The sequence below is a fragment of the Klebsiella sp. GW_Kp181 genome, from assembly GCF_040062315.1.
Classification (GTDB): domain Bacteria; phylum Pseudomonadota; class Gammaproteobacteria; order Enterobacterales; family Enterobacteriaceae; genus Klebsiella; species Klebsiella oxytoca.
Map to the genome: position 1 here is coordinate 57243 of NZ_JBEAFR010000001.1, position 54692 is coordinate 111934.

A 54692-nucleotide genomic window follows, 5' to 3' on the forward strand; every position below is an offset into this window, starting at 1 on the left:
AACTCTCTGGCGCTGTAAAGCTCTTCGGGGTCGAAGTATGCCGCGCCTTCAAGGCACTGCCAGATCACATCTTCTGAAACGCCGCTCATCAGGCATTCGTTGATATCCTTGTGAGGAAGTTTAACCATCCTGCAGCGGTGCTCGCCTAGCCTGCTAGCGATTTCTCTTGCTGCCTCCTGGCCTACTTCGTCGTTATCCATCGAAATCCAGATTTCTTCAAACCGGTCAAGGTTATGAAACTCGAACTCAATCCACTGCTGTTTGGCGCCCTTCCCTCCACCGAACGGAACAGACAGCGCGTTTACTCCGTACTGCGAGTAACTCATGCAGTCGATTTCGCCCTCACAGAGAACCACTGAGCGAATTTTGCTGTCCAGCGCCTGCCATCCAAACAGGCAGGGTTCGCAGTCACCTTCAGCCATAATCACTTTCTTGCCGTTCGGCCTCTCAGTGCTGATCCGCTTGACCTGCAGCAATTCACCATCCCGCTTGTACGGAAATACCAGCGCATCAAGCTCTCTCTCGCCGTTCCATACCTTGCCGCTCACAACTTCGAATGCCTTTGCGGTTTCGGGGTTGATACCGCGTGATTTCAGGTATTCGACATGTGATTCTGACTTGGTAACGTACCGGGCAACCTTTTTCCGATCCGGGCGGGAAAACTTCTTCTCACGCTTAGAGTCGAAGTGGTGATCATCATCCCTGATACCAAGAAATGCTTTGGCTTCCTGCATCGCCTGATGGAGATTTATGCCGCGACAGGCCATCCATAAATCCAGCATGTCACCGCCATCCCCCTCGGCAAAATCAGCCCATTTTTTCTTCCCGTTGAGGTTAACCTTCAGGCTGTTGCCCTTGTCACCGTGTATGTTCCCGGCAACCCATTCGTGCCCGTCTTTCTTGCCGTTAGGCAACAGGTGCGGAGCAATCCTGTCAACCTGCATCCACAGCAGGTCACTCAGTTCGCTTGGAGTCATGCTGACCTCAGATTCAGACGGTTAAACCAGAATTCGACAAACGAGGCTTTAAGCCAACCGTGGTTGTAACCAGCGATTAGCAAGGCTTTGATTCTGGATTTCATGGGGATCACCTGTCGAAGTAAACGTAACCAGATTTCGATACGGTGATTGGCGATGATGGAGCCGGTTGGTTGGCTGGTTGTGCTGGCTTGTCGTCCTCCCAGCGCTTACCGTTCAGGTATGTAGCCGGGTGAAGATTCTCAAATCCGAATTGCTTGCCTAAACGCGACCTCACATCCTCGGCAAGAATTCCGGCAAACTCATCAGGTGATCCGCCGCTAACTTTCCGCCACAACTCGAACTGAGTTCTGAAAGACTTCATAGCGGCTTGCTTACCGGTTTTTTTCATGCCTGCACACCAGAAAACTTTCTCGAAAGCCTGGTCTGTTTTTTCGTGACGGTCAGACGTGTTTTTTTGCTTCGCCTGAACCTGTTCGGGCAAAGTGTTTTTATTGTCTTTCTTGTCTTTTGTAGTATTGTCTTTTGTGGTTAGCAACTTCTGCTTAATGCTTTTAGCTGGTTCGGCTAATGTTTTCTTAGCAGGTTTCGCTAATGTTTTGCAGAATCCGTTATTCTTTGTTTGCCACTCTGAAATGTTGGTATTCATCCCGATTTTCCTGCCTTCCTGGATGAGCACTTTCTTCCTCACCAGATTGCTTTTAGCTGCTGAGCAATGGGTGTAATGCTTATCAATCATTGCCTCAAGCTGCTCATTGCTAATCCAGTCTGTTTTCTTGCTGTAACCGTAAGTCTTGCGCCAGACGGCCATCAGGATGCAAAGCTCTGTCTCCGGTAGCCCTGAGCGCATAGTCGCATCAAGAAGTTCATTGGCGAGGCGCAAGTAACCATCTTCGAGCTGCGCCACTTTGTTCTCCACCGGGGCTCGGGCGGCCCCGAAGTTTGCATAAGCTACGTTACTCATCGCTATTCTCCGATTTTTTGTGCCTGTTCAGTATTTCCCGCATTGGTGCTGCTATGGCCGGATTAACCTGCTGATAAAACTGGTCACGAAGCACATCTTTTCGGTGATTAACGCGTTTATTTTGCTGCTGTTTTCGCATATAATTACCTTGTCTGATTGATTAGATTTTTGTACTCAGGCCTCGAAGCTCTCACCTTCCGGGGCCTTTTCTTTTTCTGTTATCTCCAGCTGTAACTTTGCGAATTCCATTGCAACGGTCATTAGCCAGCGATAATGCTCAAGCGGTAACTTTCTCTCCCCTCGCATTACAAAATCCTCTACACCACTGGCGGCAAGTTGATCCATGATTTCCGGGTACTTCTCCGTTCTGCGCATCACTGTTGAATCGTGTACGCCAAGAAGCTTTGCTACTGATGATTGCTTGGTTTTAACCAGCGCCTGATGTGCTGAGGCCAGTAAGTGACGCCCGACGAAGGCGATGCCGGAATTGCGTGTTTTTGCTTTGTCCATTTGTTTAAATTCCTTTGTGTTGAATACAGTTAGAGATACGCATTCGGTGATGCGTTGTTGTTATCTCCACACGGGCGGAGAAATGAGCCAGTAATGTTAAAGAACGGTGTGACTATGCTGCTGTCTTCTTAGGTGGGAACAAGACGTCTAACGAGGTCTTACTTCCCAGCTTATTCATCGTCTCAACCAGGCGGCGGCAAGACTCCAGATCGGGAGCGCGAATGCCTGATTCATAGTTAGCCAAGCGGGACTGATTCCATCCGCATGCCCCAGCTAACTCGGATTGAGTGATGCCAAGCTTTTTACGTTCGTTGGCAATGTTGTTCATATTTTTCCTTATAAGAATGGTCACTCAGCATAATTAAACACAATTCGTGATTGTTAGTCAACACGAATCGTGTAAAGCTTTTTAACACAAGGCGTGATACAAAGTGCGCATGAACAGAATCGAAGATATTGCAGCCAGAATTAAGCGGATCCGAGAGGAACGAGGCCTGTCTCAGAAGGCGCTCGCGGAGCTGTGCGGGTGGGCATCACAATCCCGGATCGGAAACTATGAATCCGGAACACGCAGTGTTAGCGTGGATGATGCAGCTGTCATAGCCAAAGCATTAGGTGTGACTCCTGCTGAGCTTCTATTTGGCGATGACTACAAAGGACCATACCAACCGGGGGAGAGGTTCCCATTGATCAGCTGGGTTAGCGCGGGAGAGTGGTGTGAGGCTGTTGAGCCATACAATCTTAGTCAGGTGGATGAGTGGTATGAATCAGATTGCCACATCCATGGGGATGGATTCTGGCTCCGCGTCCAGGGTGATTCAATGACTTCCCCAACCGGCCTAAGTGTACCGGAAGGCATGCTGGTTTTGTTTGATACGGGAAAAGAAGCCAAAAATGGCAGCTTGGTGATTGCTAAGATCACCGACGCAAACGAAGCAACTTTTAAGAAGCTGGTTATAGATGGCGGCAACAAATATTTGAAAGGACTTAATCCTGCCTACCCTCTAATTCCGATCGATGGCAACTGCAAAATCATCGGAGTTGCCGTACAGATGATGTTCAAATTCCCCTCTTAAGTCATCTCTTTAAGAACATAAACCCGCCAAGTGCGGGTTTTTTATTGCCTGCATAAAAATAAATTTCCTTTTAAATCAATGTGAACACACTCCGTGATGCCAGCTAATCACAAATCGTGTTGACAGCACAAACACACTCTGTGATTATTAAGCCATCGAAACGAAACATCGACAGCGGCACAGGAAGTTCGGCCGCGCCAGACATGAAGTCAGGCTGCTTATTTAACATAGATGGAGTTATTTCTCCCGCCCTTGTGGGAGACCAAAGAGTAGTTGGCTTTGGGATTGGATGAATGCGAAGGCTGATTCGCGCTGAAGTCGACAGGTGTTGCAGGCGTCGTGCGGGCGTAACTGTTTCAAGCCGGAGATCAGCACCGGCCATCCAATCACCAAAGCTAACCACCGGAGGACATATGACCAATTTAATCGCATCAAACAGCGTTACACGGCGTTATCTGAAACGTGGTGAGCTGATGGCTAAGCGTCGGGCAGAAGCTGCTCAGAACGAAGCACGGAAAGCAGAATGCATGTCACGAGTAGAGCGGGCTACCTCACTGGGTAGCCTTCGCGATAAACCAACTCAGGAAGAGATTGCAGAGCGCAGAAACCGCATCTGGTACAAACAGCCTGGCGAGCGCGGCGTTACCTGCAGCGGCCGGCAGAAATCACGGGGTAAGAGCATCCCGGCTTATTTTGACTAAGAGGGTGATGGAATGAAGATTAAGACCATGGGCGCGAGTCCATTAACCGGGCAGATTTTTCAAGGAACACTTAACACCGATACGGGAATGTGGGTAGGAAAAAAGGAAGATGTCACAGAACACGCAGTTAAGGCTGTTGCCGAGCACCTGATGATAAAAAAACAAAAATACGCTTATGGCATTAAAGGCGGTAAATACCTGGTTGTTTCACATGAGATTGTTGATTCTCTTCCTGATGAATTTCAGGACAGCAATAAAAATTAGCCAGGAGTTAACAATGAGCAGAAACGGTTTGCGCTCTATGAGCATTGTAGTTGCAGCATGCGCGTTAATCTGGAGCGCTGTTGCTTACCTTCTCGTTACTAACACATGGTTATGGTCATGATAAATCACAATCTGCTGAGAGCAGCGCAGAGTAAGGCGGCTATAGCTCTGTTTCTGATGGATGGAGGCATGTGGCTTGAAGCTGTGGAGCAAATGAAAGCTGCGGCTGGTATGCCGTGGCACAGGAGGAATTCATTGTGTGGAGAAAGGTAATTGATGGAAGGCCTGAGATAAAAGGAAAGTACTTAGTTTATTCATCATATGGAATATGCACTGCTTGGTTTGACCCTGAGTGGAGCAACAAGTTTCAAGACTGCGATTCAAATAACGATGAGGGGATGGAGGATTTTGACGGAAATGTTTTTTCAGTAAGCCACTGGCGCCTTCTTCCAGAGCCACCAACCGAATAAACCAACCAACTTAACCATGTCGGCTATTACAGCGACGGGCTTCGTGCATTCTGAACAGGAGGCGATATGAAAATAACACAAACAGTTCCGAGGCTTCCCCGGACGCTGCCCTCTCTTTTTGCGAGTCACCGTTCCCTGCTTACAGAGGCGCGGGAGTCCCGCAAGTTAGGCTGGCGCAGAGAGGCAGCTTATTACTTACAGAGCGCAGCTATTGAGCGAACTTTAATTTCTATTCAGAGGGCCAGACAGTGAGCGCAATGGAGAAATGGGATGACGACGCTTTCATTCAGGTTATGAGTGAAGCAATCGGCGACGCAGATAACGAAAGTGAGCCTGTGAATCTGGCAGCGGAACGACAGAATCCGGTTATCTCATGGAGTGAATTTGCAGGGGATTATCTATGAGCGAGAAAAAGGTATATGCCGCTATCAGCGCGGTAGCCAAGGAAATGGCGACAACCGGCATCAGCAAGGACAGGCGCAATCAGCAGCAAGGATTCAACTTCCGAGGGATTGACCAGGTCTACAACGCACTGGCCCCTGCCCTGGTTAATCATGGGCTCCTGATTTTGCCGCGGATAACTGAACGTACCGTTACCGAGCGGATAAACCAGAAAGGGACCGTTTTATTTTATGTCGTCGTTAAGGCTGAGTTTGATTTCGTCAGCACAGAAGACGGCAGCATCCACACGGTCACAACCTATGGTGAGGCCATGGATAGCGGGGATAAGGCGACTAACAAGGCTATGTCGATCGCTTATAAGTACGCTGCATTTCAGGCGTTCTGTATTCCGACAGAAGAAACTGCAATCGATGCTGATGCAGAGGTTCACAGCGTCAGACCGGCAGATGCCGACAAGATACTGGCTGAGTTTACTCAATACGCCGGTGCAGAAATTGACGGTAAAAAGTTGCAGGATCACTACGCGGAAACATGGACGCGACTCAATGGCTTTGCAGAGCACCAGGCTAAATGCAAAGAAGTGACGGGCATTCGCATCAAAGAACTTAAGCAAGCAGCATAACCCCACCTATTCAGGCGGCCTCCAGGCCGATTCATCATGACTCCAGAATCTGTCCTCAATATTCTGCGCAAGGATGCGCGGAACCATATCACTTCGTTTCATCGCTGGCAGACGGCACAGGGAGCGCTGAGCCATACCGCAGGGATAACACTCAACTATCACGAACCATATTACGAGGGATGGGCTCCGGCGCTGGAAATGCAGGAGACATCCATATCAATGCCTGTACTCATGCAAATAGTCGAACGCCTGAATGTTGAGACCTGGGGCGATGGAACGATGGGCGGGCAGATTTACCGTATTAAGGAGCAGGAATGAAAACGCCAGATATCTCACCGGAAGCGCTTCGCAGCGTCTCCGGGAAAATGGTTGCGTGCCGCGCAGCTGAGAAGCTGGGGATAACCGTTGCTCGCTTCTACTACCTTGCACAAAGGCACCAGGTTAGCACCGCTTATGTCAGGCCGCTGTGGAGTGATGGCGAAACGCAGAGGCTGATTGCAATGCGCAAAGACGGCATAACCGTTAAGCGCATAGCCGCAGAACTGAACAGGACCGAGTGGGCCATAAAAAAGAAATTGGGCTATTTGCGAAAGGATGGGCTGATATGACTGATTACGGGGAAGAACAATGAGCAAAAACCTACACATCGAACTCGGTGATAAATACGTCGTCACCGGGTCAACGCATGACCTCATCCTGAGCGAGAAACGAATCGTTAAGGATGGTAAGAACGCTGGTCAGGAAACACTGGCGCGACTCGGCTATTACAGCAAGTTTGAGCACCTGGTGAAAGAACTATGCCACCGGGAAATCCTGCAGTCAGAAGCGCAGTCACTGGAAGAGTTGCGCGACTACATCTTTGCACTCGGCGAGAGGCTGAGTAAGGCGTTGGAATCATGAGCTTCTTCGAAATTGACTCGCGATTTTTAATCGATACAGCGTTTCACCGCCTGGAAGTCATCCGTGATGATGGTTTGTATCGTCACCTCCGCATGCAGAAGCCGGGGACATCTTGCTACTACTACGACGTGATCACCTGGCCTGGCTACTTAACCGTAACCGGCGACATGGGGACATGGACATTCAGTCGCATCGCGGACATGTTCGACTTTTTTGGTGCATGGGAAGGTGGAATCAATACCCACTATTGGGCTGAAAAGTTGGAGGCTGGAGCGGGATGCTCGGCGCGCGAAATGCTGGCGAAAGAGTATGACCATGAGGCGCTCTGCAAAAGCTTGAAAGAGTCACTGAGTGATTACCTGGAGGACGACGAAAGCACGGAGCCTGAAGATGATGACGACTGGGGCGACGATGACGATACGCCAGATAGTGACAAAGCGGTGGTACGCGAAATAGTCCGCGACATATGCAGGGCTGACTTCAATAACGAATGGGAGGCTTATCAGGCTATTTATGATGCTGATTGGCCAGACGGTTGGAGCGCTTGGGATGTCTGCGAAGGCCTGACCTTTAAAACCTATACCAGTCACTTCCGCTGGATTCTGTTCGCTATCACCTGGGCAATCAGCAAATACCACAATACGAAGATTGTTGATAAAGCGATGGCTACGTTTCTGGCAATGAAAGGAATTCCAGCATGAACGCAGATATTTCAGACCAGGCCAGCGAGCTTGAAGAGCTTCTCCGCAATAACGCTATACAGGCCCACCGCATTAACCACAACGCAGTATCAGCAAAACACTGCATTGATTGCGGTGATGACATTCCAGAGCTGCGCCGGGTGAAAGTGCCTGGCTGCCAGCGATGTGCTAGTTGTCAGGGTGATTTCGAGAAGAAGCAAGGGAGGATGTGATGGATTACAGCAAACTGAGCGACTATGAAGTTAATAAATATGTAGCAATGAGTATTGGTGGATTCGAAGAGAATAATTTCTTCGAGGCACATTCAGTGATATTTAAAAGTTGCGGTCGATTTCAGTACACGTGTTTCGACCCATGTAATAATCCTGCAGACGCATGGCCTATTATTGTTGAGAAAAAAATAAGCCTTTTGTGGATAGAAGAATCTTCTATGTGGTGCGCCAGCCAAGGCGGCAGCGCTGGAAATGAATACTGGGGATGGGACGAGTGCCCGGATGTTTATCATGAAAATATAAACCCTCTCCGTGCCGCAATGATAGTTTTCCTCATGATGCAGGAGTCGAAGTAAACCAACCATCGAATGAACATAACCCGCCGAGTTCGGGTTTTTTATTGGGGGAAAGAAATGTCAGACCAAGGCAAATATTATGACTATTACATGGTTGAAGGTAACGATGTGAGAAAACTCATTGATGGATATAACGCTATCAATGAAGAAAGAACATCCATTCTGGCCAATGCGGCGAAAACTGTTGGGGCAGTTGCATGGACACTGTCAAACAACTGGGGTGGAGGCGGCGGACTAATTCAGGGATTTGCATGGGATAAAGACTTCCAGTTCCCCTGCCTCATTACCATCAAGGGTGAAGACTACTTTGATGGTAAGCGCGTTGTTATCGCCAGGGGGAAAGGAAACACAAAAGAAGGTAGAGCATACAATAAGGAGATTGACGCTGTTCGAGATGAGGCTAATCGAAAACTAAAGTTATTGCCCCAGTGGAAAGACTACATAATCAACCACTACGAAATTATGCGAACCGGTATTGGCGGACCTTCTGGTCGCGGGTTCGGGTTTGCAATGCTTTCAACTTATGGTGGTAAACACCCCTGCAGGGATGACGCGCTTCTTTTCGGAATTCCAAATAACAATGACGAAAAACACGGGAAAATCACAATCCCAGGCAACTTCAAGAAACTAACCTACGGCCAATTTTACGACATCGTAAACGCCGGAACAGCATAGGCCGCCCGCTAAGGCGGTTTTTTATTGTCGGAGTAACCATGGAATCACACAGCCTCACGCTCGATGAGGCCTGCGCATTTCTGCAAATATCCAGACCTACCGCCACTAACTGGATACGCTCAGGCCGCCTGCAGGCCACACGAAAAGACCCCACCAAATCAAAATCCCCATACCTCACTACTCGCCAGGCATGCATTGCGGCCCTTAACTCACCGCTGCATACTGTCGACGTGAGCGCGGGTGATGCACACAAAGAGGATCGCAAATGTCCATCTTCCGCAGAGGTGAAATATGGTACGCCTCGTACTCGCTCCCGGGCGGGAAGCGAATTAAGGAATCTCTTGGGACAGCGGACAAGCGGCAAGCACAGGAGTTGCACGACAAAAGAAAGGCTGAGCTCTGGCGAGTAGACAGGCTTGGTGATTTTCCTGATGTGACTTTTGAAGAAGCTTGCTTGCGCTGGCTGGAAGAGAAAGCAGACAAGAAATCGCTCGATACCGATAAGGGCCGGATGGGATTCTGGCTTGAGCATTTCGAAGGAGTAAGGATAAAGGATATCACTGAGGCGAAGATTTACGCCGCGGTGAGCAGGATGCAAAACAGGAAGGCAAAGGAGATATGGCAGCAGAAAGTTGAATCTGCAAAGAGAAAGGGTAAGGAAGCGCCAGTATTTGAGCCCAGGACGGTCACAACATCGACAAAGGCAAAGCACCTTGCGTTGATGAAAGCTATCCTACGCGCCGCAGAGCGTGACTGGAAATGGCTGGAGAAAGCGCCGGTAATCAAGATACCGTCAGTGAGAAACAAGCGCGTTCGGTGGCTTGAGCATGAAGAGGCAAAAAGGCTGATCGATGAATGTCCGGAGCCGCTAAAGTCGGTTGTTAAGTTTGCGCTGGCAACCGGTCTGAGGCGTTCGAACATCATCAATCTTGAATGGCAGCAAATCGACATGCAGCGCCGGGTTGCGTGGGTTAACCCAGAAGACAGCAAATCAAACCGCGCTATTGGCGTAGCGCTGAATGAGACTGCATGCAAGACGATTCGTGCTCAGATAGGCAATCATAATAAATGGGTGTTCGTTCACACGAAAGCGTGGCATCGACCGGATCGCTCATTAACGCCAGCGGTAAGGAAAATGCGCGTTGATGACAACCGGGCGTGGAACTCTGCATGCAAACGGGCCGGCATTGAAGACTTCCGCTTTCATGACCTGAGACATACGTGGGCAAGCTGGCTGATTCAGTCGGGCGTTCCGCTATCTGTACTTCAGGAAATGGGTGGATGGGAAAGTATCGAAATGGTACGCCGATATGCTCACCTGGCACCTAATCATTTAACGGAACATGCGCGGCAAATTGACTCGATTTTTGAGGAAGATGTCCCAAATATGTCCCACAAGGAAAAATCAGCAGTCGGAGAAAGTTGATAAGTAGTTGATTCTTAATGGTACGCCCTACAGGGTTCGAACCTGTGACCTACGGCTTAGAAGGCCGTTGCTCTATCCAGCTGAGCTAAGGGCGCATTGAGAAGCGGGAGCTTCGTGATGTGCAATCGCCGGAATTATACGGTCCACGCCTGATGAGTCAATGTATTTTGCCGCGAAACTGCGGTTGTCTGCGCAACCTGCCTGGTTTAGCTGCGAAAGGAGTATAAAGTTTATTCAACCTTATGTTTATGCACGGTAACTTTGCTTTCGACTCCATGCGCTTTTTGGCTTCGCTCGCGGCAGGATTATGCAGGGATTGCAGCGGTCGCCTTACCAAAGCAAGATAAAATCTTAAACGAAGACTGACAGCGAGGCTGGCTTCTGACAAAATATCGCCATCCCCCTTTCGTAAAGATACAGATGGAATCCTCTCTCTGATGGCAGCAAAAATTATTGACGGTAAAACGATTGCGCAGCAGGTACGCTCTGAGGTTGCGGAAAAAGTGAAGGCTCGCGTGGCGGCCGGATTTCGAGCGCCAGGCCTGGCCGTCGTGCTGGTCGGCAGCAACCCGGCATCGCAGATTTATGTCGGCAGCAAGCGCAAAGCGTGTGAAGAGGTAGGCTTCGTCTCCCGCTCGTACGATCTCCCGGAAACCACCAGCGAAGCAGAGCTGCTGGAACTTATCGACACCCTGAATGCGGATAGCGCTATCGACGGCATCCTGGTTCAGCTGCCGCTGCCCGCCGGCATTGATAATGTCAAAGTGCTGGAGCGCATTTCGCCGGACAAAGACGTTGACGGTTTCCACCCGTATAACGTTGGCCGCCTGTGCCAGCGCGCCCCGCGCCTGCGTCCATGCACGCCGCGCGGGATCGTCACGCTGCTCGAGCGTTACAACATTGATACCTACGGCCTGAACGCGGTGGTCATTGGCGCCTCCAACATCGTCGGACGCCCGATGAGCATGGAGCTGCTGCTGGCAGGCTGTACTACCACCGTAACCCACCGTTTTACCAAAAACCTGCGTCATCACGTTGAAAACGCCGATCTGCTGATTGTGGCTGTAGGTAAACCGGGCTTTATTCCGGGCGAGTGGATTAAAGAAGGCGCGATCGTGATCGATGTCGGGATTAACCGCCTGGAAAGCGGCAAAGTGGTTGGCGATGTCGTTTATGAAGATGCCGCCGCGCGCGCGTCGTACATTACGCCGGTTCCCGGCGGCGTCGGCCCGATGACCGTAGCCACGCTCATTCAGAACACGCTGCAGGCGTGTGAAGAGTATCACGATATTCAGGAGGCCTGAGATGGCGAATTTTTCTTTAGGCAAACACCCGCACGTTGAACTGTGCGATCTGCTGAAGCTGGAAGGCTGGAGCGAAAGCGGCGCGCAGGCTAAAATCGCTATCGCCGACGGTCTGGTCAAAGTCGACGGTGCGGTGGAAACCCGTAAACGCTGTAAAATCGTCGCCGGTCAGACGGTCAGCTTTGAAGGTCAGAGCGTTACCGTTACCGAGTAACACGTTCAGGCGCCGCAACCGGCGCCTGTCCCCCCCACCCCGACAGATGGTCTCTCGTTTTCCTGCACTTCAGTCAGCGCCGCCATCTTCCGATACCACGTCCTTTGTAGCACAGCCGGTCCCCTGGCTGCCTCCGGCAACCTGCACTTCCGCCTGCGACGAACGCTTCAGCCGCTGGTTAGGAGCGTGCGAAGGCGAAATCAGAACCGCGCTTCGTTTCTTAGCCTGAGTCAGGGCAAAAAAATGCCGGGGATGGCCCCGGCTAAAAAGAGAGAATGAGACTACTTACGGCGCCAGGTGGTACCCTGCGGGCCATCTTCCAGCACGATGCCCATCTCATTGAGACGGTCACGCGCGGCATCCGCCGCCGCCCAATCTTTCGCTTTACGCGCGTCCAGACGTTGCTGAATCAAAGACTCGATTTCCGCCACTTCCCCGTCGTCCGCCTGCGCGCCGCTCTGCAGGAAGGCATCCGGCTCCTGTTCGAGCAGACCGAGCACCGCAGAGAGCTTACGCATATGCGCCGCCATCGCGTTGGCCGCGGCGGCATCTTCGGTTTTCAGGCGGTTAACCTCACGCGCCATATCAAACAGCACGGAATAAGCCTCCGGAGTATTAAAATCGTCGTCCATCGCTTCAATGAAGCGCGCTTCAAACGCTTCGCCGCCGGCCGGCTCTGCGGTTTTATCGGTTCCGCGCAGCGCGGTATACAGACGCTCCAGCGCGGAACGCGCCTGTTTTAAGTTCTCTTCGCTGTAGTTCAGCTGGCTGCGATAGTGGCCGGACATCAGGAAGTAGCGAATGGTTTCCGCGTCATAGAACTTCAGGACGTCGCGCACGGTAAAGAAGTTGCCCAGCGATTTTGACATCTTCTCGCGGTCAACCATCACCATCCCGGAGTGCATCCAGTAGTTCACGTACTCGCCGTCGTGGGCGCAGGTGGACTGGGCGATTTCGTTTTCATGGTGCGGGAACATCAGATCCGAACCACCGCCGTGAATATCAAAATGGTTGCCCAGCTGTTTGCAGTTCATCGCTGAACACTCAATGTGCCAGCCTGGACGGCCCGCGCCCCACGGCGACGGCCAGCTTGGCTCGCCCTCTTTCGACATCTTCCACAGCACAAAGTCCATTGGATTATGCTTGACGTCAACGACATCAACGCGCGCGCCGGCCTGCAGCTGGTCGAGATCCTGACGCGACAGCTGGCCATAGTTCGGATCGGTCGGCACATCGAACATAACGTCGCCGTTGTCGGCAACATACGCGTGGCCTTTAGCGATCAGCTGCTCGGTAATCTCAATAATTTCCGCAATGTGATGAGTCGCTCGCGGCTCCATATCCGGGCGCAGGATATTCAGCGCGTCGAAGTCTTTGTGCATCTCGGCAATCATGCGGTCCACCAGCGCAACAAAGCTCTCGCCGTTTTCATTGGCACGCTTGATGATTTTGTCGTCAATGTCGGTGATGTTGCGCACGTATTTTAGCTTGTAGCCTAAAAAACGCAGATAGCGCGCAACCACGTCGAAGGAGACGAAGGTACGGCCATGGCCGATGTGACAGAGGTCGTAAACGGTAATACCACACACGTACATGCCAACTTCCCCGGCATGGATAGGTTTAAATTCTTCTTTTTGGCGCGTCAGTGTATTAAAAATTTTTAACATCGAAGATTCCGTGTAGACGTGTGTGGATATAAGTCGCGTATTCTAACCTTAATTCAACCCCGAAGCAGCACACATTGCAAGGTGATCCAACCTCGCGGTTATGCTATAACAGCCCCCTATATCTCACCCGACACCGGGTGCAGGCACCACAATCATCGGAACAGGATGCAAAAATGGTTACTTTCCACACCAATCATGGCGATATCGTAATCAAGACGTTTGACGACAAAGCGCCGGAAACAGTTAAAAACTTCCTGAACTACTGTCGTGAAGGTTTCTACGACAACACCATTTTCCACCGTGTCATCAACGGTTTTATGATTCAGGGCGGCGGTTTTGAGCCGGGCATGAATCAGAAAACCACCAAATCTCCTATTCAGAACGAAGCTAACAACGGTCTGAAAAACACCCGCGGCACCCTGGCGATGGCCCGTACTCAGGCGCCTCACTCCGCCACCGCGCAGTTCTTCATCAACGTCGCCGATAACGACTTCCTGAACTTCTCCGGCGAAAGCCTGCAGGGTTGGGGCTACTGCGTATTCGCAGAAGTCGTTGAGGGTATGGACGTGGTCGACAAAATCAAAGCGGTCGCCACCGGCCGCAGCGGCATGCATCAGGATGTGCCGAAAGAAGATGTTGTGATCAAAAGCGTCACCGTCAGCGAATAATTCGTGGCGACACTTTTTATTGCGGATTTACATCTGCAAACGGAAGAACCGGCGATTACCGCCGGTTTTCTGCGCTTTTTACAGGGGGAAGCCCGCAAGGCGGACGCCCTGTATATCCTCGGCGACTTGTTTGAAGCCTGGATCGGCGATGACGATCCCAACCCGCTGCATCGGCAAATTGCTTCAGCGCTGAAAGCGCTGGCCGATTCCGGCGTCCCCTGCTACTTCCTTCACGGCAACCGCGATTTTCTCGTCGGTCAGCGCTTTGCCCGCGAAAGCGCCATGACCCTGCTGCCGGAAGAGAAGCTTCTCGACCTCTACGGGCGCAAGGTGCTGATTATGCACGGCGACACCCTCTGCACCGACGATGCAGGCTATCTGGCGTTTCGCGCGAAAGTGCACAATCCCTGGATCCAACGCCTGTTTCTGGCCCTACCGCTGTTTATCCGCCGCCGTATCGCTGCCAGAATGCGCGCCGACAGCAAAGCGGCCAACAGCAGCAAGTCGATGGAAATTATGGATGTGAATCCACAGGCGGTCGTTGACGTTATGGAAAAACATCACGTTCAATGGCTGATTCACGGGCATACGCACCGTCCTGCCGTCCATCCGCTAGAAGCCAACGGTCAATCCGCATATCGCGTGGTTCTGGGCGCATGGCATCACGAAGGCTCCATGGTCAAAGTGACGGCCGAAAAGGTCGAACTGATTCAGTTCCCCTTCTGAGTTCCAGCAAGCACTATTCCGAAAAAGCACTTCAGGCAGCAGAATGGCTGTCCTGACGTTTAACCCCCAGGTTAATTTTCCAGCAAACCACACTCAAGGAACGAGCATGCAAAAATGGAGTCAGCCCCTAATCTGGGGCATGGTTATCGCCGTCATCGGCCCGATTACCGCCAGCTATTTTGGCCTGGTGTTTATCTACTTCGGTTCGCTGACCGTGCTGGGAATCGCAGCGCTACTTTGGATCCTCTATTTTTACGCGATTTATCTGCTTTGTACGCGGCCGCACGATGAGCGCTTTGTGCAAATCTACATGCTGGTCATGAGCATTCTTATGCTGCCCTGGGGAGTGGTGCTGGTTTTTACCTTTTTTGCCAGCGCGACCACCGCCCATAACCGGCGCGTTGCCCCCAGTCACGACGAGACAAAAGAGGGCTAGCCATGCGCACGCAACCGTTTTCCTTGCCGGGAGTTCATGCTATTCTCTGTGGCCTCTAAAGCAGTGTGCAACACACCCACAGGAGTTTTAAGACGCATGTCTTCCCGCAATAATTCGGCGCGTATCGCCATCGTGATGGGGTCCAAAAGCGACTGGGCTACCATGCAGTTTACCGCAGAAATCCTTGATGCCCTGAACGTTCCGTACCATGTCGAAGTGGTCTCCGCCCACCGCACCCCCGATAAACTGTTCAGCTTCGCCGAAGGCGCGCAAGGCAATGGTTTTCAGGTGATTATTGCCGGTGCGGGCGGCGCGGCGCATCTGCCGGGCATGATTGCGGCGAAAACGCTGGTGCCGGTGTTGGGCGTGCCGGTGCAGAGCGCAGCGCTGAGCGGCGTAGACAGCCTCTACTCCATCGTTCAGATGCCGCGCGGTATCCCGGTTGGTACGCTGGCTATCGGTAAAGCCGGCGCCGCCAACGCCGCCCTGCTGGCGGCGCAGATCCTCGCCCAGCACGATGCGGAACTGCACCAGCGCCTCAGCGCCTGGCGCCAGGCGCAAACCGATGAAGTGCTGGATAACCCGGATCCGCGGGGTGCGGCATGAAACAAGTTTGCGTTCTCGGTAACGGCCAGCTAGGCCGAATGCTGCGCCAGGCTGGCGAACCGCTGGGTATTGCGGTCTGGCCGGTCGGTCTCGAAGCCGACCCGGAAGCGGTGCCGGTACAGCAAAGCGTGATTACCGCAGAGATTGAACGCTGGCCGGAAACGGCGCTGACCCGCGAGCTGGCGCGTCATTCCGCCTTCGTCAACCGCGACGTTTTTCCGGTTATCGCCGACCGTCTGACGCAAAAGCAGCTGTTCGATAAGCTGGCGCTCGCTACCGCGCCGTGGCAGCTTCTGGCGGAGAAAAGCGAGTGGCCGGCGGTATTCGCCCGTCTCGGCGAGCTGGCTATCGTTAAGCGCCGCGTCGGCGGCTATGATGGCCGCGGTCAGTGGCGTTTGCGGGAAAATGAAACCGCGCAGCTGCCGGATGATAACTATGGCGAGTGTATCGTTGAGCAGGGGATTAACTTCTCCGCCGAAGTGTCGCTGGTCGGCGCACGCGCCCGGGACGGCAGCACGGTCTTCTATCCGCTGACCCGCAACCTGCATCAGGACGGTATTTTACGCGCCAGCGTCGCCTTTCCGCAGGCCAACGCCCGCCAGCAGGCGCAGGCCGAACAGATGCTGTCGGCGATCATGAATGAGCTGGGCTACGTTGGTGTGATGGCAATGGAGTGTTTTGTCACCGCTGATGGTCTGCTGATTAACGAACTGGCGCCGCGCGTGCACAATAGCGGCCACTGGACGCAGAACGGCGCGTCCATCAGCCAGTTTGAGCTTCATCTGCGGGCGATTACCGATCTACCGCTGCCGCCGCCGGTGGTCAACAGCCCGTCGGTGATGATCAACCTGATCGGTACCGATCTCAACTATGACTGGCTGAAGCTACCGCTGGTGCATCTGCACTGGTACGACAAAGAGGTGCGTCCGGGACGTAAAGTCGGCCACCTGAACCTGACCGACAGCGATACCGATCGCCTGAGCGCGACGCTGGAAGCGCTGAAGCCGCTGCTGCCGCCGGAATACGCCAGCGGTGTATTCTGGGCACAGGCGCAGCTGGCGTAATCCAGCTCTCCACAGTCCCGGAGGCGGTGCTGCGCACCTGTCCGGGCTACCTCTCTGGCATAATCCTTCGCCTGAATCCCGGCTTGCGGCGCGCTGCGCCTTAGCCGGGCTACCAGACCAACCATCATTTGCCCCTTAGCCATTCAACCAAATCCGCAAACTGCACGAACATGTAGCCCGGGCAAGGCGCGTCGAGCGCCGCCCCCGGAGAAAGATCGCAGGATATTTCAGCGTCTGCTTCGCCGCGTGATTTTATCTGTGCATCAGGGCTTAATGCAGGTTCCCGCCAGCCCGGCAAGGGTGTCATCGATACGCGACAGCGCCCCAATCCACGCCCGCTTGCCCCGACGGCGCACGTAGCCGCTTACCGCCGCGATTTTCGGCCCCATCGCGCCGTCGTCGCGGACAAAAGGCGCCAGCTCTTCCGGCGTCGCTTCGCGGATCGGTCGCTGCATGGGGGTGCCCCAATGTTCATATACCGCATCCGCGTCGGTCAGGATCGCCAGGCCATCGGCATCAATCTGCTCCGCCAGCAGCGCGGCAGCGAGGTCTTTATCAATCACCGCCTCTGCGCCCTGCCCGCTCTCAAGCACCGGAATTCCGCCGCCGCCGCAGCATATCACCACGTGCCCCTCACCCAGCAGACGCTCAATCGACTCGCTCTCCTCAATCCTCACCGGCGTCGGCGAAGGAACCACCCGACGCACATATTTACCGTCGCGCTTCATCCTCCAGCCGTACTCATCTTCCAGCCGTTTTTGCAGCTCCGGATCGTAAACCGGACCAATAAACTTCTCCGGCGCCGAAAAGGCCGGATCGTTTGACGAGACTGTAATGCGGGTCATCACCGTCGATACCGGCGGCATGAGTGATTCCTGCGCCAGGCGCTGGGCCAGCATATAGCCAATCATGCCCTGGCTCTCCGCGACCAGCACGTCCAGCGGATAGGGCTCAACGTCGCCGTAGGCCAGATTTTGCAGCGCCAGCAGACCCACCTGCGGCCCGTTGCCGTGCACAATGGCCAGCCGATACGTCTGCGCCAGACGCGCCAGCGCGGGAACCGCGCTATCGATATTGCGGTACTGATTTTCTACGGTCAGCGCTTCCCCGCGCTGTAATAAAGCGTTGCCGCCAAGGGCAACAACCAGCGTTTTCATAAAAAGTCCTTAGATAAGATGTTGCGCCAGCCAGAATCCCAGAAGCGTGTCGGCGCCGGAGGTATGCCCCATCGCCAGCAGCGCTTCGACGGCGGGCTCGAGACGTCGTCCACGTTGCAGGGCGCAGGCAAAATGCATCAGCGGCGAAGCGAAGCGCCCCTCGCTGGCGTAGCGTAAATAGTTGACGCTCACCTGAGTGGTGGCCGCGCGCAGATCGCCGGAGGCGCGAAAAAATGCCCTTCCGCCGCAGGGTGACATGCGCCCCGAGCGCCACGCCGCCAGCATCATGCCGATCAGCATGTCGTCCAGGCTGGGCGTCAGGCCCGGCCCCTTGCCCAGCCACAGCCGCCAGTCGACGGCGTTGCCGGCCAGCGCGGAGGCAAAACAGTGGCGAAGCTGGCGCAGCTCGGGATGCTGCCGCAGCTCGATAGCCTGCGACAGCGGCCCGAACAGCCCGGTCTCCTCCGGTCGACTCATCAGCGCTGGCGGGAGATAAGCGTTTACGGATTGACAGCGGAGCCGCAGGGAGCAGCGCCTGCGCGGCGGCATCAGCAAAAGATCGCCGACCTGAATACCGTCATTCCGCGCTATCGGCGACGCCCCCGTCCGCAGCGCCGCGTGCAGCCGGATAAAATCGCGATGACGAACAACCCATCCGCCGGGGCTCACGCCCTGCCCCCGATGATGTAGCGTCAGCAGCGCGCCGCCTGCAACATAGAGGTTAATGGTGCGCCGCCAGAGGCCGCCGATTCGCCACGGTTGGCGATGATCCGGCGCATCGACGCTGCCTATCAGCGGACGAATCCTCTCCATCGCGCTACCTCAGCTCACGCCCAGTTCGTCCGCCAGCGCTTCCAGCGCCTGCTCGAAACAGGCCAGCGGCGCTCTGACGGTTCCGGCGCCAATCTGGCCGATCCCCGCTTCTTTATGGGCGATCCCGGTGTTAATGAGCGGCGTAATGCCGGTTTCAACCACCCGGCGAATATCCAGTCCAAGACAGGCGCCCTGGAAATCCCAGCCAGGAATCTGCAGCTGCATATTGCGCTCAAGGAAGATTTCCGCCATCTCCTCCGAAACGGATTTTGCCGCCTCCATTCCGCCAGCGCCGACAAAGCGGGTCACCCCCGGCGCCGCAATCATCGCCGCGCCGCCGATGCCGAAGGTTTCGGTAATGGCGCTGTCGCCCATATCCGGGTTGGCCTGTTCCTGAGAGAAACCGGTAAAGAACAGCCCCTGCGGCGTATTCACCGGTGCGGTAAACCAGCGGTCGCCCAGTCCGCTAACGCGAATACCGAACATATCGCCGTTGCGGGTCATCGCGGTGACAATACTGCCGGCGCGGATCTGCGCCCCGGCATCCATCGCTGATTTGCAGTAGGCCATCGCCAGGTTGAGGAAGAACTGATCGGTGATGGCGAGAAAATCCATCACTTCGGCGATCTGTTGTTTGTCGTGGTCGAGTCGCGCCAGATGCGGTGCCAGCGTGCGCATCAGCAGCGCGGAGGTGGCGATATTACGCTGGTGGAACTCATCGCCCATGGTGATGCCCTGCGCCATCATCGCGGTGAGATCAATGCCGCGCGTCATCTGTTTCAGCGCCGCACTGAGAACGGGCATCAGCACATCGCGCATCCAGCGCAGGCGCTGCTGCACGTCTTCGCCGTAGGCGCCGAAACGCATCACCTTGCCAATGCCTTCGTTCAGGTTGCAATATGCGCGGTTACCTTCGGCGATGTTCTCCACGACCAGCATCGGCATATTCGGCGAAGTAATACCGCCCATCGGCCCTACGGCATTAACGTGGTGGCAGGGAATAAAGGTAATCTCGCCGTTTTCCAGCATCGCGTGGGCCGTTTTCTCATCCTGCGCCCAGCCTTCGAACAGGCAGGCGCCAATGCAGGCCCCTTTCATCGGACCGGTCATCTCCTGCCAGCGCATCGGCGGCCCGGCGTGGAGCAGCGTTTTGTTTTGATTCAGCGCCCCGATTAAAGAACCCGCCGGCTTCACATCCAGCCAGTGCGGACGTGCATTACGAATTCGTTCTATTACTGCGTCATTGGCCTGCGCCACTGATGTAAACATAGAGACCTCTTATTGCAAACGTTCTAATAAACGAGCCAGTTTCTTATTCCCACCGGCAATCGGCGCCCACTGATAGTGAACAACCGGCGTTCCGGCGGTCTGTAAATCGAGCGCAAAGCTGCGCAGGCCAGCATTAATCACCGACACGCCGTCCAGCAGGCCGGCGCGCGGGGCAGGAGCGGCTTTCCGCGGCGGGCTAATCAGCGCGGCGGCAAGCAAGGTGGCTTCAGGCAGGCTATCGACCACGGCGATCCCCGCATCTTCAAGGACTGAAATCTGACGGGAGCGGCACTGCGGATCGCTTTCGGTTCCGGTCACCGTCGCGATAACGTGCAGCGGACTATCGTCGGCCCTGGTCGCCCACGCCCGCTGGCATGCTTCGACCAGCGAGCCGGCCGGATCGGCGGTGGCGCCGTAGCCAATCACCACGTCCAGCAGCACTACGCCAACCTGAGTTTCCGCGCCAAGTTCGGCAATCAGCTGGTTGCGCAGGGAGGGGTCGATCATCGGATGCGGACGGCCGACGGTGTAAAAATCGTCGCCAAGGTCGACGACCCGGTGCCCCTGCGCGTTGAGCATCATGCCCTGCGGGTGATGCGCATCAGGGGTAATGTTCAGCCGTTCTGCCAGCAATCCTGCGGATTCAGCAGCCAGCGTACCGCCGGTGTATAAGCCGCGAATCTGCTTGCCCGCCACCGCGGGAAGGCTTGCCTGACGCCGCCCCACTCGCGCCAGCAGGCAGGCCAGACGCCCGGCCTCGTCAAGCGTGCGGGCGAACCAGACGTTTTCATCGCGGGCGATCGGCGGCGTATAGCCGAGAAATAGCGCCACCACCGGTTTCGCGCTGCGCTTCATGGCGGCGATGATCTTCAGACGCACCGCTTCGGCGGGAGGTTTAGAAACAAAGGCCAGCACCTGGCTCTGTGCATCCTGGGTCAGCATTTCCAGCGCCGTTTGCGCGCTGATGCCGCCCACTTCGGCGCTCAGATCGCGGCCGCCGAGACCGATCGCATGGCTGATCCCTTCGCCGCCGAGGACAATCTGCGAGACCAGCTCCTGAATACCGGTGCCGGACGCGCCAATAACGCCGATGTTGCCTTCCGGCGTAACGTTGGCGAAAGCCAGCGGCGTGCCGGCAATCATGGCGGTGCCGCAGTCCGGCCCCATGACCAGCAGCCCTTTGTCGCGGGCGCGGGTTTTGAGCGCGATTTCATCTTCCAGCGTGACGTTGTCGGAGAAGATCATGACGTTTTTCTCGCTGCTGAGCGCCTGATGGGCAAGCTCCGCGGCGTACTCCCCGGCAACGGAAATTAAGGTCATATTGGCCTGCGGTAGCTTCTGCGTTGCGCTTTGCCAGCGGCGAACCACGCTCAGGCTCTGACTTTGCCCGCTCCCCTGCGCCAGGGCGGTAAGGGCCTCATCAAGACGGTCAGCGATCATTTGCGTAACCGACGCATCCGCGCAATCGGTGCGGATCGCCACGCAAATGTCATTTGGCGTCGCGCTGGCAAAATCGTCGTGCCAGAACCCGGTCGTTTCCAACAGCGATTTATTTGCCGGTGTGCCCATCATGACTGAAACATCATCGACATTTTCCGACTCGCTCAGCTTGCGTGAAATAATCATTAAGCTGACCGAATCCTGGAAACAGCCCTTTTTAATAAAGGCATGGATCATAATAACTCCCCAATAATTGCACCCATTGCAATTGAATGAGCATGGTTAATCTGCCATCAGGCTAACGGGATAAAATTATCGACGGCGTGACCGGAATCACATGAGAATTATTACAAGATGCTTTCAAATAAAGCCGAAGGCATTAGCCCGAGTTTTTTAATGAATAGATTAACCGGGTCCCTTCTGACAAACCCACGGTGATTATTAAATAAAATCTAACTAACTATTTTTACCAATACAGATCACAATTTAAGTTTATTTTCCCCGTATTTTATTTGGCAGTCAGGCTCTACACCGTCGTTAAAAGGAAGACAGATGAAAGTCAGTCGGGAAACACTTCATCAGCTTATTGCCAATAAGCTGAATACAGCAGGGCTTACTCGCAATCACGCGGATATCATTGCCGATGTACTGGTTTATGCCGATGCCAGGGGTATTCATTCGCACGGCGCGGTTCGCGTTGAATATTATGCGGAACGTATTTCAAAAGGCGGAACCAATCGTCATCCCACCTTCACTTTTGAAAAGAACGGCCCCTGCAGCGGTATTTTGCATGCCGATAATGCCGCCGGTCAGGTGGCCGCCAAAATGGGCATGGAGCACGCGATAGAATTGGCCAGGGAAAACGGCGTGGCCGTGGTCGGCATCCGGCGTATGGGCCACAGCGGAGCGATCTCTTACTTCACCCGGCAGGCCGCCCGCGCCGGGCTAATCGGGATTTCGCTATGCCAGTCGGACCCGATGGTCGTGCCTTTTGGCGGGGCGGAAATCTATTACGGAACCAACCCGCTGGCCTTTGCCGCGCCCGGCGAGGGCGATGATATCATCACCTTCGACATGGCCACCACGGTGCAGGCATGGGGGAAAATTCTCGACGCCCGCTCGCGCCATGAAACCATTCCCGATAGCTGGGCGGTGGATAAAAACGGCGCGCCGACCCGCGATCCTTTTGCCGTTCACGCCCTGCTTCCGGCAGCCGGCCCGAAAGGCTACGGCCTGATGATGATGATCGACATCCTCTCCGGCATTTTGCTCAATCTCCCCTTCGGCCGCCAGGTCAGCTCTATGTACGACAACCTGAGTCAGGGACGCGAGCTGGGCCAACTGCATATCGTCATCAACCCGGCATTTTTCTCCTCCAGCGCGCTATTCCGCCAGCATATCAGCGACACCATGCGTGAATTAAACGCCATTACGCCAGCGCCCGGATTTAACCAGGTGTATTACCCCGGGCAGAACCTGGATATCAATGAGAAAAACAGCGCCGTCAACGGTATCGAGATCGTTGATGAGATTTATGACTATCTGGTTTCGGACGCTTTATATAACCGCTCTTATGAAACCAATTCCCCGTTTGCTCAATAAATTAAAATACAGGAGTTGCGTATGGCTCATTATTTTCGACAGGCAATAGAAGAGACATTGCCCTGGCTTTCCTCTTTCGGCGCCGACCCGACCGGGGGCATAACCCGCCTGCTCTATTCGCCAGAATGGCTGCAGGCGCAGCAGGCATTCAAGCAAAGAATGAGCGAAAGCGGACTGGAAACGCGCTTTGATGAAGTGGGCAACCTCTATGGTCGCCTGCCCGGCACGCGCTTTCCCGATGAGGTTATCCTCAGCGGTTCGCATATTGATAGCGTCGTTAACGGCGGCAATCTTGACGGCCAGTTCGGCGCGCTGGCGGCCTGGCTGGCGGTTCGCTGGCTAAAAGAGACCTACGGGGCGCCGCTGCGCACCGTGGAGGTGCTGGCGTTAGCGGAAGAAGAAGGTAGCCGCTTCCCTTACGTCTTCTGGGGCAGCAAAAATATCGTCGGCATCGCTAATCCAGCGGACGTACGCGAAATTAAAGACGCTAAAGGCGTGGCGTTTATCGATGCCATGAAGCAGTGCGGTTTCAGCCTACCCGGCGCTCCGCTGGCGCCGCGCCGGGATATTAAAGCCTTCGTAGAGCTGCATATTGAGCAGGGTCGCGTGCTGGAAACCAACAAGCAGTCTATCGGCGTGGTCAACGCCATAGTCGGACAGCGTCGCTACACCATCACCCTCACCGGCGAGTCTAACCATGCCGGCACGACGCCAATGGGCTACCGTCGCGACACCGTCCACGCCTTTAGCCGTATCTGCTGCGAATCTATCGCCAAAGCGAAAGCCCACGGTGACCCGCTGGTGCTCACCTTCGGTAAAGTCGACCCGCAGCCGAATACCGTCAACGTGGTGCCGGGCAAAACCGTCTTCACTATGGACTGCCGCCATACCGATGCTCTGGAGTTAACGGCATTTACTGAGGTCATTGAGGCCGATATGCGGCGGATCTGTCAGGAGATGGATATCGGCATTGAGATCGACCTGTGGATGGATGAGGCTCCGGTTCCCATGGATAAGAAGCTGGTGGCCCAGCTCACCGCGCTTTGTGAAAAAGAGAAGGTGAATTTCCGCGTGATGCACAGCGGCGCGGGACACGACGCGCAGATATTCGCTCCCTGCTTCCCGACCTGCATGATCTTTATGCCGAGCATCAAAGGCATCAGCCATAACCCGGCGGAAAGCACGCATATCGAGGATCTGGCGGAAGGCGTAAAAACGCTCGCCTTAATGTTGCATCAACTGGCCTGGACTGAATAAGGAAACGATCATGGGTTATTTAAATAATGTGCTTGGCTATCGCGATGATTTACTGGCCAGCCGTTCCATCGTGCGCCACGGCAATTACGCGCTGCTGACGCCGGACGGTCTGGTCAAGAACGTTATTCCGGGTTTTGAACATTGCGATGTGACTATTTTGTCAACGCCGAAATTAGGCGCCACCTTTGTTGATTATCTGGTCACGCTGCATGAAAACGGCGGTCATCAAAGCGGTTTTGGCGGCGAAGGCATCGAGACCTTCCTGTATGTGATTAAGGGAGAAATCATCGCCGGGGCTCAGGGTAAATCCTTCGCGCTGACCGAAGGCGGTTATCTTTACTGCCCGCCGGGTGAGCGGATGACTTTCAGTAATAACCATTCAGCCGATAGCCAGCTCTTCCTCTATAAGCGCCGCTATATTCCGACAGAGGGCCATGCGCCTTATCTGGTCACCGGCAACGTCAGCCAGCTGGAGCGTATTCATTATGAAGGAATGGAAGACGTTATTCTGATCGATTTCCTGCCAAAAGAGCTGGGCTTCGATATGAATATGCATATTCTCTCTTTCGCACCGGGGGCCAGCCACGGCTACATTGAAACCCACGTCCAGGAGCATGGCGCCTATATTCTCTCCGGCCAGGGAGTGTATAACCTCGACAACAGCTGGGTTCCGGTCAAGCAAGGCGATTATATCTTTATGGGCGCTTACTCCCTGCAGGCGGGATACGGCGTCGGACGGGAAACGTTCAGCTACATCTATTCAAAAGACTGCAACCGCGACGTTGAGATCTGATGGCTGACAAGCTGCAAACCTTACTATTGCCCGCTGGCGCGGGCCTACGGATTCAGTACAACTTTTTGCTATCGTCAATTTCGTAGGCCGGGTAAGGCGCCAGCCGCTAAAACGCGGGCGCAGTGTTCAAAACAGGTTGGTTATCAAACGCCCAGAATTCACTTTTTTGTTTAGCTATGTTGGATTTTGCCACGGTGTGAACCGTGGCATTTTTTATTCAGGCAGGCAGCGTCTGGCCAAGCTTGATGGCGCAGGCGATATTGCGCGCGCAGGCGTAAAGATTCTGCTCGCCGCGATCCAGCACCTCGGCCAGCGGCGCCAGCGCGGGAAGAATGCTAAAGACCGCATCAATACCATGCTGATGCACCGCTTCGACGCCGTCACCCAGCACGCCGGCGATGCCGATAACCGGAATGCCGTGCTTTTTGGCGATCCGCGCCACGCCAACCGGCGCTTTGCCGCCGACGGTTTGCGAATCCATACGCCCTTCGCCGGTGATCACCAGGTCCGCATCGCGCAGCGCCTCCTCCAGATGAACCGCCTCCAGCACAATATCGATGCCCGATTTCAGCGTGGCGTTAAGGAATACGCGAGCCGCCGCGCCCATCCCGCCGGCCGCGCCGCCGCCGACCATCGCCGTCACATCCTGACCGGTTGCCGCCAGCAGCACCTGAGCGTAATTTTCTAAACCGCGCTCCAGAACGGCGACCATGCCTGCGCAGGCCCCTTTTTGCGGGCCAAAGACCGCCGCCGCGCCGCGTTCGCCGAGTAGCGGATTATCCACATCGCAGGCTACGTCAATCCGGCACTCGCGAAGTCGCGGGTCGAGATCGCGTAAATCAACGTTGACCAGCCGCTCTAACGCTCCGCCGCCGAGGCCGACGCTCTCGCCGCGTTCATCAACAAAGCGTGCTCCCAGCGCCTGAGCCATCCCCATTCCGCCGTCCACCGTGGCGCTGCCGCCAATACCGAGAATTATGTGACGGACGCCGGCGTCCAGCGCATGGCGAATCAGCTCACCGGTGCCGTAGCTGGTGGCCTGCAGGGGGTTGCGTTCGTCGGGGGGAACCAGCATGAGTCCGCTGGCCGCCGCCATCTCAATAAACGCGGTGTGTCCGTCGCCGCTCAGGCCATAGAAAGCGCCGACAAAATCGCCCATCGGCCCCATGACCGGCAGCATCACCATTTTACCCTCGGTGGCCTCAACCATTGCCTCCACCGTCCCCTCGCCGCCGTCGGCGATCGGCAGACAGATGCACTCCGCCTGCGGGAAAATAGAGGTAAAGCCCGCCTTAATCGCCTGGGCGCAGCGGCTGGCGCTTACGCTTTCTTTGAAAGAGTCCGGTGCAATAATTATTTTCATGGTTCATCCTTTTTAATGTCATTACTTAATACGATCCCAGGGAATGAGATTTTCCATCACCACCGCCAGCAGCACGCCGATTAATAAGCCGTTGCCTAATAGCGGTCGAATTGTCAGGGGCAGCGTCTGGAGATAGACCGGCGGCAGGCCCATTAAAAAGATGCCGATAAATAACGGCAGCGCCAGCCGGTAGATATTTCGTGCGGTGAAGGTGATTTGTTTACTGAAAGATAAGCTGGAATATAACAACGGAAGATAGGAGACCAGCATGACCGCGCTGCTAATCGGCAAAGGCAGCGTGGTAAAAAAGTGGGTCAGCGGCGTAAATAGTCCCACCAGCAGACAGCACAGGCAGCCGATAATAAATGGCTGGCGCGAAGTCTCTCCAGTTTGGGTTAATAAACCTATCGATGAAACAAAAGGCGAAAACGGCACCACGCTGAGCGGAACCGTTATTAAGGTCATCAGGCCGGAGATAATAAAGCTTCGTCGGTAGCGGGTATTGCTGGCGCCCTGCTGGGGATAAAAAACGTCGCTACCGCGAATTGCGCCGTAGGTATTCGTAATATTCACCAGCCCCGCCAGCAGCGCCGTCAAAATAATGCCGGGGCGTAACTCCCCGCCGTAGCCAAGTGGAAACCACTGCCAGTGAATCGGCCCGGATGCCATCGTGGCGGGCGGAGTGCGAAACAGCAGGTACCAGCCAGCCCAGCCTACGAGGGTGCCAAACAGCAGGGCATAGCGAGCAATGCCGTCCGCAAGAAAAATGATCATCCCCAGCACCAACAGCATCACCGCCAGCGCCAGGCTAAACGGCGCCAGCTGAACGCCCACGTTAGCCTGGGTCGAACTGAAAGGCAGCCCGAGCATGCCTTTAAAAAAGATCGTGGTGAGCTGCGCGCCGAGCAGCAGCATAAAAAAGACCATGACCGTCGGGCTGAAGAGCTTCGCCAGACGGTGACCGATGCCGCTCACGCCGATGATGATGGTGAATATCGCCGACAGAGAGATGCCAACCGCCAGGCTTGACGCAATGCTGGCAAATGGAGTGCCGCGCGCGGCTTCACCGACGGTGACGGTCAGGATAGTGCTCCACCATAGTCCCGTAGGCCCTTCCATAATCGCCCGACGATGGCCCAGCAGCGCCTGCGCCAGGCAGGCCAGCCCGGTGGTGATAAAACCGTACTGAGTCAGCGTAATCAGCGCGCTGGCGGGCAGCTGAAAAGCAGACTGTAACGTCGGCGGTACCACGACGGTGTTGCAGAAAATAAAGAAGAACCATTGAAATCCCGCCAGGGTGTTTCGTTTATTGAGCGGAAATACCACCATGATTGAATCCTGAAAAAGCGCCTGCCGTTAAACAGGCGCTGAGCATGGAATGGGGCAAGTGATTCCCCGGGTCGCTGCTTGCGCCTTATCCGGGCGACAAATCGGCTCGTAGACCGGAGAAGGCGTTTACGCCGCAAGCCGGGAATTCACCGGATCCCCGTTACTGCTGATGCTTAAGGATAAATTTCCCCTTCGGCGCGTGCGAGAAGCCCTGCTCGATGTCATAGATCACATCGCCGCGCAGGAGGGTTCTGGCGATCCGCGCGCCAATCGTACGGCCGACGTAAGGGCTGACTTTATGGCGATATTCAAGGTCTTCCGCCTGCAGAACGTAGCTGCTGTTCGGCTGAATAAACACCAGGTCAGCGTCTTTGCCCGGCGCGATGCGACCCTTATGCTTCAGGCCGAAAATATCCGCGGCGTTGGTCGCCATCAGGCGAGCAAACTGCGGCAAAGGCATACCGCGCTTCTGCACCGCTTCATCGAACATGACGTCCATACAGTTTTGCAGACCGGCAATCCCGCCCCAGGCCTGCATGATATTGCCCGCCTTCATTTCCGGCGGGCACGGAGAGTGGTCGGACACCAGGCAGTCGATCTCACCGTTGAATAGCTTTTCCCACAGCCCTTTCTGATTTTCCGCGTCGCGGATCGGCGGAGAGCATTTCGCCAGGGTGCCAATCTTTTCAAACTGTTCGGTATCCAGTACAAAGTAGTGCGGGCAGGATTCGCAGGTGACATCCTGACCTTCCTGACGGGCGCGCGTCACTTCGGCGACCCCTTCCGGGCTGCTGACGTGGCACACGTGCAGGCGGCAACCGGCGACCTTCGCCAGATACAGAACGCGGCGGATCGCCTCAACTTCGGTGAATACCGGACGGGAGGCGACGTAATCATGGGCGGTCACGCGCCCTTCTCTTTTCGCCTCTTCGCCCAGCTCATCGCAGATCAGCGCGTTTTCGCAGTGCACCAGTACCGTCTGCTTCATCTCGGCCAGCTTTTGTACGCCTTTGAAGAACTGCCAGTCGTTAACGTCGCGGAAGTCATTGTCAATCCCGCGATCGCCGCAGGTTGCGACGAAGCATTTGAACCCCACCACGCCCACTTCATCCAGCTCGTGCAGCCGGTCAAGGTTATAGGAGACCAGGCCGCCAAGCTGCGCGGCATCGATGGTCAACTTGCCTTTCGCGGCGTCGAATTTCAGCTCAATGGTCTCTCGATCGACGGTGGCCGGCAGCTGGTTCAGCGGCATTTCGATCATCGTAGTGATGCCCCCTTTTGCCGCCGCGCGGGTACCCGTTTCGTATCCTTCCCAGTGGGTACGACCCGGCTCAGAGATGTGCGTATGCGCATCGACCATCCCCGGCGAAACGATCAACCCCGTGGCATCCATGATCTGCTTCGCGTCCCCCAGGTTTTCACCGATAGCGGCAATTTTGCCGTCAGCAACCGCGATATCGACCACCCGGGATTCGTTTTCCAGAATGACGGTGCCGTTTTTAATGATTAAATCAAAAGACATATAAAACTCCTTGTATGTGTACAGACGATTAAGCCGCCATACTTCTGTTTGCAGCCACGTACACCGCAATACCAATGGCTTTGGCTCTTGAAGCTTCATCCATGAAATAAACTTTCCTGGTTGTAATAAAATCAATTCACAGCATTGGGGCGCGCCAGGTTATTCGGCTGGGCCCGTTTTTTCAGCAAGGCGTAGGCGGCAAAAGCGACAATAACACCAACAAACCACGACACGCGGGAGAACGGTTCGAGCAGCGGGATAAATTTTCCGCCGAGCGATAAAATAACCGCCACAATCGTTACCAGGAATGCGGTAACGTTAAATCCATTATCGAAATATTTATAATCTCCAGGCGCGGTGTAAAGTTCATCAAGATTAATTTGCCCACGCATGACGATAAAATAGTGCGCCATCATTACGCCAATAACCGGACCCAGCATGCCGCCGATAATATCGAGAAAAAGATAAATACTGTCCTGATTTTCCATTAATTTCCAGGGGCAGATCAGCAGGCTAATAATACTGGCAATCAGCACGCCGTTTTTATAGGTCAGTTTCGTGGGAGCAATCGCCGCAATTTGATAGCCCGCAGGAATAATATTACCGGTGGCGTTGGTGGAGATCGTGGTCATTAATATCACCAGCACCGCAAAGAACGAGGCAAACAGGCTGTCCCATTTCTGCACAATATCCAGTACGTTCCAGGTATCCATACCGTAATGGATACTGGCGCCGGCGATAATGCACACTCCGGCCACCGCGAACAGAATATAGGCCACCACTAAGCCAAGGGTTTGCCCAACGGCCTGCTCGCGAAACGAACGCGCGTTCTGGGTAAAGTCCGAGGCACTCACCGCCGGCGCGGCCCAGACGGCAACGACCGCATTGATAACGACCAGGAACAGGAAGCCGGTATGCTCCGCTTTCGCCACCCCGGTCGGCAGATAGTCAAGGATCGGACCGATCCCGACCAGCGAGATAGCCCAGATAGCCATGCCGCCGAAGACAATATAGATGCAGGGATTGAGGATTGCGGTAAATTTATTGAGAACTTTTCCGCCGCCGAAACCAATCGCCACATTAATCAGCCAGAAAACCAGAAAGGCGATCATCCCCGGCAACGACAGTCCCAGCAGCTTAAAATCACCGCCGAGCGTCAGAAACTCGGGCCACAGTTTGCCTAATAAGATCAGGAATGCCAGCGAGCCGGCATAGCATTGCAAACCAAACCACATAATTGCCGCAATGCCGCCTCTGAGCAGGCCGGGTAATAATGCCCCACGCACACCATAAGAAGCTCTTAATATCATTGCGAAGGGGACGCCGTATTTACTTCCGGCAGCACCATTAAATACCATAACCAGGGCAATAATAAAAGCACTCAATATTATCGCCATCATTATACTAAACGTTGATAGCCCGAGAATAAAAAAACCACCAACCATTACATAATTAGGCACGTTGTGTACGGAGCCCATCCATAAGGTAAAATAGTTAAATGTTTTCCAGTTACGCTGCGAGGCTACTTTGGGCAGTAGATCGTCGCTGTAACCCCTGGCTTTGTACAGGTCTTGAGTTTGTTCCATAATTCCCTCTTAATACGCATCGGATTACGTTTGTAGGTTTAGCTATGTGGAACAACAAATTTTAATTATTTATTTTTTATTATACTGGGATTGTCTTTGACTGTATTTTGTTCTTACGCAAGGTAATTAGCGCAAACAGTATCGTTCCGGTAATAACCAACCCGGCAGACATCACAAAACTAATTTCTTTTGAACCGGTCAGGTCGGAAATAAAACCGGTGAGCGTCGGTGCGACCACCGCCGAACTCATGCCAAAGAAATTAAACAAGCTAAAGGCGCGGCCTAATGTTTTCGCTGACGCCTGCTCGGAAACGAACGAGATAAGAATCGGGTCTACGGCCATTTTGCCCAGCAGTCCGTACAGCACCAGGCTAATCATCAGCATGGTGGTATTCGGCGAGAGAACGGTAAACATCAGCATGGCCGCAGCGACAATCTCCAGCCCGAGAATCACTTTGACTTTACTGTCGCGGAACTTATCCGAGAGATGGCTGAAGAACAGCGCGCCCGGCACCCCGACCACCGCCACCAGCGCGGAAGCAAAACCAATGGCGCCGCCGTCAAAGCCGCGTTCGGTCTGAAGATAAGAAGGCAGCCAGGTGACGATCAGGTAGTAGCCGTAGCAGGTGCAGAAATAGAGAAAGTAGACGCTGCACAGCAGCGGCGAAAACAGCGGCGCCGATTTCTCTTCAGCGACCGGAGCGGCAGTCGCTGCGCCAGGCTTATTCTCCGCTACGGCGGGCTCTTTTAGCTTGCGGCGAATCACCAGGGTAAACACGCAGAGCATCACCACCAGGATCGCGGCGACGATAAACAAGACATTTTGCCACGCCATATGCATGCTTTTGACCAGAATGCTTGAGCCAATCAGGCCAATCCCCATGCCGATGGCGGAGCCGCTGTTGATGATGGCGTTCGCCAGCGCCCGGCGTTCCTGCGGCACATTGGCCGAGGAGAGCGAATAGGCGGAGCTAAAAAACGACGCGCAGCCAGCGCCGGCCAGCAGCGAGCCGATATAAATCAGCGTCAGGTTTCCCGCATTAGCAATACTCAACGTACCAATAATAAACAGCGAGAAACCGCACATCAGCATAATTTTTTGTCCCAGCTTATCGACCAGAATGCCGCAGGGGATCTGCATTCCGCAATAGGCCAGAAAATAGAAGCTGGCAATCGCGCCGATTTCAGCATTACTGACGTTACCTAAGGACGCCTGAATTTCCGGATAAATAGGTGTTAATACGGTACGATAAATCCATATTGCCACCCAGCCCAGACTCATGACCACGACTATTTTCTTCCAATAGTCGATACCCGTTTTATTGATAGTATCCATAAATTCACCCGTGAGGTTTAAAAAACGCTGCCGGAACCGGCAGCATTTTCTTATTACGATATTTTATGATTTGCCATTAATTCCAGCGCCTGAACTAAAGACGAGTGGTCTAATTCACTACCACCGTTGGCGGCACAAGTGTTAAATAACTCCTGACAGGTTGCCGTATTCGGTAAATTAAGCGCCAGTGCTTTCGCGCTCTGCAATGCCAGATTAAGATCCTTCTGGTGCAGGGAAATTTTAAAGCCGGGATTAAACGTCCGGTTCAACATTCTTTCGCCATGCACTTCCAGAATACGCGAGGAGGCAAAGCCACCCATCAGCGCCTGACGCACGCGAGCGGGATCGGCTCCGGCTTTAGACGCGAAAACCAGCGCCTCGGACACTGCTTCAATATTCAGCGCGACGATAATCTGATTGGCGACTTTACAGGTCTGACCGTCGCCATTACCGCCTACGAGGGTGATGTTTTTACCCAGAATATCAAACAGCGGTTTCACGCGGGCAAAGACGTTTTCATCGCCGCCGACCATAATTGAGAGCGTGCCTTCACGCGCGCCGATTTCGCCGCCGGATACCGGAGCATCCAGATAATCCGCGCCCAGGTCGCGCACCTGCTGCGCAAACCGCTTGGTTTCAATCGGCGAGATAGAGCTCATATCCACGATGGTTTTCCCCTTCAGCGCCGCTTTGGCGCAGCCGCGCTCGCCAAACAGAACGTCGGCAACCTGTGGGGTATCCGGAACCATGATGAAAATAATCTCCGACTGCGCCGCAACCTGCTCGGCGGTAGCCAGCTGCTGCGCGCCTTGCTTGAGCAGGTCGTCAGCAACCGGGCCGATGGTAGTAACGTGCAGAGCGTGGCCTGCCCTGGCAAGTCGGAGCGCCATCGGGGTGCCCATAATACCCAGACCAATAAATCCCAGTTTCATAAGTTTCCTCTCAGAATTTCTGTTTCAATTTACCCGGGCAATAGTTATCCCTTCCTGTTGTCAGGAAATAAAACCCCTGCGTCTGGAATAATAAATACTGCCCAAAGATAAATTAAAAATTAGCGGTAGTGATTAAACCATGTCAAACCCGCTTCGGTGGTGGTCAGCGGTTTATATTCGCAGCCCACCCAGCCGTCATAGCTTGATCTATCAATAAATTTAAAAAGATAATCGTAATTAATTTCACCGGTCCCCGGCTCACCGCGATTCGGATTATCAGCAATCTGTAAATGACCAATACGGTTAGCATAAGTTTGCATCGTATGGGTTAACTCCCCCTCCATCCGCTGCATATGGTAAATATCGTACTGAATTTTCAGATTATCGCTGCCGACCTCATCAATAAGCGCCAGCGCCTGATGAGTGGTATTCAGATAAAAGCCCGGCATATCGAAGTAATTAATCGGTTCGATCAGCAGCAGAATACCTTCCTGCGCCAGTGCGGCAGCGGCAAAACGTAAATTCGCCACCAGCGTGGAACGAATATGATCCTCGCGGTAGCCAGGCGGGGTTTTACCCACCAGGCAGTTGATTTTGCGATTGCCCAGCGCTTTGGCATAGCGGATTGCAGCATCCACGCCTTCGCGGAACTCCGCTTCGCGACCGGGAATACAGGCTATGCCGCGCTCTCCCGCCGCCCAGTCGCCGGCGGGTAAGTTATGTAAGGTATGCTCCAGCCGGTTGTCGCTCAGCTTTTGCTTTAATACCTCGGGCGCATAATCATACGGGAACATAAACTCAACGGCGCGAAAACCGCAGGCCGCCGCTTTCTCAAAACGATCCAGAAAATCATATTCCAGAAATAACATCGAAAGGTTGGCTGAAAAGCGCAACATAGGTTCACCTCATTTATTCATATTTCATAAAGCAGGTTTCGGTTGGCGCATCGATGGCGCTATCGGCAACATCTTCAAACTCCATCACGTTATCCAGCTCGCTACCCATGGAGATATTGGTGACCCGCTCAAGGATCACTTCCACAACAACCGGTACGCGATACTCTTTCATCCAGACTTTCGCCTGCGCCAGGGCGGGCGCGATATCCTCCGGCTTGAAGACGCGAATCGCTTTGCAGCCGAGACCCTCGGCAACCTTGACGTGATCGACGCCGTAGCCGTTCACTTCGCTGGAGTTGATGTTTTCGAACGCCAGCTGGACGCAGTAATCCATATCGAACGCGCGCTGCGACTGACGAATCAGGCCCAGATAGGCGTTGTTTACCAGCACGTGGATGTAAGGAATATTGAACTGCGCACCCACCGCCAGCTCTTCAATCAGGAACTGGAAGTCAAAGTCGCCGGAGATGGCCACCACGTTACGCTCCGGATCGGCGGTGCAAACGCCCAGCGCGGCAGGAAGCGTCCAGCCCAGCGGCCCGGCCTGGCCGCAGTTGATCCAGTGGCGATCTTTAAATACGTGCAGCATCTGTGCGGCGGCGATTTGCGACAGCCCGATGGTGGTGACGTAGCACACGTCGCGACCAAAGGCTTTATTCATCTCTTCATAAACGCGCTGCGGTTTGACCGGCACGTTATCGAAGTGGGTTTTACGCAGCAGCGTACGCTTGCGCTCCTGACACTCGGCAACCCAGCGCTCGCGACGCGGCAGGCGGCCCTCTTTTTGCATCTGCTGCGCGATATCTACCAGTTGAGCCAGCGCCGCTTTCGCATCGGACACAATGCCTAAATCCGGGCACAGCACGCGGCCAATCTGCGTCGGTTCGATATCGATGTGGATGATTTTGCGACCTGCGGTGTACTTCTCAACGGAACCGGTATGACGGTTAGCAAAGCGGTTACCGATGCCGAATACCAGGTCGGAGGCCAGCAGCGTGGCGTTACCGTAGCGATGCGCGGTTTGTAGGCCGACCATCCCGGCCATCAATTCGTGGTCATCCGGGATGCAGCCCCACCCCATCAGCGTTGGGATGACCGGAACTTGCGTAATCTCAGCAAATTGCTGCAGCAGCGCTGCGGCATCGGCATTAATCACCCCGCCGCCGGCGACAATCACCGGACGCTCCGCCATCAGCAGCATCGCCAGCGCGCGTTCGATCTGCGGACGAGTCGCCACAGGTTTATAAGCCGGGAGCGGCGCGTACAGCTCGGGGTCAAATTCGATTTCCGCCACCTGAACATCATAAGGCAGGTCGATCAATACCGGTCCCGGTCTGCCGGAACGCATCAGATGGAAAGCCTGCTGCAGCACGCCCGGTACCAGCGCCGCTTCGCGCACGGTAACCGCCATCTTGGTCACGGGCTTAGCAATGGATTCAATATCGACCGCCTGGAAATCTTCTTTATGCAGACGCGCGCGCGGCGCCTGGCCGGTGACGCACAAAATAGGTATCGAGTCCGCGGAGGCAGAATAGAGCGCGGTGATCATATCCGTTCCCGCCGGGCCCGATGTCCCCAGGCATACGCCGATATTACCGGCTGCGGCACGCGTATAGCCTTCGGCCATATGGGACGCGCCTTCCACGTGGCGAGCCAGAATATGGCGGATCCCGCCGTGCTTACGCATGGCGGAATAAAAGGGGTTAATCGCCGCGCCAGGCACGCCGAATGCGGTGGTAATCCCTTCTTTTTCGAGTACATACATTGCCGCGTCGACGGCTCTCATTTTTGCCATTTTTTACTACCTCACTATATTGGAAAATTTTTCCAAACTTGAACAAAGCCTAAAAATTCCCGCTCCTCAGAGCGGGTCGGTTCGGCGATCACTCTGCCTGGGGCTTCAGTCCCAGCGCGGTGCTGATATTCCTTGCCGTCTCCCTCACCAGCTCTCCCTGGCTGACAAAACGGTCCGGGGTTAAGCGGGACGCTGGCCCGGAAATCGAAATTGCCGCCACTACGGATCCGACATCATCGTAAACCGCTGAAGCAATACAGTTTAATCCTGTCACGTGCTCCTCCTGGTCAATGCTGTAGCCGCGGTCGCGCGCCTCATCCAGGTTTCGCTGCAGGACCGGTAAATCGACGATCGTCGACGGCGTAAAGCGCTGCAGCCCGGTCTTCACAATCACATCCACCAACTCATCCGGGGACAGCGGGTACAGCAGCGCCTTTCCGGCCCCAGAAGCATGCAGCGGCAGCCGGCTGCCGAGCGGCGCGCACATCCTTACCATTGATTTGCACTCCTGCTGGCCAATCAACACCGCTTCGTTGCCGTTACGAATCGCCACGTTTACCGTTTCCCCTGACATCAGCATCAGCCGCCGCATGAAAGGTCCGCCGACGGATAAAACATCCCGGTTATGGATGTACGCCGAGCCGACATTGAATGCGCCAAGCCCGATGTGCCACCAGCCTAGCTGCGCGTCCTGATAGACAAAATCCGCGCCCTCCAGCACTTTAAGCAGGCGAAAAGTGGTCGATAACGGTAAGTCCAGATTCAGGGAAATATCGCTGACCGACGAGCTGCCGCCGCTCTTTTCAAGGTATTGCAGTATCGCGATCCCTCTCTCCAGCGCCTGTGCGCCTTTTTGCGCGGAAGGCTCCTGCTGGCCCGGCCTTCCCCGCCTTCTCACTTCTGTCATACCTCGATTATCTCCGGCTCAAAACCTGAGCATAAATAGTGTGTAAGCGCCCACATGTTATGCAAGATAATCGACAGCGTCACGTGCAACCTCACGCAAAGCTCAGCTCCACGGTCGGGATCTCCACGACATCGCAGTTATCTTTTCCACCGCGATCGACGGTTAAAAAATCGGTTTCGCTCTGCCAGGCAAACAGCGGGTGATGCCAGACATTGCGATGATAATTTACCCCCTGGCGGCCATTGGAGATAAACGCGCGCAGCGTGGTCATGTCCGGCTCATCGCCTCCTGCCGCAACCACCACCACAAAGGCTTCGCCGTTCATCGGCACAAACGCCTGAGTGCCCAGCGGATGACGTTCCAGCTCGGTGACGACAATCGGCAATACCGCCGGCTGGGCCCGATTAATGCTGATTAGCGTGCGATCCTGCTGCAGGGTCTCCACCATGGCCAGATCGTGAAAACGCTGCACTTTGCCATCATTAATATGAAAAAAATCCTGCCCTTCCGTTTCGATAACGTCCCCATAGGGGCGGAATGCTTCGCGCGTCAGCGGCAATACCTCTAGCTTCATTGCAATATTCCTTAGTCATTAAAAACCGTCGCCCTCCTCATACCTTGAGGGTGATCGATGTACCGGTCAATTCATGGCCATCTCAAAGTGGTATCAACTATAAGTTGGAATAATTTTCCAAAACCTGATTTAAGCCACATAATTGAGAAGGTTATTATGAAAAAATACTTAAAAATCATGGGCGAATTATTAAATTACGAGGAATAAGGCGATGCTAGACCCCGAAACACTACGTACCTTTGTCAGCGTCGCGGAGACCGGCAGCTTCTCCAGAGCAGCGGAAAAACTCTATAAAACGACCGCCACGATTAGCTATCGCATCAAACTGCTGGAAGACAACACCGGCGTCGCGCTCTTTTCGCGCACTACGCGCAGCGTCCTGCTGACTCCTGCCGGAATGCATCTCCTGGCGCAGGCCAGAGAGTGGCTGGGCTGGATTGACAGTATGCCCGGCGAGCTGCAGCAGATTAACGACGGCGTGGAGCGCCAGGTGAATATTGTGGTGAATAACCTGATGTATGACCCTCAGGCTATTGCGCGGCTACTGGCCTGGCTCACCCAGCGTTACCCTTTTACGCAATTTCATTTTTCACGACAAATTTACATGGGCGTCTGGGATACGCTCCTGCACGATGACTTTTCGCTGGCCATCGGCGTCACCGGCACCGAACCGTTAGCGGAGAATATTGCCGTCGCCCCGCTGGGTGAAGTCACCTGGCTGTTCGTGATGTCGCCGAATCATCCGCTAAGCCAGCAAACCGACCCCCTGTCGGAGGCCCAGCTACGCCGCTATCCTGCGGTCAACATTGAAGACAGCGCGCGGAGATTAACCAAACGTGTTGCCTGGCGCCTGCCGGGTCAAAAAGAGATCGTGGTTCCCGATATCGAAACCAAAGTCGCCGCCCATATCGCCGGCGTCGGCATCGGCTTTTTACCCGAGCCGCTGTGTCAGCCGCTTATCGCGCGCGGCGAGCTGGTTTCCCGGCAGATACCGACCATGCGTCCTCCCTCTCCTCTGAGCCTCGCCTGGCGTAAAGATCATCATGGTAAAGCGGTGCAGGATATCACCTCGCTATTCGGTCACTCCGCCCCGGAAATCCAGGGATTCCTGACGCTATTCAGCGATACACCGTGAAAAATCAATCCAGCCTGCCGCTCACCGCGTACAATAGGAGGATTATCGCGTCGAGCGACGCGTCTGAATGGCTTAACGGTTTAAATGATGGAATTAGTCCCACAAAATATTCGGCAGATTCTTGCCAGCGATACGCCGCTGATTGACGTCCGTGCCCCGGTTGAATTCAGGCAAAGCGCCATGCCCGCAGCGATCAACCTGCCGCTGATGAACGATGACGAGCGCGCTGCCGTCGGTACCTGCTATAAGCGTCAAGGGCCGGAAGCCGCTCTCGCACTGGGCCATCAGCTGGTGAATGGTAAGATTCGCGCCAGCCGCCTCGCCGCCTGGAAAGAGGCCTGCGCGCGTTATCCAGAAGGCTACCTGTGCTGCGCTCGCGGCGGCCAGCGTTCGCATATCGTCCAGCAGTGGCTGAAAGAAGCTGGCGTGGATTACCCTCTGATCGTCGGGGGCTATAAAGCGCTGCGCCAGGCCGCCATACAGCTTACCGAAGAGCTGGTACAGCGCCCTATCGTGCTGATCGGCGGCTGTACCGGCAATGGCAAAACTCAGCTGGTCTGCGCTCAACCTGACGGTATCGATCTCGAAGGGCTTGCCCATCACCGCGGCTCTTCATTCGGTCGCACCCTCCAGGAGCAGTATCAGCAGGCTACCTTTGAAAACCATCTGGCCGTGGCGATGCTTAAAAAGTCCGGGCAGCAGACGCGCTGGGTGCTGGAGGATGAGGGGCATATGATCGGCGCCAATCACCTGCCGGAGTGTATGCGTCTTCGCATGGCGCAGTCGCCGCTGGCGGTAGTGGAAGATCCGTTTGCTATCCGTCTTGAACGACTGCGGGAAGAGTATTTTGCGCGCATGCATCGCGATTTCCTGGCGGCCTACGGCGAAGAACAAGGCTGGCAGGCGTATAGCGAATATCTGCATCATGGCCTGTTCGCAATCCGCCGCCGCCTCGGGCTACAGCGTTTTGCCCAGCTCACCGCCAGGCTTGATGAAGCGCTGCTTGAACAGCAGCGAACCGCCGACACCGAAGCGCACTTCAGCTGGCTGGTTCCCCTGCTGAATGAGTATTACGATCCGATGTACCGCTACCAGCTCGGCAAAAAAGCGGAGAAAATTATTTTCCGCGGCAGCTGGCAGGAAGTTGCCGCCTGGCTGGCGAAGTAATCACATCCTCTCTTGTCCCGGCTTGCGGCGTAAACGCCTTAGCCGGGCTACGGGTCCGCAGACGGCGGTGAACCTGTAGCCCCGGCAAGCGCAGCGTCACCGGGGAATGGTTACCGCTTAGAAGTCGTAGCGCAGACGCACCAGGTTCATATCGCCCAGGTTGTCGGTGCTCGACGTGAAGACGTGTTCATAGTCAACGCGGAAACCATAATCCAGCTGGAAACTCACGCCGACGCCGTTATCGATACGCTGATAGTTGCGACCGTTCACGTACTGCAGGCGGTCGCCCATAAAGTATGGCTGAATAGATTTCACCGCATACTGGCCAATCGGGAATTTATAACCGGCAAAGTACTCAATCCCCCAGGCATCGCCCGCGAAGTAGTTATGGACATCGGTTTTTTTGGTGGTCAGGAAGTTCTGATACCAACCGCCGCCCAAGGAGAAGGTCCAGTTATCCGGCGTCCAGCTAAGCGCGGTACCAACGATATTCTGATCGTATGATTTGCTGTCAGAACTGGACGGGTTACGCATATCGGCGCGGGTATAGTTCCACGCGGCGCCCCAGGTCAGATCTTTCATAATGTGATAATCCGCGCCGATGGAACCGCCGCCTTTACGTTTATAGCGCAGACCGTTGCCCGGCAGATATTCGCTGTCCTCAAACAGATAAGAGGCATAGAGATCGACATCGCCAACGGTTTTCTTATATTTCAGCATATTACGTGAGCGATAGGAGCCATCGTAGTCGCCGTTAATGCCGTTACCCGGCGCCTGGCCAATCATGTCGTAATCCCAGATATCGGTTTTTACCCCGACCACGTCGTAATAAACGCTGTTCTGCTGACCGTAGGTTAACGTCCCCCAGGTATCGCTTTTCAGGCCGGTATAGAGCATACGGCGGCTGGTGTTATTCGCGCCTTCGGCATAGTGGTTATCCCAGTCGAAAAGTGCCGGAATATTGACGCCCAGCTCGTAATAGCTGATCCAGCTGATATCATCAAACAGATAGTAGTCGGCCGCGAAGCGGAAACGGGTTCCGCCATCGAAACCGTTACGTTTATATGAGCCTTTGTCGCCATCGCCGGACATCATGTTGAACTGGGGACGGATACTCCCGCCGACGGTAAAATTAAGCCGGCTTAACGGATCGCCCGCCTGCGGATCTTGTTTTAAAAGCGTAATTTCCGCCTGGGATGCAAAAGAGGTTAACGCCAGGGCTGCACCGATCGTTATCGCCAGCGCTTTTATTTTATGTGCCATACTTTTTCCTTGATTAATAAGCAACCTTATATTTTCCAGTTGAATATTAACTGCGATTGAGTATGGCGTGTTGCTGAGTTTTTAATGTTTTGTGCGGTTAAAAATCAGCAACTTATCATTTTGTGCCCTTAAATAATCTGTGGTTATCTTTTCATCGCCATGTCATTAAAATGGTCTATTACCGCGCAAACATCATCCATGGAGGAAGTATGTCGAAAAAACTACTGCAGCTGCACTTTGCTTTTAACGGTCCCTTCGGCAGCGAGATGTCCCGTCAGCTCGTGGAGCTGGCCGAGTCCATCAATCAGGAACCAGGGTTTATCTGGAAGGTCTGGACAGAAAACGAAAAAAATCAGGAAGCGGGCGGGATCTACCTTTTTGAGAATGAAGAAACCGCGCTCGCTTACCTCAACAAGCACACCGCGCGCCTCAAATCGCTTGGCGTAAACGAGGTTATCTGTAAAGTTTTCGACGTTAATGAGCCGCTCACCGCGCTGAACCACGGCCATTTGTAATAGCAACTCGCATCCGTGGCCCGAAGCCCTCCCGGGTTGCGGCTAACGCCTTACCCGGGCGACTTTCCCGCAGACGGCTGAGAAACGGTAGCCCGGCTAAGCGCAGCGCGAGCCGGGTGAAAACCCCGGGTTGCGGCTGACGCCTTACCCGGGCTACATAACTCACTCTATCCCTGGCTAAACTGGCGGAACAGCGCTTTACCTTTCAGCAGACGCAGCCCCAGCCAGCCGCCGCACAGCGACAGCAGTATTGCCCCGCACAGCGGCAGCATCACCCACAACCGCCAGTCCGGAGACCACGGGAAGTCAAAGATTTTGCTTTGCAGCAGCGCCAGCGCAACCTCTGCGCCAATCGCCGCCACGACGCCGGATACCACGCCCAGCAGCGCGAACTCCGCCCACAGCGTGGTGCGCAGCAGAGACTTACCGGCACCCAGCGTGCGCCAGACCACCAGCTCCTGGTAGCGCTGACGCATCCCGACCTGTACCTGCGCCAGCAGCAGCAAAACGCCGCAGGCGGTGACCAGAATCACCATCACCTCAAGCGCGCGGCTTACCTGAGTCAGCACCTGGCCAATCTGTTGCAAAATCGCGCCGATATCCAGCAGGCTGACGGTGGGGAATTCGCGGTTGAGCTGCGTGAGCATCCCGTTGCCATTATCCCAGCGGAAGCTGGTCAGCCAGCTTTGCGGCTGGCCGTCGAGCGCCCCCTGCGGGAAGATAAAGAAGAAGTTCGGCCGCAGACTTTCCCAGTCGACTTTACGCACGCTGGACACCTTCGCGCTAAAGTCCTGAGCATCCCCTGTAAAGGTCACGCTATCGCCGAGCTTGACGCCCAGACGCTGCGCCAGCCCCTCTTCAATCGACACCTCACCCGCTTTTGGCGGCCAGCTACCGGCAACCAGCGGATTATGATCCGGACGCTCGCGGCTCCAGGTGAGGTTAAGCTCCCGGTTCAGGGCTTCATCTTTATTGCCCTCCGTTGCCTGGCCGTTAATTTGCGTCAGGCGCGCGCGCACGATGGGATAGAACTCGGTGGCGCGGGTCTGATGCTCGGCGAGGAAGGTTTTTACCGGCACCACCTGCTCCGGTGCGATGTTAATCAGGAAATAGTTAGGACTTTCCGGCGGCAGCTGCTGCTGCCAGCGGTCAAGCAGATCGCCGCGCAGCACCAGCAGCAGAGCCAGCAGCATAAACGACAGCGAAAAGGCCGCCAGCTGGCTCAGGGTCGACCACGGCTGGCGCAGCAGACGGTTCACCGCCAGGCGCAGCGGCAGCGCTTTTAACGTCAAACGCTTCAGTAACCACAGGACGCCCCATCCCGCCAGGCCGCACAGCAGCGCCAGCACTACGGCACCCGCCAGAACCGCCCACAGCAGGGGGCTGCCGCCCATCAGCAGCGCCAGCAGCGTCACCACCACCGCGCACACGATCGGGATATAGAGCTTCAGCGGCCAGACGTTGGCGACGACGTCCTGGCGCAGCACCCGCAGCGGCAGCGTCGCCAGCAGCAGTCTATAAGGACGCAGCCCGACCAGCAGGGAAATCACCACCATCGCGCCGATCGCCCACAGCCACGGCCAGCCGCTCGCCGCCGGCAGCGCCGCAGGGAGCACCGGCTTAAGCATCGCCAGCAGAATATGTTCCAGCCCTACGCCCATCGCCCCGCCGGCAATCACCGCCAGCGCCAGCAGCATCAACCACTGGCCGACAATCAGTTTGCGCAGCTGCGCCCGTCCGGCGCCGAGGGTTTTGAGGATCGCCACCAGATCGTAACGACTGCGGCAGTAATGGCTCATCGCCACCGCCACCGCGGCGACCGCTAACAGCAGCGTTAACAGCGCCGACAGCAGCAAAAACTGCTGCGAACGTTGCAGCGATTTACCCAGCGCGCTGTCGTCCTGCTCCATGCCAATCCAGCGGTGCTCAGGCCCCAGCTTCGGCAGCAGCCACTTTTCGTAGTCCGCCAGCTGCTGCGGGGTTCCGGCATACTTATAGCGCCAGGAGACGCGGCTCCCGGGCTGCACCGCGCCGGTTTTCGCCACATCGGCGGTGTTCATCATCAGCCGCGGCGCCATCTGGAAAGGGTTAAATCCGGCATCCGGCTCCTGTATCACCTCGCCGGCAATGCGCAGCGTGGCGTCGCCCACGTCGATGGTGTCGCCGGTTTTCAGATTCAGCAGCGCCATTAATCGCGGCGCCAGCAGCACGGTGCCGGCGTGCGGCTTCAGCCCCGGCGGCTGAGTTTGCAGCTGGCCATATAGCGGATAGGTGTCGTCAACCGCTTTGACATCCGCCAGCTGCGGCGTATCGTCGGAAAACGTCATGGTGGCAAAGCTCAGCTGCTCGCCGACGGTTAAACCAAGGCGGCGCGCTTCATCAATCCATGCGCCAGGGACTTCGCGCGAACTGCGCAGCGTGCGGTCGCCGGCCATAAATTCCCGGCTTTGCTGGCTAAGTCCTTTCTCCATGCGGTCGCTTATCGAGCCCAGCGCCAGCACGCAGGCCACCGCCAGGCTCAGCGCCAGCCAGACGATCAGCAGCGACGGCGAGCGCCATTCGCGCCAGAACCAGCGGGCAATCATGCTTCCTCCCGCAGCTGGCCATCAACCAGCCGCAGCCGTCGGTCGCAGCGCGCCGCCAGCAGCGGATCGTGGGTGACGAGGATCAGCGTGGTGCCGTGCTCACGGTTCAGCGAAAACAGCAGGTCGGCGATTTTATCCCCGGTGTGACGGTCGAGATTGCCGGTGGGTTCATCGGCAAACAGCAGCTCCGGGCGGCCGTTGAACGCGCGCGCCAGCGCGACCCGCTGCTGCTCGCCGCCGGAAAGCTGTACCGGCAGATGGTGCAGGCGCTTACCCAGCCCCAGTTGCTCAAGCAGTGCCCGGGCGCTGCCGCGGCTCTGGCTATCGCTTTCGCCGCGCAGCAGCGCCGGAAGCTCGACATTTTCCAGCGCATTGAGGGTGGGGATCAGCATAAAAGATTGAAACACAAAGCCGATGTGCTTAGCGCGCAGCTTAGCCCGCGCCTCTTCGTCCATCTGGTGCAGCGGTTGTCCGAGCAGCGAGACCTCCCCGCTGCTGCCATCGTCCAGCCCGGCGAGGATCGCCAGCAGCGTCGATTTACCGGACCCCGACTCGCCAATCAGGGCGATGGTCTGCCCCTGTTTGACAACCAGCTCAACTCCGGTAAGGATGGAAAGCTGATGCTCACCCTGACCGACGGATTTCTTAAGATGATGAACTTCAAGTATGTTTTCCGCTGGCATTTGCCTTTCCTGTTTCTGGTCCTGTTTACCTGCCGCGCCATGGCGGCCGACACGCTGTTGGTTCTCGGCGACAGTCTGAGCGCCGGTTATCGTATGGCGGGCAATACCGCCTGGCCTGCGCTGCTAAACGATAAGTGGCAGACAAAAACGCCGGTAGTTAACGCCAGTATCAGCGGCGATACCTCGCAGCAGGGGCTGGCAAGGCTGCCGGCCCTGCTTAAGCAGCATCAGCCGCGCTGGGTGCTGGTTGAGCTCGGCGGTAATGACGGGCTGCGCGGTTTCCCGCCTCAGCAGACGGAACAGACGCTGCGTACCATTATTGAGCATATCAAAGCGGCGGACGCCCAGCCGCTACTGATGCAAATTCGCCTGCCCGCCAACTATGGCCGCCGTTATAATGAAGCCTTTAGCGCTATTTATCCGGCACTGGCCAAAGAGTTTGATATTCCTCTGCTGCCCTTTTTTATGGAAGAGGTTTATCTGAAACCGCAGTGGATGCAGGATGATGGAATTCACCCGAATCGCGACGCTCAGCCGTTTATTGCCGACTGGATGGCGACGCGCCTGGCTCCCTTAGTTAATCATGACTCCTGATAACAGCGAGTCATTTGCAGGTAAAGTTATGCAAAAATCGGTTTTAGTTACAGGATGTTCCAGCGGAATTGGTCTTGAAAGCGCCCTGGATTTAAAGCGCCAGGGCTTTAACGTGCTGGCCGCCTGCCGCAAAGCGGAAGATGTCGCACAGATGCAGGCGCTGGGGCTGACCGGTGTGTTGCTGGATCTTGACGATCCGCAGAGCGTTGAACGCGCCGCCGCCGAGGTGATTGCCCTGACCGACAACCGCCTGTACGGCCTGTTTAACAACGCGGGCTACGGCGTCTACGGCCCGCTGCCGACCGTCAGCCGCCGGCAGATGGAGCAGCAGTTTTCCGCCAACTTTTTTGGCGCTCATCAGCTAACGATGCTACTGCTTCCGGCCATGGAGCCGCACGGCGAAGGGCGTATCGTGATGACCTCATCGGTTATGGGGATTATCTCCAGCCCGGGCCGCGGCGCCTATGCCGCCAGCAAATATGCGCTGGAAGCCTGGTCCGATGCGCTGCGTATGGAGCTGCGCCACAGCGGCATTAAGGTCAGCCTGATTGAGCCGGGCCCCATCCGCACCCGCTTCACCAACAATGTCAACCAGACTCAGGCCGATAAGCCGGTGGAAAATCCCGGTATCGCCGCCCGCTTCACGCTCGGACCGGAAGCGGTGGTGGAAAAAGTGCGTCACGCTTTTGTCAGCGATAAACCGAAGCTGCGCTATCCGGTAACCCTGGTGACGCACGCGGTCGCCCTGCTTAAGCGGCTGCTGCCGACCCGCGCGATGGACAAAATTATCCAGGGCTGAGTTGAAGCACCTGCCGCCGTCCCCATATATCTATAAAAATATCGATTAAAGAGACTTGCTCATGTCCGCACAGAATATCGTCAATATTACCGAAGCTAATCTACACCAGACGCTGCAGCAATCCGCGACAACGCCGGTGCTGTTTTATTTCTGGTCCGCGCGCAGCCAGCATTGCGAGCAGCTGACGCCGGTACTGGAGAGCCTCGCCGCCCAGTACAACGGCCTGTTTACCCTCGCTAAAGTTGACTGCGATGCCGAACAAATGCTGGCTTCGCAGTTTGGCCTGCGCGCTATCCCTACGGTTTACCTGTTCCAGAACGGTCAGCCGGTCGACGGCTTCGAAGGCCCGCAGCCGGAAGAAGCGGTTCGCGCGCTGCTGGATAAGTTCCTGCCGCGTGAAGAGGAGCTCAAAGCGCAGCAGGCGCTGGCGCTGATGGAGGAAGAGAACTACGCCGAAGCGCTGCCGCTGCTGAAAGACGCCTGGCAGATGTCGAATCAGGAGAGCCAGATCGGCCTGCTGCTGGCGGAAACGCTGATTGCCCTCCATCGTTCCGATGAAGCGGAAACGGTACTGAAAACCGTGCCGCTGCAGGATCAGGATACCCGCTATCAGGGGCTGGTGGCGCAGATCGAGCTGCTGAAAAAAGCCGCCGACACGCCGGAAATTCAGCAGCTGCAGCAGCAGGTTGAGCAGAACCCCGAAGATGCGGCGCTGGCCTCCCAGCTGGCATTACAGCTGCATCAGGTGGGGCGTAACGAAGAAGCCCTGGCGCTGCTGTTCAGCCATCTGCAAAAAGATTTAGGCGCCGGAAACGGCGAGGTTCGCAAACTGCTGCAAGAGATCCTTTCCGCACTCGGCACCGGCGACGCGCTGGCCGCGAAGTACCGCCGCCAGCTCTATTCTCTGCTTTATTAATGTAATAACCCGGCTCGCGCTGCGCGTAGCCGGGCTACAGGATGGATCTTCTCGTGGCCCGGACAGGCGCGTTCAGCGCCGTATCCGGGAAAAAATCTTACGCGCGTTTTTTCAGCTGCGTCACCACCAGCTGATGGCGCGCATTGAAGAACTTCAGGTAGGTCAGATACCCGGCGATAATCGTTGACAGACTGGCGGTCGACAGCAGCATAAACGTCACCATAATCTGATACTTAATCGCTTTTACCGGATCAATCCCGGCGAAAATCAGCCCCGACATCATCCCCGGCAGGCTCACCAGCCCCACCGTTTTCGCCGAATCTACCGTTGGGATCAGCGCGGCGCGAATGCTATCGCGAATAAGCCTTGCAGACGCCATCTTCGGCGTTGCGCCCAGGCTCAGCTTTTCCTGAATCTGCTGCTGCTCGCTGCTAAAACGCTGCCCCATATTGTTGTAGCAAAGTCCAACCGCCACCATCGCGTTGCCGGCTACCATCCCGGCAATCGGAATCACCTGCATCGGCACAAAAGCAATCGATCCGGAAACAACCAGCACCGCCAGGGTTAACCCAGCGCCGGTCGTTATCGCGATAAACGAGGAGACAAAGGCTTTGTCGATATATTTGCTACGCTTTTTCGCATTCCACGCGGCGTTAAAGCAGATAAACAGCACCATCAGCAGCGTCAGCACGGCGTGATTAACGTTAAAGATATATTTCAGCACATAGCCGACAATAATCAGCTGCACTATTGCCCGACAAATGCTCCAGATAATCTCTTTTTCCAGCGCCAGCTTTTCCCGGTAGCTAACCACGATCGCTACCAGTACCAGAACCATAGATAACGCCAGCGACTCATTGGTAATATTATGCCCGTTCATTTTTTTTCTCCTCCTGCGCTCTTCCGCCAGCAGGCTTTAGCGTAATCACTTCATCCGCATGGGCAATTTCATTGCTATCGTGAGTGACCCACAGAACGGCGATGTTTTTTTCGCTGGTGTAGCGATGAATAATCTCATTCACATTGGTTTTATTGCTTTCATCCAGCGCGCTGGTAATTTCATCCAGCAGCAGCACCTGCGGCAAAAACTGCAGATTGCGTATCAACGAAACGCGCTGCTTTTCCCCGCCCGAAAGTTCATTGATTGACTTTTCCAGCGTATTTTCCGCCAGCCCAAAGCGCAGCAGATCGGCGACCAGCGCTTTGGGTTCAGGCTGTTTATTACGGATCTGCCACGGGAAGATCAGATTGTCATACACCGAATCGCCGAACAGCGCCGGGGTTTGCGCGCAGTAGGAAACCTGCTGGCGATAGGTTTCCGGCGTCAACGTGTTGATATCTTTACCCGCGAAGAGAATTTTTCCCGACGTCGGGCTCAGCAGCGAAGCGATTATTTTTAATAAGGTGCTTTTCCCGCACCCGGAAGGACCGGTAATTAGCTTAAATTCCCCTGCCCTGAGCTGAAAACTTATCTCATTAAGGATGGTGACATCATCGGCCTGAAACCCCACGTTCTCCAGGCGCAAAATAGCGTTACTTTCGGTCATTATTATTCCCAGTTTTTCAACAACGCCTCTAGTTTACTCCACTTTCCTTTCACCCGGATGCGCGGAAAGATATACTCTGGTTAAACGCGCGCCACTCTCCCGGCGCATCAACAGGCAACAAGACAGGAGGTTTTTGATGCTGATTTTTATCCCCATTCTTATTTTCGTCGCGCTGGTTATCGTCGGAGCGTCGGTAAAAATTGTTCCTCAGGGCTACCAGTGGACGGTAGAGCGCTTTGGCCGCTATACGCAAACGCTGCAGCCGGGTATGAGCCTTGTGGTTCCCTTTATGGATCGGATCGGGCGCAAAATTAATATGATGGAGCAGGTGCTCGATATCCCTTCACAGGAGGTGATTTCGCGCGATAACGCCAACGTCACCATTGATGCGGTGTGCTTTATTCAGGTTATCGATGCGCCGAAAGCCGCCTATGAAGTCAGCAACCTCGAGCTGGCGATCATCAACCTGACCATGACCAACATTCGTACCGTGCTGGGCTCCATGGAACTGGATGAAATGCTCTCCCAGCGCGACAGCATCAACACCCGTCTGCTGCATATTGTCGATGAAGCGACCAACCCGTGGGGCATCAAAATTACCCGCGTCGAGATCCGCGACGTACGCCCGCCGGCGGAGCTGATCGCCTCAATGAATGCCCAGATGAAAGCCGAACGAACCAAGCGCGCCTATATTCTGGAAGCCGAAGGGATACGTCAGGCGGAAATTCTCAAAGCCGAAGGCGAGAAACAGTCGCAGATCCTCAAAGCCGAGGGCGAACGCCAGTCGGCATTTTTACAGGCAGAGGCGCGCGAACGTTCTGCGGAAGCGGAAGCGCGCGCTACCCAGATGGTGTCGTCCGCTATCGCCTCCGGCGACATTCAGGCCATCAACTACTTTGTCGCGCAGAAATATACCGATGCGCTGCAGCAAATTGGCGCGGCGAACAACAGTAAAGTGGTGCTGATGCCGCTGGATGCCAGCAGCCTGATGGGCTCCATCGCCGGGATCAGCGAACTGATTAAAGAAGGGGCTGGCGCCCAGAAAAAATCATGATCGCGCTGATTCTCACCCACCCGCATATTTTCTGGCTCAGCCTTGGCGGGCTGCTGCTGGCGGCGGAAATGCTCGGCGGCAACGGCTATCTGCTGTGGAGCGGCATTGCCGGCGTCGTAACCGGGCTGCTGGTCTGGATGCTGCCGTTTAGCTGGGAGTGGCAGGGCACGCTGTTCGCCGTGCTGACCCTGCTGGCGGCCTGGCTGTGGTCGCGCTGGCTGCGTAACCGCGTAAAACGCCAGAAGCCGGCGGACGCTCAGCTTAATCAGCGGGGACAGCAGCTGCTTGGCCGCCGCTTTACGCTGGAAACGGCGCTGGTTAACGGCCGAGGACACGTCCGCGTGGGCGACAGTTCATGGCCGGTAATAGCCGATGACGACCTCCTGGCGGGCAGTAAGGTTGAAGTCGTCGCCGTCGAGGGGATTACGCTGCGGGTAAGGGAGCTCCCTAACGGCCGCTAGGCCTGGACTTTGCGGTGACAGCAGCCCGAGAGATTATCGATGATCGGGCAGTCCGCGCTGTCATCGCCTGGACAGGAGTCCGCCAGCGCCAGCAGCTGCGCGCGCATCCCCTGCAGCTCGCTGATGTGGCGCTCAATCTCCGCGACTTTCTCCAGCGTCCGGCGCTTCACGTCGGCGCTGTGCCGCGACGGATCGTTGAACAGGAATATCAGCTCGCGACACTCTTCCAGATTGAACCCCACCTGACGCGCCTGGCGCAGCAGGGTCAGTTCATCCAGATGCTGTTGGCTGTAGCTGCGGTAGCCGTTTTCGCTACGCAGCGGCGGCGTTACCAGTCCCTTCTCTTCGTAAAAACGGATCGCTTTACTGGTTAAGCCGGTTTTTTTCGCCACATCGCTAATATTCATGTTTCCCCCTTGACCTTCCCCTTGCTGGAAGGTTTAACCTTGCTAATACTCGATGAAAGAGTGTGTTCGGTCAATCATTAACCGGAAATTTATTCAGGAGTTATTTATGTCTAACACTATCGACCTCGCGCTTGATGGCCTCTCCTGCGGCCACTGCGTTAAACGGGTGAAAGAGAGCCTGGAGCAGCGTCCCGACGTTGAGCAGGCGGAAGTTACCGTTACCGAAGCCCACGTCACGGGCAGCGCCAGCGCGGAAGCGCTGATTGAGACCATTAAACAAGCCGGATACGGCGCGGAGCTCAGCCACCCAAAGGCTAAACCGCTGGCAGAATCATCAATCCCGCCGGAAGCACTGACAGCGGCCACCACTGAGCTTCCGGCAGCCCGTGACGAAGATGACAGCCAGCAGCTGTTAATCAACGGCATGAGCTGCGCCAGCTGCGTATCCCGGGTACAAAACGCGCTCGCCGCGGTGCCGGGCGTCTCGCAGGCGCGGGTCAACCTGGCGGAACGCACTGCGCTGGTATTGGGCAGCGCGTCCGCCGCAGAATTAGTCCAGGCCGTAGAGAAAGCGGGCTACGGCGCGGAGGTTATCGAAGACGACCTCGAACGCCGCGAGCGTCAGCAGGAAACCGCCATCGCCACGATGAAGCGCTTCCGCTGGCAGGCTATCGTCGCCCTGCTGGTCGGGATCCCGGTGATGGGTTGGGGGATGATCGGCGACAACATGATGGTCAGCGATGATAACCGTACCTTGTGGCTGGTTATCGGCCTTGTCACGCTGGCGGTGATGGTATTTGCCGGCGGCCATTTTTACCGCAGCGCGTGGAAAAGCCTGAAAAACGGCACCGCGACGATGGATACGCTGGTGGCGCTGGGTACCGGCGTCGCCTGGCTCTATTCGATGAGCGTCAATCTGTGGCCGCAGTGGTTTCCGCTGGAAGCCCGCCACCTTTATTATGAAGCCAGCGCGATGATTATCGGTCTGATTAACCTCGGCCATATGCTGGAAGCCCGTGCACGTCAGCGCTCTTCAAAAGCGCTGGAAAAACTACTCGATTTAACCCCACCGTCAGCGCGGGTGGTCACCGACGAAGGCGAAAAAGATCTGCCGCTGGCGGAAGTTCAGGCGGGAATGACCCTGCGTTTGACCACCGGCGATCGCGTTCCGGTCGATGGCATCATTAGCCAGGGCGAGGCCTGGTTCGATGAAGCGATGCTCACCGGTGAGCCGGTGCCGCAGCAAAAAGGCGACGGTGACGCCGTGCATGCCGGGACCGTAGTGCAGGACGGCAGCGTACTGTTTACCGCCAGCGCCGTCGGCAGCCAGACCACCCTGGCGCGTATTATCCGCATGGTGCGTCAGGCGCAGAGCAGTAAACCTGAAATCGGCCAGTTGGCGGACAAAATCTCCGCCGTGTTCGTCCCGGCGGTCGTGGCGATAGCCCTGTTCAGCGCCGCGATCTGGTACTTTTTCGGTCCGGCGCCGCAAATTGTCTATACCCTGGTGATCGCCACCACGGTGCTGATTATCGCCTGTCCGTGCGCCCTGGGGCTGGCAACGCCGATGTCGATTATCTCCGGCGTGGGCCGCGCGGCGGAGTACGGAGTTCTGGTGCGCGATGCCGATGCGCTGCAGCGCGCCAGCACCCTGGATACGCTGGTCTTTGATAAAACGGGTACCCTCACCGAGGGTAAACCGCAGGTGGTGGCGATAAAAACCTTTGCCGCCATCGATGAAACCACCGCACTGCGTCTGGCGGCGTCACTGGAGCAAGGCTCCAGCCACCCGCTGGCGCGCGCCATCCTCGACAAAGCCGCAGATCAACGCCTGCCTGCGGTAGATAATTTCCGCACCCTACGCGGACTGGGGGTCAGCGGTGAAGCCGAAGGCCACCGTCTGCTGCTCGGCAACCAGGCGCTGCTTAATGAGCAAAAGATAGCAACGGCTGAAATAGAAGGCGAAATGAACGCCCAGGCGTCACAGGGCGCGACGCCGGTGCTACTGGCGGTAGATGGTCAGGCGGCGGCGCTGTTCGCCATCCGCGATCCGCTGCGTGAAGATAGCGTGGCGGCATTAGCCAGGCTGCACCGCCAGGGTTATCGTCTGGTCATGCTGACCGGCGATAACCCAACCACCGCCAACGCTATCGCTAAAGAGGCGGGCATTGATGAGGTGATTGCCGGGGTTCTGCCGGACGGTAAAGCCGATGCGATTAAGCGCCTGCAAGGCCAGGGACATCAGGTGGCGATGATCGGCGACGGTATCAACGATGCGCCCGCGCTGGCGCAGGCCGATGTGGGGATCGCCATGGGCGGCGGCAGCGATGTCGCTATTGAGACAGCGGCGATTACCCTGATGCGCCATAGCCTGAACGGCGTCGCCGATGCGCTGGAGATCGCCAAAGCCACGCTGCGCAACATGAAGCAGAACCTGCTGGGGGCATTTGTTTATAACTCGCTGGGCATTCCGATTGCCGCCGGGATCCTGTGGCCGCTAACCGGAACGCTGCTCAATCCGGTGGTGGCGGGCGCCGCCATGGCGCTCTCTTCGATTACCGTCGTGAGCAACGCCAACCGCCTGCTGCGCTTTAAGCCAAAATCCTAAGCCGGAAGCCTAAGCTCCTGTCGTTTCAGCCACCGTGCGGTTGGATTCCCGGCTGGCGGCGTCAACGCCTTAGCCGGGAGCACAACCGCAGATGACCGTGTACCCGTGCGAGAAAATAACCAGACGCCGACGTTCAGTCATTCTGCTCGTTCCGGTGAGTGCTCCAGCCGATAAACCAGTGCCTGCGCGCAGACGCTTTCCCTGGACTTTCCTTGCGCCGTTCTTCCCCAGGCGCTAGCATGAAAGCTTCACACTACGGAGCACGTATGGGCCTGTTAAACCGAATAAAAATGCTGTGGCAAGCCGCCCTCGGCTCGTCTTATTCCTGGCCCGCGCTGGATATCACCCTTCCCGGGGAACGCTATCTGCACCTGGTCGGCAGTATTCATATGGGCACCCGCGATATGTCGCCGCCGCCCGCCCGGCTGTTAAAAAAGATCCGTCAGGCCGATGCGCTGATTGTGGAAGCGGATATTAGCGGCAGCGAAACGCCATTCAGCAACCTCCCCTCCTGTCCGCCGCTGGCGGAACGCCTGAAGGCATCCCAGCTTGCTGCACTGCAAGAGCGGGCGGCAGAAATGGGTCTGTCTGTCGCGCTGTTCGACAGTCAACCGCTGTGGCAGGTGGCGATGGTACTGCAGGCAACTCAGGCGCAAAAACTGGGGCTCAGGGCGGATTACGGCATTGATTATCAACTGCTGATGGCGGCGCGCGAGAGCCATATCCGCGTGATGGAGCTGGAGGGAGCCGACAGCCAGATTGCGCTGCTGCGGGATCTGCCCGATGGCGGTCTGGCGCTGCTGGAGGATACCCTCACCCACTGGCGCACAAATGCGCGTCTGCTGCAGGTGATGATCGGTTGGTGGCTCGATCAGCCGCCGTCAAGAGGGGCTACCTCGCTGCCGACAACCTTTAGCCAGTCGCTGTATGACGTTCTGATGCACCAGCGCAACCTCGCCTGGCGGGAAACGCTGCTGGCGCTGCCGCCGGGACGCTACGTGGTTGCCGTCGGGGCGCTGCATTTATACGGCGAAGGGAATCTGCCGGACATGCTGACGTAAAAAAAATGGCCAATATTGCTATTGGCCCGTCAAAGAGGAATTTCATCATTATTATTATTCCGGGGTTCGCGCCCCGGATCGTCTGATTGTCGCTCAAAGTGACCATCACTGCCAATACTATTGCGCAAGATGATACTATTTTTTAGACAGCCGTCGGGCGTATGCTTATGTCACATTTAATCGGTTGGTAAGAAGGATAACGATGACTCCCGCCGTAAAATTACTCGAAAAAAACAAAATTAGTTTTCAAATCCACAGCTACGATCACGATCCGAACGAAACCAATTTTGGTGACGAAGTGGTGCGTAAGCTGGGACTGAACGCCGACCAGGTCTACAAAACGCTGCTGGTTGCCGTTAACGGCGACATGAAGCATCTGGCCGTT

Annotated in this window: 60 protein-coding genes, 1 tRNA gene and 1 pseudogene (2 of these 62 cut by a window edge); 36 read left to right on the top strand and 26 right to left on the bottom strand. The window is 55.7% G+C overall.

All coding sequences use genetic code 11. The annotated features are described in order from the left end of the window. The 4 genes from ABLV11_RS00300 to ABLV11_RS00315 form a co-directional block, all read right to left on the bottom strand. Positions 1-977, bottom strand: partial view of a toprim domain-containing protein gene (locus ABLV11_RS00300; RefSeq protein ID WP_348855097.1) — the 5' portion only. The gene continues 904 nt to the left of window position 1, outside the view; 977 of the gene's 1881 nt are visible here — the first part of the coding sequence; its start codon is at positions 975-977; its stop codon lies off the left edge, out of view. A gap of 109 nt (positions 978-1086) precedes the next feature. Then, on the bottom strand, positions 1087-1941 hold the full coding sequence (locus ABLV11_RS00305; RefSeq protein ID WP_348855098.1) for a replication protein: 855 nt from the start codon (positions 1939-1941) through the stop codon (positions 1087-1089). Between the two features lie 174 nt (positions 1942-2115). Continuing rightward, complete coding sequence (locus ABLV11_RS00310) at positions 2116-2451, bottom strand: hypothetical protein (RefSeq protein WP_224261084.1); 336 nt, start codon at positions 2449-2451, stop codon at positions 2116-2118. A gap of 112 nt (positions 2452-2563) precedes the next feature. After that, positions 2564-2779, bottom strand: coding sequence for a helix-turn-helix transcriptional regulator (locus tag ABLV11_RS00315; protein ID WP_200781088.1), 216 nt, complete (start codon positions 2777-2779; stop codon positions 2564-2566). 109 nt (positions 2780-2888) lie between these two features. Between ABLV11_RS00315 and ABLV11_RS00320 the strand changes: the two genes are divergently transcribed. The 15 genes and pseudogenes from ABLV11_RS00320 to ABLV11_RS00390 all read left to right on the top strand — a co-directional run bounded on the left by ABLV11_RS00320 (position 2889) and on the right by ABLV11_RS00390 (position 10256). Further along, positions 2889-3527, top strand: a complete 639-nt coding sequence (locus tag ABLV11_RS00320) for a LexA family transcriptional regulator (protein WP_200781087.1) — start codon at positions 2889-2891, stop codon at positions 3525-3527. 473 nt (positions 3528-4000) lie between these two features. Beyond that, the gene (locus ABLV11_RS00325) at positions 4001-4228 is read left to right on the top strand and encodes a hypothetical protein (protein WP_348855127.1); all 228 of its coding nucleotides are present in this window, start codon (positions 4001-4003) and stop codon (positions 4226-4228) included. 12 nt (positions 4229-4240) lie between these two features. Further along, a complete protein-coding gene (locus tag ABLV11_RS00330) occupies positions 4241-4492 on the top strand; it encodes a hypothetical protein (protein WP_348855100.1) in 252 nt (83 codons plus the stop codon). 111 nt (positions 4493-4603) lie between these two features. Further along, positions 4604-4765, top strand: a complete 162-nt coding sequence (locus tag ABLV11_RS00335; RefSeq protein ID WP_348855128.1) for a host cell division inhibitory peptide Kil — start codon at positions 4604-4606, stop codon at positions 4763-4765. Beyond that, complete coding sequence (locus tag ABLV11_RS00340) at positions 4729-4962, top strand: DUF551 domain-containing protein (protein WP_142478616.1); 234 nt, start codon at positions 4729-4731, stop codon at positions 4960-4962. Before ABLV11_RS00335 ends, ABLV11_RS00340 begins: the two co-directional genes overlap by 37 nt. Before the next feature lie 400 nt (positions 4963-5362). After that, positions 5363-5986, top strand: coding sequence for an ERF family protein (locus tag ABLV11_RS00345; protein ID WP_348855101.1), 624 nt, complete (start codon positions 5363-5365; stop codon positions 5984-5986). A gap of 36 nt (positions 5987-6022) precedes the next feature. Then, positions 6023-6304: a hypothetical protein gene (locus ABLV11_RS00350; RefSeq protein WP_348855102.1), complete on the top strand. Its 282-nt coding sequence runs from the start codon at positions 6023-6025 to the stop codon at positions 6302-6304. After that, complete coding sequence (locus ABLV11_RS00355; protein WP_348855103.1) at positions 6301-6594, top strand: sigma-70 family RNA polymerase sigma factor; 294 nt, start codon at positions 6301-6303, stop codon at positions 6592-6594. Before ABLV11_RS00350 ends, ABLV11_RS00355 begins: the two co-directional genes overlap by 4 nt. 19 nt (positions 6595-6613) lie before the next feature. Then, entirely contained in the window at positions 6614-6886 is a 273-nt protein-coding gene (locus ABLV11_RS00360; RefSeq protein WP_348855104.1) for a DUF5405 family protein, read from the top strand. Then, positions 6883-7587, top strand: coding sequence for a hypothetical protein (locus ABLV11_RS00365; protein ID WP_348855105.1), 705 nt, complete (start codon positions 6883-6885; stop codon positions 7585-7587). Before ABLV11_RS00360 ends, ABLV11_RS00365 begins: the two co-directional genes overlap by 4 nt. Then, positions 7584-7799: a TraR/DksA family transcriptional regulator gene (locus ABLV11_RS00370; RefSeq protein WP_348855107.1), complete on the top strand. Its 216-nt coding sequence runs from the start codon at positions 7584-7586 to the stop codon at positions 7797-7799. The genes ABLV11_RS00365 and ABLV11_RS00370 overlap by 4 nt, the downstream gene beginning before the upstream one ends. After that, a complete protein-coding gene (locus tag ABLV11_RS00375) occupies positions 7799-8155 on the top strand; it encodes a phage protein NinX family protein (RefSeq protein WP_348855108.1) in 357 nt (118 codons plus the stop codon). Before ABLV11_RS00370 ends, ABLV11_RS00375 begins: the two co-directional genes overlap by 1 nt. Before the next feature lie 57 nt (positions 8156-8212). Further along, positions 8213-8830, top strand: coding sequence for an Eac protein (locus tag ABLV11_RS00380; protein ID WP_348855109.1), 618 nt, complete (start codon positions 8213-8215; stop codon positions 8828-8830). Between the two features lie 38 nt (positions 8831-8868). After that, positions 8869-8964, top strand: a pseudogene (locus tag ABLV11_RS00385) (helix-turn-helix domain-containing protein); the annotation flags it as partial. 131 nt (positions 8965-9095) lie between these two features. Continuing rightward, on the top strand, positions 9096-10256 hold the full coding sequence (locus ABLV11_RS00390; protein WP_348855110.1) for a site-specific integrase: 1161 nt from the start codon (positions 9096-9098) through the stop codon (positions 10254-10256). 18 nt (positions 10257-10274) lie between these two features. Here ABLV11_RS00390 and ABLV11_RS00395 read toward each other — a convergent pair. Further along, positions 10275-10351, bottom strand: a tRNA-Arg gene (locus ABLV11_RS00395). 342 nt (positions 10352-10693) lie between these two features. Between ABLV11_RS00395 and folD the strand changes: the two genes are divergently transcribed. Together folD and ybcJ are read left to right on the top strand one after the other, a co-directional pair. After that, entirely contained in the window at positions 10694-11560 is an 867-nt protein-coding gene (gene folD / locus ABLV11_RS00400; protein WP_004099791.1) for a bifunctional methylenetetrahydrofolate dehydrogenase/methenyltetrahydrofolate cyclohydrolase FolD, read from the top strand. Between the two features lies 1 nt (position 11561). Then, positions 11562-11774 carry a ribosome-associated protein YbcJ gene (ybcJ, locus tag ABLV11_RS00405; RefSeq protein ID WP_004099787.1) on the top strand — a complete coding sequence of 71 codons (213 nt, stop codon included), beginning with the start codon at positions 11562-11564 and terminating at the stop codon, positions 11772-11774. Positions 11775-12055: 281 nt separating this feature from the next. Here the strand turns inward: ybcJ and cysS are convergent, their stop codons facing one another. Then, positions 12056-13441: a cysteine--tRNA ligase gene (gene cysS, locus ABLV11_RS00410; protein WP_049591192.1), complete on the bottom strand. Its 1386-nt coding sequence runs from the start codon at positions 13439-13441 to the stop codon at positions 12056-12058. A 173-nt stretch (positions 13442-13614) separates the two neighbouring features. On the opposite strand from cysS, the gene ppiB reads away from it, so the two are divergent. The 5 genes from ppiB to purK all read left to right on the top strand — a co-directional run bounded on the left by ppiB (position 13615) and on the right by purK (position 16941). Then, positions 13615-14109, top strand: a complete 495-nt coding sequence (gene ppiB, locus ABLV11_RS00415) for a peptidylprolyl isomerase B (RefSeq protein ID WP_126488665.1) — start codon at positions 13615-13617, stop codon at positions 14107-14109. A gap of 3 nt (positions 14110-14112) precedes the next feature. Beyond that, positions 14113-14835: a UDP-2,3-diacylglucosamine diphosphatase gene (lpxH, locus tag ABLV11_RS00420; RefSeq protein WP_004099773.1), complete on the top strand. Its 723-nt coding sequence runs from the start codon at positions 14113-14115 to the stop codon at positions 14833-14835. A gap of 106 nt (positions 14836-14941) precedes the next feature. Next, complete coding sequence (locus ABLV11_RS00425) at positions 14942-15271, top strand: hypothetical protein (protein ID WP_004099771.1); 330 nt, start codon at positions 14942-14944, stop codon at positions 15269-15271. Between the two features lie 96 nt (positions 15272-15367). Continuing rightward, positions 15368-15877: a 5-(carboxyamino)imidazole ribonucleotide mutase gene (purE, locus tag ABLV11_RS00430; RefSeq protein ID WP_024273859.1), complete on the top strand. Its 510-nt coding sequence runs from the start codon at positions 15368-15370 to the stop codon at positions 15875-15877. Next, the gene (gene purK / locus ABLV11_RS00435) at positions 15874-16941 is read left to right on the top strand and encodes a 5-(carboxyamino)imidazole ribonucleotide synthase (RefSeq protein WP_126488664.1); all 1068 of its coding nucleotides are present in this window, start codon (positions 15874-15876) and stop codon (positions 16939-16941) included. The genes purE and purK overlap by 4 nt, the downstream gene beginning before the upstream one ends. Before the next feature lie 263 nt (positions 16942-17204). On the opposite strand, the gene ABLV11_RS00440 is transcribed toward purK, so the two are convergent. The 4 genes from ABLV11_RS00440 to ABLV11_RS00455 are packed head-to-tail and all read right to left on the bottom strand — an operon-like array spanning position 17205 to position 21857. Continuing rightward, positions 17205-18098 carry a carbamate kinase gene (locus tag ABLV11_RS00440; RefSeq protein WP_016808732.1) on the bottom strand — a complete coding sequence of 298 codons (894 nt, stop codon included), beginning with the start codon at positions 18096-18098 and terminating at the stop codon, positions 17205-17207. A 9-nt stretch (positions 18099-18107) separates the two neighbouring features. Further along, a complete protein-coding gene (locus ABLV11_RS00445) occupies positions 18108-18911 on the bottom strand; it encodes a DUF2877 domain-containing protein (protein WP_032727899.1) in 804 nt (267 codons plus the stop codon). Between the two features lie 9 nt (positions 18912-18920). Next, positions 18921-20180, bottom strand: a complete 1260-nt coding sequence (locus ABLV11_RS00450) for a DUF1116 domain-containing protein (RefSeq protein WP_004099762.1) — start codon at positions 20178-20180, stop codon at positions 18921-18923. 9 nt (positions 20181-20189) lie between these two features. Then, a complete protein-coding gene (locus ABLV11_RS00455; protein ID WP_224329918.1) occupies positions 20190-21857 on the bottom strand; it encodes an acyl-CoA synthetase FdrA in 1668 nt (555 codons plus the stop codon). Positions 21858-22172: 315 nt separating this feature from the next. On the opposite strand from ABLV11_RS00455, the gene allD reads away from it, so the two are divergent. The 3 genes from allD to allE are packed head-to-tail and all read left to right on the top strand — an operon-like array spanning position 22173 to position 25272. After that, on the top strand, positions 22173-23222 hold the full coding sequence (gene allD, locus ABLV11_RS00460) for an ureidoglycolate dehydrogenase (RefSeq protein WP_004111070.1): 1050 nt from the start codon (positions 22173-22175) through the stop codon (positions 23220-23222). Positions 23223-23243: 21 nt separating this feature from the next. Beyond that, the gene (gene allC, locus ABLV11_RS00465; protein ID WP_049128585.1) at positions 23244-24479 is read left to right on the top strand and encodes an allantoate deiminase; all 1236 of its coding nucleotides are present in this window, start codon (positions 23244-23246) and stop codon (positions 24477-24479) included. Positions 24480-24489: 10 nt separating this feature from the next. After that, complete coding sequence (gene allE / locus ABLV11_RS00470; protein ID WP_004111069.1) at positions 24490-25272, top strand: (S)-ureidoglycine aminohydrolase; 783 nt, start codon at positions 24490-24492, stop codon at positions 25270-25272. 217 nt (positions 25273-25489) lie between these two features. On the opposite strand, the gene glxK is transcribed toward allE, so the two are convergent. From glxK to allA, 10 genes are all read right to left on the bottom strand, one after another. Then, on the bottom strand, positions 25490-26635 hold the full coding sequence (gene glxK / locus ABLV11_RS00475; RefSeq protein WP_004099756.1) for a glycerate 3-kinase: 1146 nt from the start codon (positions 26633-26635) through the stop codon (positions 25490-25492). Positions 26636-26656: 21 nt separating this feature from the next. Then, positions 26657-27964 carry a uracil/xanthine transporter gene (locus ABLV11_RS00480; RefSeq protein WP_032719607.1) on the bottom strand — a complete coding sequence of 436 codons (1308 nt, stop codon included), beginning with the start codon at positions 27962-27964 and terminating at the stop codon, positions 26657-26659. A gap of 160 nt (positions 27965-28124) precedes the next feature. Then, entirely contained in the window at positions 28125-29486 is a 1362-nt protein-coding gene (gene allB, locus ABLV11_RS00485; RefSeq protein WP_126488660.1) for an allantoinase AllB, read from the bottom strand. Positions 29487-29617: 131 nt separating this feature from the next. Next, on the bottom strand, positions 29618-31072 hold the full coding sequence (locus ABLV11_RS00490) for a putative allantoin permease (protein WP_004099750.1): 1455 nt from the start codon (positions 31070-31072) through the stop codon (positions 29618-29620). 79 nt (positions 31073-31151) lie between these two features. After that, complete coding sequence (locus ABLV11_RS00495; RefSeq protein WP_004099748.1) at positions 31152-32408, bottom strand: MFS transporter; 1257 nt, start codon at positions 32406-32408, stop codon at positions 31152-31154. A gap of 53 nt (positions 32409-32461) precedes the next feature. Continuing rightward, complete coding sequence (gene glxR, locus ABLV11_RS00500; protein WP_126488658.1) at positions 32462-33340, bottom strand: 2-hydroxy-3-oxopropionate reductase; 879 nt, start codon at positions 33338-33340, stop codon at positions 32462-32464. A gap of 119 nt (positions 33341-33459) precedes the next feature. Further along, positions 33460-34236, bottom strand: a complete 777-nt coding sequence (hyi, locus tag ABLV11_RS00505; protein ID WP_004099744.1) for a hydroxypyruvate isomerase — start codon at positions 34234-34236, stop codon at positions 33460-33462. A 13-nt stretch (positions 34237-34249) separates the two neighbouring features. Further along, on the bottom strand, positions 34250-36031 hold the full coding sequence (gcl, locus tag ABLV11_RS00510) for a glyoxylate carboligase (protein ID WP_126488656.1): 1782 nt from the start codon (positions 36029-36031) through the stop codon (positions 34250-34252). 88 nt (positions 36032-36119) lie between these two features. Continuing rightward, positions 36120-36938, bottom strand: coding sequence for an HTH-type transcriptional repressor AllR (allR, locus tag ABLV11_RS00515; RefSeq protein ID WP_004099742.1), 819 nt, complete (start codon positions 36936-36938; stop codon positions 36120-36122). Positions 36939-37029: 91 nt separating this feature from the next. Further along, positions 37030-37512: an ureidoglycolate lyase gene (gene allA / locus ABLV11_RS00520; RefSeq protein WP_004099741.1), complete on the bottom strand. Its 483-nt coding sequence runs from the start codon at positions 37510-37512 to the stop codon at positions 37030-37032. 211 nt (positions 37513-37723) lie between these two features. On the opposite strand from allA, the gene allS reads away from it, so the two are divergent. Together allS and mnmH are read left to right on the top strand one after the other, a co-directional pair. Beyond that, positions 37724-38647 carry an HTH-type transcriptional activator AllS gene (allS, locus tag ABLV11_RS00525; protein ID WP_004111061.1) on the top strand — a complete coding sequence of 308 codons (924 nt, stop codon included), beginning with the start codon at positions 37724-37726 and terminating at the stop codon, positions 38645-38647. Between the two features lie 87 nt (positions 38648-38734). Then, entirely contained in the window at positions 38735-39814 is a 1080-nt protein-coding gene (gene mnmH / locus ABLV11_RS00530; RefSeq protein WP_105889829.1) for a tRNA 2-selenouridine(34) synthase MnmH, read from the top strand. Between the two features lie 117 nt (positions 39815-39931). On the opposite strand, the gene ABLV11_RS00535 is transcribed toward mnmH, so the two are convergent. Beyond that, entirely contained in the window at positions 39932-41077 is a 1146-nt protein-coding gene (locus tag ABLV11_RS00535; RefSeq protein WP_004111059.1) for a porin, read from the bottom strand. A gap of 209 nt (positions 41078-41286) precedes the next feature. On the opposite strand from ABLV11_RS00535, the gene ABLV11_RS00540 reads away from it, so the two are divergent. Next, complete coding sequence (locus tag ABLV11_RS00540; RefSeq protein ID WP_004099728.1) at positions 41287-41592, top strand: monooxygenase; 306 nt, start codon at positions 41287-41289, stop codon at positions 41590-41592. A gap of 167 nt (positions 41593-41759) precedes the next feature. Here ABLV11_RS00540 and ybbP read toward each other — a convergent pair whose 3' ends face one another. Both ybbP and ybbA read right to left on the bottom strand, forming a co-directional pair. Next, positions 41760-44177, bottom strand: coding sequence for a putative ABC transporter permease subunit YbbP (gene ybbP, locus ABLV11_RS00545; RefSeq protein WP_348855113.1), 2418 nt, complete (start codon positions 44175-44177; stop codon positions 41760-41762). Continuing rightward, positions 44174-44860: a putative ABC transporter ATP-binding protein YbbA gene (gene ybbA, locus ABLV11_RS00550; RefSeq protein ID WP_049592119.1), complete on the bottom strand. Its 687-nt coding sequence runs from the start codon at positions 44858-44860 to the stop codon at positions 44174-44176. Before ybbA ends, ybbP begins: the two co-directional genes overlap by 4 nt. Here ybbA and tesA point away from each other — a divergent pair. From tesA to ABLV11_RS00565, 3 genes are all read left to right on the top strand, one after another. Continuing rightward, on the top strand, positions 44831-45454 hold the full coding sequence (gene tesA / locus ABLV11_RS00555) for a multifunctional acyl-CoA thioesterase I/protease I/lysophospholipase L1 (RefSeq protein ID WP_032692296.1): 624 nt from the start codon (positions 44831-44833) through the stop codon (positions 45452-45454). The two genes, ybbA and tesA, sit on opposite strands and share 30 nt — an antisense overlap. Next, positions 45444-46253 (top strand): SDR family oxidoreductase, encoded by an 810-nt coding sequence (locus ABLV11_RS00560; protein ID WP_172598501.1) that lies wholly within the window; start codon positions 45444-45446, stop codon positions 46251-46253. Before tesA ends, ABLV11_RS00560 begins: the two co-directional genes overlap by 11 nt. Before the next feature lie 61 nt (positions 46254-46314). Further along, positions 46315-47169 carry a co-chaperone YbbN gene (locus ABLV11_RS00565; RefSeq protein WP_016808713.1) on the top strand — a complete coding sequence of 285 codons (855 nt, stop codon included), beginning with the start codon at positions 46315-46317 and terminating at the stop codon, positions 47167-47169. A gap of 97 nt (positions 47170-47266) precedes the next feature. Here ABLV11_RS00565 and fetB read toward each other — a convergent pair whose 3' ends face one another. Next, on the bottom strand, positions 47267-48049 hold the full coding sequence (gene fetB / locus ABLV11_RS00570; RefSeq protein ID WP_004111055.1) for an iron export ABC transporter permease subunit FetB: 783 nt from the start codon (positions 48047-48049) through the stop codon (positions 47267-47269). Continuing rightward, complete coding sequence (fetA, locus tag ABLV11_RS00575; RefSeq protein ID WP_004099706.1) at positions 48036-48716, bottom strand: iron ABC transporter ATP-binding protein FetA; 681 nt, start codon at positions 48714-48716, stop codon at positions 48036-48038. Before fetA ends, fetB begins: the two co-directional genes overlap by 14 nt. 136 nt (positions 48717-48852) lie before the next feature. On the opposite strand from fetA, the gene ABLV11_RS00580 reads away from it, so the two are divergent. After that, entirely contained in the window at positions 48853-49770 is a 918-nt protein-coding gene (locus ABLV11_RS00580) for an SPFH domain-containing protein (protein WP_004099702.1), read from the top strand. Continuing rightward, positions 49767-50231 carry an NfeD family protein gene (locus ABLV11_RS00585; protein ID WP_064344896.1) on the top strand — a complete coding sequence of 155 codons (465 nt, stop codon included), beginning with the start codon at positions 49767-49769 and terminating at the stop codon, positions 50229-50231. Before ABLV11_RS00580 ends, ABLV11_RS00585 begins: the two co-directional genes overlap by 4 nt. On the opposite strand, the gene cueR is transcribed toward ABLV11_RS00585, so the two are convergent. Next, positions 50228-50638 carry a Cu(I)-responsive transcriptional regulator gene (cueR, locus tag ABLV11_RS00590; protein WP_032727891.1) on the bottom strand — a complete coding sequence of 137 codons (411 nt, stop codon included), beginning with the start codon at positions 50636-50638 and terminating at the stop codon, positions 50228-50230. The two genes, ABLV11_RS00585 and cueR, sit on opposite strands and share 4 nt — an antisense overlap. Before the next feature lie 106 nt (positions 50639-50744). Here cueR and copA point away from each other — a divergent pair, with 106 nt between their 5' ends. The 3 genes from copA to ybaK all read left to right on the top strand — a co-directional run. Then, entirely contained in the window at positions 50745-53246 is a 2502-nt protein-coding gene (gene copA, locus ABLV11_RS00595; protein ID WP_224329916.1) for a copper-exporting P-type ATPase CopA, read from the top strand. Positions 53247-53512: 266 nt separating this feature from the next. After that, positions 53513-54307 carry a TraB/GumN family protein gene (locus tag ABLV11_RS00600; RefSeq protein WP_070557214.1) on the top strand — a complete coding sequence of 265 codons (795 nt, stop codon included), beginning with the start codon at positions 53513-53515 and terminating at the stop codon, positions 54305-54307. A 202-nt stretch (positions 54308-54509) separates the two neighbouring features. Then, positions 54510-54692 carry the start of a Cys-tRNA(Pro)/Cys-tRNA(Cys) deacylase YbaK gene (gene ybaK, locus ABLV11_RS00605; protein ID WP_004099690.1) on the top strand. Its footprint extends 297 nt past the window's final position, so the window shows 183 of its 480 coding nt (coding positions 1-183); it begins with the start codon at positions 54510-54512; its stop codon lies beyond the right edge, outside the window.

Excerpts from the sequence above, each read along its gene's own strand:
- ABLV11_RS00305 (WP_348855098.1), bottom strand. The coding sequence starts at position 1,941 with ATGAGTAACGTAGCTTATGCAAACTTCGGGGCCGCCCGAGCCCCGGTG.
- ABLV11_RS00310 (WP_224261084.1), bottom strand. The coding sequence starts at position 2,451 with ATGGACAAAGCAAAAACACGCAATTCCGGCATCGCCTTCGTCGGGCGT.
- ABLV11_RS00315 (WP_200781088.1), bottom strand. The coding sequence starts at position 2,779 with ATGAACAACATTGCCAACGAACGTAAAAAGCTTGGCATCACTCAATCC.
- ABLV11_RS00320 (WP_200781087.1), top strand. The coding sequence starts at position 2,889 with ATGAACAGAATCGAAGATATTGCAGCCAGAATTAAGCGGATCCGAGAG.
- ABLV11_RS00325 (WP_348855127.1), top strand. The coding sequence starts at position 4,001 with ATGGCTAAGCGTCGGGCAGAAGCTGCTCAGAACGAAGCACGGAAAGCA.
- ABLV11_RS00330 (WP_348855100.1), top strand. The coding sequence starts at position 4,241 with ATGAAGATTAAGACCATGGGCGCGAGTCCATTAACCGGGCAGATTTTT.
- ABLV11_RS00335 (WP_348855128.1), top strand. The coding sequence starts at position 4,604 with ATGGTCATGATAAATCACAATCTGCTGAGAGCAGCGCAGAGTAAGGCG.
- ABLV11_RS00345 (WP_348855101.1), top strand. The coding sequence starts at position 5,363 with ATGAGCGAGAAAAAGGTATATGCCGCTATCAGCGCGGTAGCCAAGGAA.
- ABLV11_RS00350 (WP_348855102.1), top strand. The coding sequence starts at position 6,023 with ATGACTCCAGAATCTGTCCTCAATATTCTGCGCAAGGATGCGCGGAAC.
- ABLV11_RS00355 (WP_348855103.1), top strand. The coding sequence starts at position 6,301 with ATGAAAACGCCAGATATCTCACCGGAAGCGCTTCGCAGCGTCTCCGGG.
- ABLV11_RS00360 (WP_348855104.1), top strand. The coding sequence starts at position 6,614 with ATGAGCAAAAACCTACACATCGAACTCGGTGATAAATACGTCGTCACC.
- ABLV11_RS00365 (WP_348855105.1), top strand. The coding sequence starts at position 6,883 with ATGAGCTTCTTCGAAATTGACTCGCGATTTTTAATCGATACAGCGTTT.
- ABLV11_RS00370 (WP_348855107.1), top strand. The coding sequence starts at position 7,584 with ATGAACGCAGATATTTCAGACCAGGCCAGCGAGCTTGAAGAGCTTCTC.
- ABLV11_RS00375 (WP_348855108.1), top strand. The coding sequence starts at position 7,799 with ATGGATTACAGCAAACTGAGCGACTATGAAGTTAATAAATATGTAGCA.
- ABLV11_RS00380 (WP_348855109.1), top strand. The coding sequence starts at position 8,213 with ATGTCAGACCAAGGCAAATATTATGACTATTACATGGTTGAAGGTAAC.
- ABLV11_RS00390 (WP_348855110.1), top strand. The coding sequence starts at position 9,096 with ATGTCCATCTTCCGCAGAGGTGAAATATGGTACGCCTCGTACTCGCTC.
- folD (WP_004099791.1), top strand. The coding sequence starts at position 10,694 with ATGGCAGCAAAAATTATTGACGGTAAAACGATTGCGCAGCAGGTACGC.
- ybcJ (WP_004099787.1), top strand. The coding sequence starts at position 11,562 with ATGGCGAATTTTTCTTTAGGCAAACACCCGCACGTTGAACTGTGCGAT.
- cysS (WP_049591192.1), bottom strand. The coding sequence starts at position 13,441 with ATGTTAAAAATTTTTAATACACTGACGCGCCAAAAAGAAGAATTTAAA.
- ppiB (WP_126488665.1), top strand. The coding sequence starts at position 13,615 with ATGGTTACTTTCCACACCAATCATGGCGATATCGTAATCAAGACGTTT.
- ABLV11_RS00425 (WP_004099771.1), top strand. The coding sequence starts at position 14,942 with ATGCAAAAATGGAGTCAGCCCCTAATCTGGGGCATGGTTATCGCCGTC.
- purE (WP_024273859.1), top strand. The coding sequence starts at position 15,368 with ATGTCTTCCCGCAATAATTCGGCGCGTATCGCCATCGTGATGGGGTCC.
- purK (WP_126488664.1), top strand. The coding sequence starts at position 15,874 with ATGAAACAAGTTTGCGTTCTCGGTAACGGCCAGCTAGGCCGAATGCTG.
- ABLV11_RS00440 (WP_016808732.1), bottom strand. The coding sequence starts at position 18,098 with ATGAAAACGCTGGTTGTTGCCCTTGGCGGCAACGCTTTATTACAGCGC.
- ABLV11_RS00445 (WP_032727899.1), bottom strand. The coding sequence starts at position 18,911 with ATGGAGAGGATTCGTCCGCTGATAGGCAGCGTCGATGCGCCGGATCAT.
- ABLV11_RS00450 (WP_004099762.1), bottom strand. The coding sequence starts at position 20,180 with ATGTTTACATCAGTGGCGCAGGCCAATGACGCAGTAATAGAACGAATT.
- ABLV11_RS00455 (WP_224329918.1), bottom strand. The coding sequence starts at position 21,857 with ATGATCCATGCCTTTATTAAAAAGGGCTGTTTCCAGGATTCGGTCAGC.
- allD (WP_004111070.1), top strand. The coding sequence starts at position 22,173 with ATGAAAGTCAGTCGGGAAACACTTCATCAGCTTATTGCCAATAAGCTG.
- allC (WP_049128585.1), top strand. The coding sequence starts at position 23,244 with ATGGCTCATTATTTTCGACAGGCAATAGAAGAGACATTGCCCTGGCTT.
- allE (WP_004111069.1), top strand. The coding sequence starts at position 24,490 with ATGGGTTATTTAAATAATGTGCTTGGCTATCGCGATGATTTACTGGCC.
- glxK (WP_004099756.1), bottom strand. The coding sequence starts at position 26,635 with ATGAAAATAATTATTGCACCGGACTCTTTCAAAGAAAGCGTAAGCGCC.
- ABLV11_RS00480 (WP_032719607.1), bottom strand. The coding sequence starts at position 27,964 with ATGGTGGTATTTCCGCTCAATAAACGAAACACCCTGGCGGGATTTCAA.
- allB (WP_126488660.1), bottom strand. The coding sequence starts at position 29,486 with ATGTCTTTTGATTTAATCATTAAAAACGGCACCGTCATTCTGGAAAAC.
- ABLV11_RS00490 (WP_004099750.1), bottom strand. The coding sequence starts at position 31,072 with ATGGAACAAACTCAAGACCTGTACAAAGCCAGGGGTTACAGCGACGAT.
- ABLV11_RS00495 (WP_004099748.1), bottom strand. The coding sequence starts at position 32,408 with ATGGATACTATCAATAAAACGGGTATCGACTATTGGAAGAAAATAGTC.
- glxR (WP_126488658.1), bottom strand. The coding sequence starts at position 33,340 with ATGAAACTGGGATTTATTGGTCTGGGTATTATGGGCACCCCGATGGCG.
- hyi (WP_004099744.1), bottom strand. The coding sequence starts at position 34,236 with ATGTTGCGCTTTTCAGCCAACCTTTCGATGTTATTTCTGGAATATGAT.
- gcl (WP_126488656.1), bottom strand. The coding sequence starts at position 36,031 with ATGGCAAAAATGAGAGCCGTCGACGCGGCAATGTATGTACTCGAAAAA.
- allR (WP_004099742.1), bottom strand. The coding sequence starts at position 36,938 with ATGACAGAAGTGAGAAGGCGGGGAAGGCCGGGCCAGCAGGAGCCTTCC.
- allA (WP_004099741.1), bottom strand. The coding sequence starts at position 37,512 with ATGAAGCTAGAGGTATTGCCGCTGACGCGCGAAGCATTCCGCCCCTAT.
- allS (WP_004111061.1), top strand. The coding sequence starts at position 37,724 with ATGCTAGACCCCGAAACACTACGTACCTTTGTCAGCGTCGCGGAGACC.
- mnmH (WP_105889829.1), top strand. The coding sequence starts at position 38,735 with ATGGAATTAGTCCCACAAAATATTCGGCAGATTCTTGCCAGCGATACG.
- ABLV11_RS00535 (WP_004111059.1), bottom strand. The coding sequence starts at position 41,077 with ATGGCACATAAAATAAAAGCGCTGGCGATAACGATCGGTGCAGCCCTG.
- ABLV11_RS00540 (WP_004099728.1), top strand. The coding sequence starts at position 41,287 with ATGTCGAAAAAACTACTGCAGCTGCACTTTGCTTTTAACGGTCCCTTC.
- ybbP (WP_348855113.1), bottom strand. The coding sequence starts at position 44,177 with ATGATTGCCCGCTGGTTCTGGCGCGAATGGCGCTCGCCGTCGCTGCTG.
- tesA (WP_032692296.1), top strand. The coding sequence starts at position 44,831 with ATGAACTTCAAGTATGTTTTCCGCTGGCATTTGCCTTTCCTGTTTCTG.
- ybbA (WP_049592119.1), bottom strand. The coding sequence starts at position 44,860 with ATGCCAGCGGAAAACATACTTGAAGTTCATCATCTTAAGAAATCCGTC.
- ABLV11_RS00560 (WP_172598501.1), top strand. The coding sequence starts at position 45,444 with ATGACTCCTGATAACAGCGAGTCATTTGCAGGTAAAGTTATGCAAAAA.
- ABLV11_RS00565 (WP_016808713.1), top strand. The coding sequence starts at position 46,315 with ATGTCCGCACAGAATATCGTCAATATTACCGAAGCTAATCTACACCAG.
- fetB (WP_004111055.1), bottom strand. The coding sequence starts at position 48,049 with ATGAACGGGCATAATATTACCAATGAGTCGCTGGCGTTATCTATGGTT.
- fetA (WP_004099706.1), bottom strand. The coding sequence starts at position 48,716 with ATGACCGAAAGTAACGCTATTTTGCGCCTGGAGAACGTGGGGTTTCAG.
- ABLV11_RS00580 (WP_004099702.1), top strand. The coding sequence starts at position 48,853 with ATGCTGATTTTTATCCCCATTCTTATTTTCGTCGCGCTGGTTATCGTC.
- ABLV11_RS00585 (WP_064344896.1), top strand. The coding sequence starts at position 49,767 with ATGATCGCGCTGATTCTCACCCACCCGCATATTTTCTGGCTCAGCCTT.
- cueR (WP_032727891.1), bottom strand. The coding sequence starts at position 50,638 with ATGAATATTAGCGATGTGGCGAAAAAAACCGGCTTAACCAGTAAAGCG.
- copA (WP_224329916.1), top strand. The coding sequence starts at position 50,745 with ATGTCTAACACTATCGACCTCGCGCTTGATGGCCTCTCCTGCGGCCAC.
- ABLV11_RS00600 (WP_070557214.1), top strand. The coding sequence starts at position 53,513 with ATGGGCCTGTTAAACCGAATAAAAATGCTGTGGCAAGCCGCCCTCGGC.